57 protein-coding genes (1 of these 57 cut by a window edge) are annotated in these 55,294 nt (G+C 72.4%); 25 read left to right on the plus strand and 32 right to left on the minus strand.

The window, feature by feature from the left end:
* Positions 1-368 precede the first annotated feature (368 nt).
* Positions 369-1,019 (minus strand): DNA-3-methyladenine glycosylase, encoded by a 651-nt coding sequence (locus IE273_RS13295; protein WP_189815370.1) that lies wholly within the window; start codon positions 1,017-1,019, stop codon positions 369-371.
* Positions 1,020-1,119: 100 nt separating this feature from the next.
* On the opposite strand from IE273_RS13295, the gene IE273_RS13300 reads away from it, so the two are divergent.
* The 3 genes from IE273_RS13300 (at position 1,120) to IE273_RS13310 (ending at position 3,162) form a co-directional block, all read left to right on the plus strand.
* Positions 1,120-1,902, plus strand: a complete 783-nt coding sequence (locus IE273_RS13300) for a sporulation protein (protein WP_103813086.1) — start codon at positions 1,120-1,122, stop codon at positions 1,900-1,902.
* Positions 1,903-1,947: 45 nt separating this feature from the next.
* Positions 1,948-2,487: a YbhB/YbcL family Raf kinase inhibitor-like protein gene (locus IE273_RS13305; RefSeq protein ID WP_189815371.1), complete on the plus strand. Its 540-nt coding sequence runs from the start codon at positions 1,948-1,950 to the stop codon at positions 2,485-2,487.
* Between the two features lie 168 nt (positions 2,488-2,655).
* On the plus strand, positions 2,656-3,162 hold the full coding sequence (locus IE273_RS13310; RefSeq protein ID WP_189815372.1) for an HNH endonuclease: 507 nt from the start codon (positions 2,656-2,658) through the stop codon (positions 3,160-3,162).
* 108 nt (positions 3,163-3,270) lie between these two features.
* Here IE273_RS13310 and IE273_RS13315 read toward each other — a convergent pair whose 3' ends face one another.
* The 3 genes from IE273_RS13315 to IE273_RS13325 all read right to left on the minus strand — a co-directional run bounded on the left by IE273_RS13315 (position 3,271) and on the right by IE273_RS13325 (position 5,643).
* A complete protein-coding gene (locus IE273_RS13315) occupies positions 3,271-4,230 on the minus strand; it encodes an SPFH domain-containing protein (RefSeq protein WP_171157659.1) in 960 nt (319 codons plus the stop codon).
* Positions 4,231-4,354: 124 nt separating this feature from the next.
* Positions 4,355-4,786 carry an NfeD family protein gene (locus tag IE273_RS13320; protein WP_189815373.1) on the minus strand — a complete coding sequence of 144 codons (432 nt, stop codon included), beginning with the start codon at positions 4,784-4,786 and terminating at the stop codon, positions 4,355-4,357.
* Positions 4,787-4,845: 59 nt separating this feature from the next.
* A complete protein-coding gene (locus IE273_RS13325; protein ID WP_014671856.1) occupies positions 4,846-5,643 on the minus strand; it encodes an ABC transporter ATP-binding protein in 798 nt (265 codons plus the stop codon).
* Between the two features lie 151 nt (positions 5,644-5,794).
* On the opposite strand from IE273_RS13325, the gene IE273_RS13330 reads away from it, so the two are divergent.
* Positions 5,795-6,583: an Rv1486c family protein gene (locus IE273_RS13330; protein WP_189815374.1), complete on the plus strand. Its 789-nt coding sequence runs from the start codon at positions 5,795-5,797 to the stop codon at positions 6,581-6,583.
* 717 nt (positions 6,584-7,300) lie between these two features.
* Here the strand turns inward: IE273_RS13330 and IE273_RS13335 are convergent.
* The 4 genes from IE273_RS13335 to IE273_RS13350 all read right to left on the minus strand — a co-directional run bounded on the left by IE273_RS13335 (position 7,301) and on the right by IE273_RS13350 (position 9,915).
* The gene (locus IE273_RS13335; RefSeq protein WP_189815375.1) at positions 7,301-7,540 is read right to left on the minus strand and encodes a chaplin; all 240 of its coding nucleotides are present in this window, start codon (positions 7,538-7,540) and stop codon (positions 7,301-7,303) included.
* Between the two features lie 180 nt (positions 7,541-7,720).
* Positions 7,721-7,966 carry a chaplin gene (locus tag IE273_RS13340; protein ID WP_014671859.1) on the minus strand — a complete coding sequence of 82 codons (246 nt, stop codon included), beginning with the start codon at positions 7,964-7,966 and terminating at the stop codon, positions 7,721-7,723.
* Positions 7,967-8,135: 169 nt separating this feature from the next.
* Complete coding sequence (locus IE273_RS13345) at positions 8,136-8,777, minus strand: response regulator (protein WP_189815376.1); 642 nt, start codon at positions 8,775-8,777, stop codon at positions 8,136-8,138.
* On the minus strand, positions 8,770-9,915 hold the full coding sequence (locus IE273_RS13350) for a GAF domain-containing sensor histidine kinase (RefSeq protein WP_189815377.1): 1,146 nt from the start codon (positions 9,913-9,915) through the stop codon (positions 8,770-8,772). Before IE273_RS13350 ends, IE273_RS13345 begins: the two co-directional genes overlap by 8 nt.
* A gap of 312 nt (positions 9,916-10,227) precedes the next feature.
* Here IE273_RS13350 and IE273_RS13355 point away from each other — a divergent pair, with 312 nt between their 5' ends.
* The 3 genes from IE273_RS13355 to IE273_RS13365 all read left to right on the plus strand — a co-directional run bounded on the left by IE273_RS13355 (position 10,228) and on the right by IE273_RS13365 (position 13,098).
* The gene (locus IE273_RS13355; RefSeq protein ID WP_189815378.1) at positions 10,228-10,923 is read left to right on the plus strand and encodes an SDR family NAD(P)-dependent oxidoreductase; all 696 of its coding nucleotides are present in this window, start codon (positions 10,228-10,230) and stop codon (positions 10,921-10,923) included.
* The gene (locus IE273_RS13360) at positions 10,920-12,071 is read left to right on the plus strand and encodes an S-adenosylmethionine:tRNA ribosyltransferase-isomerase (RefSeq protein WP_189815379.1); all 1,152 of its coding nucleotides are present in this window, start codon (positions 10,920-10,922) and stop codon (positions 12,069-12,071) included. Before IE273_RS13355 ends, IE273_RS13360 begins: the two co-directional genes overlap by 4 nt.
* 301 nt (positions 12,072-12,372) lie before the next feature.
* A complete protein-coding gene (locus IE273_RS13365; RefSeq protein WP_189815380.1) occupies positions 12,373-13,098 on the plus strand; it encodes a transglycosylase SLT domain-containing protein in 726 nt (241 codons plus the stop codon).
* Between the two features lie 105 nt (positions 13,099-13,203).
* Here the strand turns inward: IE273_RS13365 and IE273_RS13370 are convergent, their stop codons facing one another.
* Positions 13,204-15,801 carry an ABC transporter ATP-binding protein/permease gene (locus tag IE273_RS13370; protein WP_444545922.1) on the minus strand — a complete coding sequence of 866 codons (2,598 nt, stop codon included), beginning with the start codon at positions 15,799-15,801 and terminating at the stop codon, positions 13,204-13,206.
* 902 nt (positions 15,802-16,703) lie between these two features.
* On the opposite strand from IE273_RS13370, the gene serB reads away from it, so the two are divergent.
* Positions 16,704-17,930 carry a phosphoserine phosphatase SerB gene (serB, locus tag IE273_RS13375; RefSeq protein ID WP_189815382.1) on the plus strand — a complete coding sequence of 409 codons (1,227 nt, stop codon included), beginning with the start codon at positions 16,704-16,706 and terminating at the stop codon, positions 17,928-17,930.
* Between the two features lie 118 nt (positions 17,931-18,048).
* Here the strand turns inward: serB and IE273_RS13380 are convergent, their stop codons facing one another.
* The 4 genes from IE273_RS13380 to IE273_RS13390 all read right to left on the minus strand — a co-directional run bounded on the left by IE273_RS13380 (position 18,049) and on the right by IE273_RS13390 (position 20,562).
* On the minus strand, positions 18,049-18,567 hold the full coding sequence (locus IE273_RS13380; RefSeq protein ID WP_014671867.1) for a SixA phosphatase family protein: 519 nt from the start codon (positions 18,565-18,567) through the stop codon (positions 18,049-18,051).
* A gap of 78 nt (positions 18,568-18,645) precedes the next feature.
* Positions 18,646-18,852, minus strand: coding sequence for a hypothetical protein (locus IE273_RS13385; RefSeq protein ID WP_189815383.1), 207 nt, complete (start codon positions 18,850-18,852; stop codon positions 18,646-18,648).
* Positions 18,853-19,118: 266 nt separating this feature from the next.
* Positions 19,119-19,238, minus strand: coding sequence for an SGM_5486 family transporter-associated protein (locus tag IE273_RS44685; RefSeq protein WP_268257504.1), 120 nt, complete (start codon positions 19,236-19,238; stop codon positions 19,119-19,121).
* 55 nt (positions 19,239-19,293) lie between these two features.
* Positions 19,294-20,562 carry a CynX/NimT family MFS transporter gene (locus IE273_RS13390; protein ID WP_373309346.1) on the minus strand — a complete coding sequence of 423 codons (1,269 nt, stop codon included), beginning with the start codon at positions 20,560-20,562 and terminating at the stop codon, positions 19,294-19,296.
* 133 nt (positions 20,563-20,695) lie between these two features.
* Between IE273_RS13390 and IE273_RS13395 the strand changes: the two genes are divergently transcribed.
* On the plus strand, positions 20,696-21,388 hold the full coding sequence (locus IE273_RS13395; protein WP_189815385.1) for a FadR/GntR family transcriptional regulator: 693 nt from the start codon (positions 20,696-20,698) through the stop codon (positions 21,386-21,388).
* Here IE273_RS13395 and IE273_RS13400 read toward each other — a convergent pair.
* The 3 genes from IE273_RS13400 to fabG all read right to left on the minus strand — a co-directional run bounded on the left by IE273_RS13400 (position 21,366) and on the right by fabG (position 23,393).
* Complete coding sequence (locus tag IE273_RS13400) at positions 21,366-21,716, minus strand: hypothetical protein (protein WP_189815386.1); 351 nt, start codon at positions 21,714-21,716, stop codon at positions 21,366-21,368. The two genes, IE273_RS13395 and IE273_RS13400, sit on opposite strands and share 23 nt — an antisense overlap.
* Before the next feature lie 184 nt (positions 21,717-21,900).
* Positions 21,901-22,668 carry an enoyl-ACP reductase FabI gene (fabI, locus tag IE273_RS13405; RefSeq protein ID WP_189815387.1) on the minus strand — a complete coding sequence of 256 codons (768 nt, stop codon included), beginning with the start codon at positions 22,666-22,668 and terminating at the stop codon, positions 21,901-21,903.
* Positions 22,669-22,673: 5 nt separating this feature from the next.
* Positions 22,674-23,393, minus strand: a complete 720-nt coding sequence (gene fabG / locus IE273_RS13410; protein WP_189815388.1) for a 3-oxoacyl-[acyl-carrier-protein] reductase — start codon at positions 23,391-23,393, stop codon at positions 22,674-22,676.
* A 240-nt stretch (positions 23,394-23,633) separates the two neighbouring features.
* On the opposite strand from fabG, the gene IE273_RS13415 reads away from it, so the two are divergent.
* The 3 genes from IE273_RS13415 (at position 23,634) to tyrS (ending at position 27,883) form a co-directional block, all read left to right on the plus strand.
* Positions 23,634-25,157 carry a TldD/PmbA family protein gene (locus IE273_RS13415; RefSeq protein WP_189815389.1) on the plus strand — a complete coding sequence of 508 codons (1,524 nt, stop codon included), beginning with the start codon at positions 23,634-23,636 and terminating at the stop codon, positions 25,155-25,157.
* Complete coding sequence (locus IE273_RS13420; protein ID WP_189815390.1) at positions 25,154-26,548, plus strand: TldD/PmbA family protein; 1,395 nt, start codon at positions 25,154-25,156, stop codon at positions 26,546-26,548. The genes IE273_RS13415 and IE273_RS13420 overlap by 4 nt, the downstream gene beginning before the upstream one ends.
* A gap of 66 nt (positions 26,549-26,614) precedes the next feature.
* A complete protein-coding gene (gene tyrS, locus IE273_RS13425; protein WP_189815391.1) occupies positions 26,615-27,883 on the plus strand; it encodes a tyrosine--tRNA ligase in 1,269 nt (422 codons plus the stop codon).
* A 78-nt stretch (positions 27,884-27,961) separates the two neighbouring features.
* Here the strand turns inward: tyrS and IE273_RS13430 are convergent, their stop codons facing one another.
* Positions 27,962-28,243, minus strand: coding sequence for a GlsB/YeaQ/YmgE family stress response membrane protein (locus tag IE273_RS13430; RefSeq protein WP_189815392.1), 282 nt, complete (start codon positions 28,241-28,243; stop codon positions 27,962-27,964).
* Between the two features lie 244 nt (positions 28,244-28,487).
* Here IE273_RS13430 and IE273_RS13435 point away from each other — a divergent pair, with 244 nt between their 5' ends.
* Both IE273_RS13435 and IE273_RS13440 read left to right on the plus strand, forming a co-directional pair.
* Positions 28,488-28,907 (plus strand): DUF3099 domain-containing protein, encoded by a 420-nt coding sequence (locus IE273_RS13435; RefSeq protein ID WP_189815393.1) that lies wholly within the window; start codon positions 28,488-28,490, stop codon positions 28,905-28,907.
* Positions 28,908-29,128: 221 nt separating this feature from the next.
* Entirely contained in the window at positions 29,129-29,347 is a 219-nt protein-coding gene (locus tag IE273_RS13440) for a hypothetical protein (RefSeq protein ID WP_014671880.1), read from the plus strand.
* A 39-nt stretch (positions 29,348-29,386) separates the two neighbouring features.
* Here IE273_RS13440 and moaA read toward each other — a convergent pair whose 3' ends face one another.
* From moaA to IE273_RS13455, 3 genes are all read right to left on the minus strand, one after another.
* Positions 29,387-30,376, minus strand: a complete 990-nt coding sequence (moaA, locus tag IE273_RS13445; protein ID WP_189815394.1) for a GTP 3',8-cyclase MoaA — start codon at positions 30,374-30,376, stop codon at positions 29,387-29,389.
* A gap of 185 nt (positions 30,377-30,561) precedes the next feature.
* Entirely contained in the window at positions 30,562-32,217 is a 1,656-nt protein-coding gene (locus IE273_RS13450) for a monocarboxylic acid transporter (RefSeq protein WP_189815395.1), read from the minus strand.
* Positions 32,214-32,570, minus strand: a complete 357-nt coding sequence (locus IE273_RS13455) for a DUF485 domain-containing protein (RefSeq protein WP_189815396.1) — start codon at positions 32,568-32,570, stop codon at positions 32,214-32,216. Before IE273_RS13455 ends, IE273_RS13450 begins: the two co-directional genes overlap by 4 nt.
* A gap of 283 nt (positions 32,571-32,853) precedes the next feature.
* Between IE273_RS13455 and IE273_RS13460 the strand changes: the two genes are divergently transcribed.
* The 3 genes from IE273_RS13460 (at position 32,854) to IE273_RS13470 (ending at position 37,442) form a co-directional block, all read left to right on the plus strand.
* Positions 32,854-34,380: a S8 family peptidase gene (locus tag IE273_RS13460; RefSeq protein WP_189815397.1), complete on the plus strand. Its 1,527-nt coding sequence runs from the start codon at positions 32,854-32,856 to the stop codon at positions 34,378-34,380.
* A gap of 100 nt (positions 34,381-34,480) precedes the next feature.
* Positions 34,481-35,998: a S8 family peptidase gene (locus IE273_RS13465; RefSeq protein ID WP_189815398.1), complete on the plus strand. Its 1,518-nt coding sequence runs from the start codon at positions 34,481-34,483 to the stop codon at positions 35,996-35,998.
* A gap of 67 nt (positions 35,999-36,065) precedes the next feature.
* Positions 36,066-37,442 carry a CoA transferase gene (locus IE273_RS13470; RefSeq protein WP_189815399.1) on the plus strand — a complete coding sequence of 459 codons (1,377 nt, stop codon included), beginning with the start codon at positions 36,066-36,068 and terminating at the stop codon, positions 37,440-37,442.
* 78 nt (positions 37,443-37,520) lie between these two features.
* Here IE273_RS13470 and IE273_RS13475 read toward each other — a convergent pair whose 3' ends face one another.
* On the minus strand, positions 37,521-38,567 hold the full coding sequence (locus IE273_RS13475; protein WP_189815400.1) for a zinc-dependent alcohol dehydrogenase family protein: 1,047 nt from the start codon (positions 38,565-38,567) through the stop codon (positions 37,521-37,523).
* Between the two features lie 158 nt (positions 38,568-38,725).
* Positions 38,726-39,436: a VIT1/CCC1 transporter family protein gene (locus IE273_RS13480; protein WP_189815401.1), complete on the minus strand. Its 711-nt coding sequence runs from the start codon at positions 39,434-39,436 to the stop codon at positions 38,726-38,728.
* A 258-nt stretch (positions 39,437-39,694) separates the two neighbouring features.
* Here IE273_RS13480 and IE273_RS13485 point away from each other — a divergent pair, with 258 nt between their 5' ends.
* The 6 genes from IE273_RS13485 to IE273_RS13510 all read left to right on the plus strand — a co-directional run bounded on the left by IE273_RS13485 (position 39,695) and on the right by IE273_RS13510 (position 47,365).
* Positions 39,695-42,292, plus strand: coding sequence for an MXAN_6230/SCO0854 family RING domain-containing protein (locus tag IE273_RS13485; protein WP_189815402.1), 2,598 nt, complete (start codon positions 39,695-39,697; stop codon positions 42,290-42,292).
* A gap of 134 nt (positions 42,293-42,426) precedes the next feature.
* On the plus strand, positions 42,427-43,410 hold the full coding sequence (locus IE273_RS13490) for a DEDDh family exonuclease (RefSeq protein WP_189815403.1): 984 nt from the start codon (positions 42,427-42,429) through the stop codon (positions 43,408-43,410).
* A gap of 98 nt (positions 43,411-43,508) precedes the next feature.
* Complete coding sequence (locus IE273_RS13495) at positions 43,509-43,742, plus strand: metallothionein (protein WP_078611718.1); 234 nt, start codon at positions 43,509-43,511, stop codon at positions 43,740-43,742.
* A gap of 16 nt (positions 43,743-43,758) precedes the next feature.
* Positions 43,759-44,589, plus strand: a complete 831-nt coding sequence (locus IE273_RS13500; protein ID WP_189815404.1) for an SURF1 family cytochrome oxidase biogenesis protein — start codon at positions 43,759-43,761, stop codon at positions 44,587-44,589.
* Positions 44,590-44,819: 230 nt separating this feature from the next.
* The gene (locus IE273_RS13505; protein ID WP_189815405.1) at positions 44,820-46,604 is read left to right on the plus strand and encodes a glycoside hydrolase family 15 protein; all 1,785 of its coding nucleotides are present in this window, start codon (positions 44,820-44,822) and stop codon (positions 46,602-46,604) included.
* A 5-nt stretch (positions 46,605-46,609) separates the two neighbouring features.
* Positions 46,610-47,365: an SDR family oxidoreductase gene (locus IE273_RS13510; protein ID WP_189815406.1), complete on the plus strand. Its 756-nt coding sequence runs from the start codon at positions 46,610-46,612 to the stop codon at positions 47,363-47,365.
* 12 nt (positions 47,366-47,377) lie between these two features.
* Here the strand turns inward: IE273_RS13510 and amaP are convergent, their stop codons facing one another.
* From amaP to IE273_RS13535, 5 genes are read right to left on the minus strand one after another with little or no spacing between them, the layout of a single operon-like run.
* Complete coding sequence (gene amaP / locus IE273_RS13515) at positions 47,378-47,956, minus strand: alkaline shock response membrane anchor protein AmaP (protein WP_189815407.1); 579 nt, start codon at positions 47,954-47,956, stop codon at positions 47,378-47,380.
* Between the two features lie 5 nt (positions 47,957-47,961).
* Complete coding sequence (locus IE273_RS13520) at positions 47,962-48,627, minus strand: DUF6286 domain-containing protein (protein ID WP_189815408.1); 666 nt, start codon at positions 48,625-48,627, stop codon at positions 47,962-47,964.
* Positions 48,628-48,681: 54 nt separating this feature from the next.
* Complete coding sequence (locus IE273_RS13525) at positions 48,682-49,068, minus strand: hypothetical protein (RefSeq protein WP_373309335.1); 387 nt, start codon at positions 49,066-49,068, stop codon at positions 48,682-48,684.
* Positions 49,065-49,259: a hypothetical protein gene (locus IE273_RS13530; RefSeq protein WP_058080039.1), complete on the minus strand. Its 195-nt coding sequence runs from the start codon at positions 49,257-49,259 to the stop codon at positions 49,065-49,067. The genes IE273_RS13525 and IE273_RS13530 overlap by 4 nt, the downstream gene beginning before the upstream one ends.
* 46 nt (positions 49,260-49,305) lie before the next feature.
* A complete protein-coding gene (locus IE273_RS13535; protein WP_189815410.1) occupies positions 49,306-49,776 on the minus strand; it encodes an Asp23/Gls24 family envelope stress response protein in 471 nt (156 codons plus the stop codon).
* Positions 49,777-49,879: 103 nt separating this feature from the next.
* Between IE273_RS13535 and IE273_RS13540 the strand changes: the two genes are divergently transcribed.
* Positions 49,880-50,626 carry a nucleopolyhedrovirus P10 family protein gene (locus IE273_RS13540; RefSeq protein WP_189815411.1) on the plus strand — a complete coding sequence of 249 codons (747 nt, stop codon included), beginning with the start codon at positions 49,880-49,882 and terminating at the stop codon, positions 50,624-50,626.
* 30 nt (positions 50,627-50,656) lie between these two features.
* Here the strand turns inward: IE273_RS13540 and IE273_RS13545 are convergent, their stop codons facing one another.
* The 4 genes from IE273_RS13545 to IE273_RS13560 all read right to left on the minus strand — a co-directional run bounded on the left by IE273_RS13545 (position 50,657) and on the right by IE273_RS13560 (position 54,518).
* Positions 50,657-51,460 (minus strand): enoyl-CoA hydratase/isomerase family protein, encoded by an 804-nt coding sequence (locus IE273_RS13545; RefSeq protein ID WP_189815412.1) that lies wholly within the window; start codon positions 51,458-51,460, stop codon positions 50,657-50,659.
* Positions 51,461-51,577: 117 nt separating this feature from the next.
* Entirely contained in the window at positions 51,578-51,799 is a 222-nt protein-coding gene (locus tag IE273_RS13550; RefSeq protein ID WP_004002281.1) for a helix-turn-helix domain-containing protein, read from the minus strand.
* A gap of 335 nt (positions 51,800-52,134) precedes the next feature.
* Positions 52,135-53,733: an ABC-F family ATP-binding cassette domain-containing protein gene (locus IE273_RS13555; RefSeq protein ID WP_189815413.1), complete on the minus strand. Its 1,599-nt coding sequence runs from the start codon at positions 53,731-53,733 to the stop codon at positions 52,135-52,137.
* 59 nt (positions 53,734-53,792) lie between these two features.
* A complete protein-coding gene (locus IE273_RS13560) occupies positions 53,793-54,518 on the minus strand; it encodes a PQQ-binding-like beta-propeller repeat protein (protein WP_189815414.1) in 726 nt (241 codons plus the stop codon).
* Positions 54,519-54,776: 258 nt separating this feature from the next.
* Here IE273_RS13560 and IE273_RS13565 point away from each other — a divergent pair, with 258 nt between their 5' ends.
* Positions 54,777-55,193 carry a VOC family protein gene (locus IE273_RS13565; protein ID WP_373309336.1) on the plus strand — a complete coding sequence of 139 codons (417 nt, stop codon included), beginning with the start codon at positions 54,777-54,779 and terminating at the stop codon, positions 55,191-55,193.
* Positions 55,194-55,229: 36 nt separating this feature from the next.
* Here the strand turns inward: IE273_RS13565 and IE273_RS13570 are convergent, their stop codons facing one another.
* On the minus strand, positions 55,230-55,294 hold the final stretch of the coding sequence (locus IE273_RS13570) for a hypothetical protein (RefSeq protein WP_229887223.1). It continues 1,204 nt past the right edge of the window; only the last 65 of its 1,269 coding nucleotides appear in the window; its start codon lies beyond the right edge, outside the window — the gene reads right to left on this strand; it ends in the stop codon at positions 55,230-55,232.

Here is a 55,294-nt window from a genome sequence, read left to right on the forward strand (position 1 = left end):
GCGTTTCCGACTCTATCAGACCGTTTCGCGATCCGATTTCCTCGGTGCTTTCCAGGTTTCCGCTCTCGCGTTTCCCTTTCCAGCGGTTCCGACTCTATCAGACCGTTTCGCGATCTGATTCCCAGTCGGCGGGGTGTCTCGGGGGTTTTTGGCTTTCGCTGTCGGCCCTTTCGACATTCACTACGCTAGCCGATTCCCTCGGGAACTCATAATCGAGTCTCGCGAGTTCGAATTCGGGCACACGGGTGCGCCAGAAACGACCCCGCTGAGGGGTTGAAGCTAAGTAGTGGGTTGGCCGCTCCGGCTGCAGGCGATCGCCGTACCCGGTTCAGCGGCTCGGGATACATTACGCATCCCGGCGGCCCGCGTCAACTTCGGCGGCGCCGCGGCACATGGGCCCGATAGGGGCTCACGGTCGGGTCGGCGGCGACCCAGAAGCGCCACGGGTGGAGGTCGCCGTCTCCTCCCTCGCCGGCGACGCCGGTACGCGGACCGTTGCGTACCTGGTCGGAGGGGACCGGTGTCCCCGTGAGCATCTTCAGGGGGGTCTCGCCGAAGGCGCACGCGTCCGCGCCGTCCAGGGCCCGGTCGACCTCCAGGGCCGTGGCCAGCCGGGCCGGTCCCTTGGCCAGTTCCTTGTCGTTCCGGGCCGAGACGCGTCGCTTGCGGGCCAGTTCGGCGCCCTCCACCACTTCGCCCGCGCGGAGCAGGACCCCGCTGGCCCGGCCCTCGGGTCCGCAGACCAGGTTCATGCAGTGCCACATGCCGTAGGTGAAGTAGACGTACACGTGTCCCGGCGGGCCGAACATCACCGCGTTGCGGGCGGTGGGGCCGCGGAAGGCGTGCGAGCCGGGGTCGTTCGGGCCGTCGTACGCCTCCACCTCCGTGAGGCGGAGGGCGATCGGGCCGTCGGGTGTCGTCCGGACCAGAACGCGGCCCAGGAGGTCGGGTGCGACCTCCAGTACCGGGCGGTCGAAGAAGGCTCGGGGCAGTGGCGTACGGTCCGGGGGCGCGATCATGCCCTCCGAGGGTAGTCCAGACGGGGCACCGCGCCGGCGGAACCGGGCGTGGGCGGATCGCGTTTGTACGGGTCGAGGGTCCATTCGTAAAGGGAGAGTCATGGCGTTCAAGAAGCTGCTCGCGAGCCTGGGGGCCGGCGGGGCGTCGGTCGAGACCGTACTGACCGAGGTGAATGTCGTACCGGGTGGTGTCGTCCAGGGTGAGGTGCGGATCCAGGGCGGGTCCGTGAACCAGGCCATCGAGGGGCTGTCCGTCGGGCTCCAGGCCAAGGTCGAGGTGGAGAGCGGCGACCAGGAGTACAAGCAGGACATCGAGTTCACCAAGGTGCGGCTCGGCGGTGCCTTCGAGTTGCAGGCGGGGGCCGTGCACGCGGTGCCGTTCGGGCTGGAGATCCCCTGGGAGACGCCGATCACCATGATCGACGGACAGGCGCTGCGGGGGATGAACATCGGTGTGACCACCGAGCTGGCGATCGCGCGTGCCGTGGACTCCGGCGATCTGGACCCGATCAACGTGCACCCGCTGCCGGCGCAGAAGGCGATCCTGGACGCCTTCATCCAGCTGGGCTTCCGCTTCAAGAACGCGGACATGGAGCGCGGGCACATCCGGGGCACGCGGCAGAAGCTGCCGTTCTACCAGGAGATCGAGTTCTTCCCGCCGTCGCAGTACCGGGGGCTGAACCAGGTGGAGCTGAGCTTCGTCGCGGACGAGCACGCGATGGACGTCGTGCTGGAGATGGACAAGAAGGCGGGTCTGTTCAGCGAGGGGTCGGACACCTTCCGGTCGTTCCAGGTGGGTCTGAACGACTGGCAGGGGACCGACTGGGCGGCTTACCTCAACCAGTGGCTGTCCGAGGTCGGCAGCAAGCGCAACTGGTTCTAGGCTCGGGAACTGCTGGTTCCAGATCATCGATCAGGAGGTACCGAGGTGACCGAGCTCAAGCGGCGGCCGCTCCCCCATGACTTCCATCCGCCCGTGCCGTCGTTCACGGTGACGAGCGAGGACATCGAGGAGGGTGCGACGCTCAAGAGCGCCCAGGTCCATGCGGAGGGCGACACGTCACCGCAGCTGCGCTGGGAGGGCTTCCCGGCCGGGACCAAGAGCTTCGCCGTGACCTGCTACGACCCCGACGCGCCGACCGGCAGCGGGTTCTGGCACTGGGTCCTGTTCGACATCCCGGCCTCCGTGACGGAGCTGCCGGCGGGTGCGGGCAGCGGCAAGTTCGAGGGGCTGCCCGCGGGCGCGGTGCACGTGCGCAACGACTACGGGACGAAGGACTTCGGCGGTGCCGCTCCGCCGCCCGGGGACGGCCCGCACCGGTACGTCTTCACGGTGTACGCGGTGGACCAGGAGAAGCTGGGTCCGGACGCGGACGTCTCTCCGGCCGTCGTCGGTTTCAACCTGCGGTTCCACACGCTCGCGCGCGCCCAGCTCATCGGTGAGTACGAGAACCCCGCGCGGAGCTGACGCGAGCGCAAGGATTCAGCCAAGGGTTCATGGAACGTTTGCCCGCCTCCGGTCTTGGAAGTGATCGGAGGCGGGCATTTTTTATTGCGTTGTCCATCTCGGCGCGCCCGTCCAGAGTTGATCCGAGCCCGCCGGGGGGTGGGCAGGTGCACACGGGAGGTGGGCTGGATGCGTGACACGCTGGTGCTGAACGCGAGCTTCGAGCCGCTGTCGACGGTGACGCTGAACCGTGCGGTCGTTCTGGTGCTCCAGGACAAGGCCGTCGTCGAGCAGGCCCATCCCGAACTGCGTATGCGGGGTGTCGATGTCGACATACCGGCGCCTCGGGTGATCCGGTTGTGCCGATATGTACGGGTGCCGTTCCGAAGACAAGCTCCGTGGTCACGGCGGGGGGTGCTGGTCAGGGACCGACACCGGTGCGCGTACTGCGGGCGGCGGGCGACGACCGTGGACCATGTGGTGCCGCGGTCTCAGGGTGGGCAGGACACGTGGCTGAATACGGTCGCCGCGTGCGCCGAGGACAATCACCGGAAGGCGAACCGGACTCCGGAAGAGGCCGGGATGGCGCTGCTCCGGGAGCCGTTCGAGCCGACGCCGGCGGATGCGATGCTCCTGGCTCTGGGCGCCGAGGACTTCGAGGCTCTTCCTGAGTGGCTCGCTCGGGATGCGGCCTGATCGTCTGCCGGGTTGGGGCTGTCGGCGGCTGCGGGTCGTCCGTGGTTGACCGCGCGGTTCCCCGCGCCCCCGGAGGGGCGCGGGTCGCAGCGGTGCCGTGAAGGACCCTCAGTCGATCGACGGCTTCTCTCGGCGCTCGGAACCGGCGGAGCCACCGTTGCCCGATGAGCCGTTGTTGCCCGAACCTCCGCCCAGGGGGCCGAAGTTGCCCATCGCTCCGGAGAGGCCCTTGAGGGCGTCGCCGATTTCGCTGGGGACGATCCAGAGCTTGTTGGCGTCGCCCTCGGCGATCTTGGGGAGCATCTGGAGGTACTGGTAGGACAGCAGCTTCTGGTCCGGGTCGCCGGCGTGGATGGCCTCGAAGACCGTGCGGACGGCCTGGGCCTCGCCCTCGGCGCGCAGGGCCGCCGCCTTGGCCTCACCTTCGGCGCGCAGGATCTGCGACTGCTTCTCGCCCTCGGCGGTGAGGATGGCGGCCTGGCGCGTGCCTTCCGCGGTGAGGATGGCGGCGCGCTTGTCACGGTCGGCGCGCATCTGCTTCTCCATCGAGTCCTGGATGGAGGTCGGGGGCTCGATGGCCTTCAGCTCCACGCGGTTGACGCGGATGCCCCACTTGCCGGTGGCCTCGTCCAGGACGCCGCGCAGGGCCGCGTTGATCTCCTCGCGGGAGGTCAGCGTCCGTTCCAGGTCCATGCCACCGATGATGTTGCGCAGGGTGGTGACGGTGAGCTGCTCGATCGCCTGGATGTAGCTGGCGACCTCGTAGGTGGCGGCCCGGGCGTCGGTGACCTGGTAGTAGATGACCGTGTCGATGTTCACGACCAGGTTGTCCTGGGTGATCACCGGCTGCGGCGGGAACGGTACGACCTGTTCACGCAGGTCGATGCGGTTGCGGATGGTGTCGATGAACGGGACCACGATGTTGAGGCCCGCGTTCAGCGTCCGCGTGTAGCGGCCGAAGCGCTCGACGATGGCCGCGCTGGCCTGTGGGATGACTTGGATCGTCTTGATCAGGGCGATGAAGACCAACACCACCAGGATGATCAGGACGATGATGACCGGTTCCATCGTCGTTCCCCGTACCCTTCTCCGCCTCGGCTCTTTCGGCAGATCTCATGACTGTTGAAGATCTTGCTGGTCGAGTCTGACAGACCGTCGCGCAACTCGTGAGTCGTTCTCGGTCAGTTGGCCCTCAGATGACGATCGCGGTGGCCCCTTCGATGTCCACGACGTCCACCTCCTGGCCCACTTCGTAGGCACGGCCGGTGTCGAGGGCGCGGGCCGACCAGACCTCCCCGGCGAGTTTGATGCGCCCTCCGGAGGCGTCGACCCGCTCCAGGACGACGGCCTGCCTGCCCTTCAACGCCTCCACGCCGGTGGCGAGTCGGGGGCTCTGCCGGCCGTGCCGGGCCGCGATGGGCCGGACGACGGCGATGAGGGCGACGGAGACGACGACGAACGTCAGGACCTGGATGACCGCGTCGAAGCCGAGGGCGGAGACGACCGCCGCCGCCACGGCGCCCACCGCGAGCATGCCGAACTCCGGCATCGCGGTGACCACGAGCGGGATTCCGAGCGCCGCCGCGCCGACGAGCCACCACACCCATGCGTCGATGTCGTTCACATGGTCATGGTAGGGCCGCGGTCGGACGGCGGACAGGGCGCGCAGGGGAGAGCAGAGGGTCAGGACAGGGGCAGACCCTGGGCGGTCCAGCGGTCGCCGACCTGCTCCACGACGAGCGGGAGGCCGAAGCAGAGGGAGAGGTTGCGGGAGGTGAGTTCGAGCTCGATCGGGCCGGCGGCGAGCACCTTGCCCTGGCGGATCATGAGGACGTGGGTGAAGCCGGGGGCGATCTCCTCGACGTGGTGCGTGACCATGATCATCGAGGGGGCGATGGGGTCGCGGGCGAGCCGGCCGAGGCGGCGTACCAGGTCCTCGCGACCGCCGAGGTCGAGACCGGCGGCGGGTTCGTCCAGCAGGAGCAGCTCGGGGTCGGTCATCAGGGCGCGGGCGATCAGGGTGCGCTTGCGCTCGCCCTCGGAGAGGGTGCCGAACTTCCTCTCCAGGTAGTCGCTCATGCCGAGGCGGTCGAGGAAGGCACGGGCGCGCCGCTCGTCGACCTCGTCGTACTCCTCCTGCCAGTGGGCGGTCATGCCGTAGGCGGCCGTCAGGACGGTCTCCAGCACGGTCTGGCGCTTGGGGAGCTTGTCGGCCATGGCCATGCCGGCCATGCCGATGCGGGGGCGCAGTTCGAAGACGTCGGTGCCGGGCTTGCCGAGGGTCTCACCGAGGATGGTGGCGGTGCCCTTGCTGGGGTAGAGGTAGCTGGAGGCGACGTTCAGGAGGGTGGTCTTGCCGGCACCGTTGGGACCGAGGATGACCCAGCGCTCGCCCTCCTTGACCGACCAGGAGACCTGGTCCACCAGAGCCCGGCCCTCACGGACCACGGATACGTCCTGAAGCTCCAGAACATCGCTCATGAGCGCGTTGTCTCCCCTTGCTGTGTGGCCGGTCTCGGCTGTCGCGTACGCCTGTGGCTCGGGTCCGCCGCGCCGGTGGGCGCAGCCCTTATGAAATCTACGCCACGAGTGCCCCGCTCCATTCCATCGGTCCGGTCCTTAGGGTGGGGGCATGCTCTCGGAACCGCGTTCAGGACGCCTTGCCGCTTGGGGAAATGCCCTTTTGGCCGGACTTGTCTCTCCGGATGACGCCGTACTTGCCGTCGTGGGCGAGGACGCCGTGCACCGGGTGGAGGGGCTGCCCGGTGAGTCCGCGCCGGTCGGGCTGACCCTCGCACTGGGGCGGCTGCGCACGCTGGGGGTGACCGGACTGCGGGTGGCGCTGCCCGCGCCGGGGCATCCGCTGGGGCTGAGCGGCCCACCGGAGTTCAACGCGCGGGCGCTGGAGGCCGAGGAGGCGGTGGTCTGTCACGGGTCCGCGTTCGGGCTGGTGCCCGAGGTGTACGAGGCCGGGCCCGCGGGCGATGTACATGCCGAGGTGCTCTGGCACGTGCTGCCGGTGCGGGAGGCGCCGCCCGCCGATGTGCCGTCACTGGGCGAGGCCGAGCGGGAGCTGGCGGAGGCGCTGCGGGAGGCGACCGAGGTGCTGTCGAAGCTGGACGTCGCCGGGTCGGGGCCGGTGGCGGAGGCGGCGATCGACGCGTACCGGGCACGGGCCGAGCGTGGCCGGGAGGTGCTGGCGCCGGGGTATCCGCCGCGTGCGGTGCGGGTGTTGGAACTGGCGCAGCGGGTGGGGCTGCTGGTGTCCCTGGCGTACGACAACGGTCACGGGGGCGCGGTGAGTGCCTCGGAGATGGCGGCACGCGGAGCGGCACTGCGGCCGGTGGAGCGGACGGCCCGGCGGGCGCAGGTGGCGGCGTACAACTCGTTCGTGGAGCAGCGGGAGCGCGGGATGCGGTGAGTCGGGGGGCGGGACGGGGCGGATGCCTGCGGCCGGGGCCGGGACGGATGCCTGACGACCGGGGCCGGGGCGGGGGGGCTGAGCGCTCGGCGCGGGCTCGGAAGGTTGAGGGCCGGGCGCGCACGTACGCCTGAGAGACCGGGCTCGTACGCATGCCGGGGGCCCAGGGCCGATGCTGAAGACCGGGGGTCCGGCGCAGGCTAGGAAAGCTGAGGGGCCGGGCGGGCGCGGGTGCCGGGGGGCCGACGTGGATGCCCGCCGGTCCGGCGCGGACTCGGGAGCTGAGGGGCCCGGCCGGCTCGGACGCCTGGGGGCCGGGGCGGGCGCGGAAGGCTGAGGACTCGCCGCAGGCACGCACTCCAAAAGCCCGGAGGCGACGCGAAAGCCTGGCGGCCGGAGCCGGCGCGGAAGCTGGGCACCCAGGCCGACGCCGAACGCTGAGGACTCGCCGCAGGCACGCACTCCAAAAGCCCGGAGGCGACGCGAAAGCCTGGCGGCCGGAGCCGGCGCGGAAGCTGGAGACCCAGGCCGGCTCGGAAGACTGAGGGCTCGCCGTTGGCGCGCATTCACAAGAGGCCGACGCGGCGCGGGAGGCTGGTGGCCGGAGGCTAGAGGTCCAGGGTCGGTGCGGAAGCCCGACGCTCGCTGCGGGCGCGTTACGGGGGGCTGGCGGACGGGGCCGGTGTGTGTCTGAGGGGCCGGCCCCGGGGGGCGTCGTTATCGGCTGACGCTCGTGTTGCCGAAGGCCGGGTTCAGGGCGCCGACCAGGTCGGCGGTCAGGCCGTCCACCTGGACCGGGACGTCGACCGGGAGCTGGGCCGTGAGACCGGACGCGACGCCCGGGGACCGTACGGCGGCGCCGTGGGCCTCCGCGTCGGCGACCGCCGAACCGGCGGACGCGCCTGCGGCGAGGCCGGCGGCGGTCACGGCGAGCACGGCCTTCTTGACGATGTTCATGGGACGGGTTCCTCCTGCGTGTGCTGCTCCGACCCGACCGTGGGCCGTGTGCTGATCAACGCGGGAGCCCCCGGCGAGGTACGGGAACCCCGGTCCCGGCGCCCGTTCGGGCCAGTCGGACGACAACCCGACAGGCCCCCCGGTGCGCCAGGGAGCCTGACGTCGTCGCCGGCCGGAGCCTCAGCCGTTGAGGCCGAGGTTGCCGAAGGCCGGGTTCAGCACGCCGATGACGTTCACGCTGTTGCCGACCGCGTTCACCGGGACGTGCACCGGGACCTGGGCAACGTTGCCCGAGCCGACGCCCGGGGAGCCGGCGGCCTCGCCGGCCGCGTGGGCGCCACCGTGGGCCGAGGCCAGACCGGCACCGGCCGCCACCAGACCGCCGGCCACCATCGTCACGGCCGCTGCCTTCTTCAGGTTCTTCACTGTCAACCCCTCCTGGTCGTTCACCGCGGCGATCTCCGCGGCACGCACTGGAGAACGGCGGAGATCACCGGAGGGTGCGCCATCCGGGTGGCATTCCCACGACAGTATGAATCTCGGTCCGGACCGTAACCCTCCGTGTTGCCGCGGGTCAGGCGTGGGTCAGGGCGTGTCAGCCGGCCACGCCGTGGCGTACGGCCCACAGCGCGGCCTGGGTGCGGTCGGCGAGGTCGAGTTTCATCAGGATGTTGGAGACGTGCGTCTTGACGGTCTTCTCGGACAGGACGAGCGCGCGGGCTATCTCGCGGTTGGAGCGGCCGTCCGCGATCAGGCCGAGCACCTCTCGCTCCCGCTCGGTGAGCGAACCGCCCCTGCCCTGCCCGGTGCCGGCCTCGTCCTGGGAGAGCAGGGCGCCGGCGACCTCGGGCTGGAGCAGGATGTGCCCGGCGTGCACGGAGCGGATGGCGCCGGCGAGGGCGTCGGGGTCCACGTCCTTGTAGACGTACCCGGCGGCGCCCGCGCGCAGGGCCGGGACGACTGTGCGCTGCTCGGTGAAGCTGGTGACGATGAGCACGCGCGCGGGGTGGTCGAGTTCACGCAGTCTGCGCAGGGCGTCGATGCCGTCCATGCCCGGCATCTTCACGTCCATGAGGACGACGTCGGGCCGCAGTTCCTCGGCGCGGGCGACTCCCTCGGCGCCGTCGGCGGCCTCGCCGACGACCTCGATGTCGTCCTGGACCTCCAGGAAGGTGCGCAGGCCCCGGCGGACGACCTGGTGGTCGTCGACCAGCAGGACCTTGATCGGTTCACCCACCGGGGACCTCCATCTCGATCGTGGTGCCCTTGCCGGGCGCGGATTCCACGGTCAGCGTGCCGCCGACCCCGCTCGCCCGGTCCCGCATCGAGACGAGGCCGAGGTGGCGTCCGGCGCGGCGGGTCGCCGTGGGGTCGAAGCCGCCGCCGTCGTCCGTGACGCGCAGGACGGCTCCGTGGCCGCGCCGGTCCACGGTCACCTCGACCCGGTCGGCACCGGAGTGGCGCAGGGCGTTGTGCAGGGCCTCCTGGGCGACCCGGAGCAGGGCCTCCTCCTGGGCGGCGGGCAGGGCGCGGAAGCCGTTGCTGGTGAAGGTCACGCGCGCGGTGTGGGCGCGGTCCAGGACCCGTGTCTGGGTGCGCAGGGTGGCGATCAGGCCGTCCTCGTCCAGCGCGGCGGGCCGCAACTCCACGACGGCGGCGCGCAGTTCGTCGGCGGCCTCGGCGGCGAGGGAGGCCACCTGGTGCAGTTCGCCCTTGGCGCGGGCGGGGTCGCGGTCGACGAGGGCGGCTGCCGCCTGCGCGGTCAGGCGCAGGGAGAACAGCTTCTGGCTGACCGCGTCGTGCAGTTCGTGGGCGAGGCGGGAGCGTTCCTCGGCGATGGTCAGTTCGCGGCTGCGCTCGTAGAGGCGGGCGTTGGTGAGGGCGATGGCGGCGTGCTGGGCGAGGATGGAGAGCAGTTCCTCGTCCTCCTGGGTGAAGCCGCAGCTCCCCTCGGGTTTGGGGCAGTTCTTGTTCGCGAGGAACAGGGCGCCGATGACCTCGTCGCCGTCGCGGATGGGCAGGCCCAGGAAGTCGGCGAGGTCGGGGTGGGCGGACGGCCAGCCCTCGAAGCGGGGGTCCTTGCGCACGTCGGCGAGGCGCTCGGCCTTCGCCTCGTGCAGCATCGCGGCGAGGATGCCGTGCTGGCGCGGGAGCGGGCCGATGGCACGCCACTGCGCGTCGCTGACGCCGTCCACGACGAACTGGGCGAAGCCGCCGTGGTCGTCGGGGACGCCGAGCGCGGCGTACTGCGCGTCGAGCAGCTCGCGCGCGGAGGCGACGATCGTCTTCAGGACGTCGCGCATCTCCAGGTGCCTGCTCATGGCCAGCAGCGCGGAACTCACCGCGGCGAGGCCGGACCGGGGGCCTTGACTCATGTTCCTCACGGTACCGGCGGGGTCCGACAGCGCGGATCGGACCGGTGGCGGCGGGCCCCGGTCCGCTGGGCCTAGGTCCGGTGGCGTAGGCCGCCGGTTCCGGGGGGCGGGGCGCGGGCCGCGGGTCCTGGGACGCCGGGCGTAGGCCGCCGGTACCCGGGCGTCGGGCGTACGCCGAAGGGCCCGGGGCGTCGGGCGTACGCCGAAGGGCTCCCGTGCTTTGCGGCCCGCGTCCGAGGCGGTCCGAGGGGTGCCGTTCCTAGGTTGAGGTCACCGCCCGAGGGGGCGGTGAGCGACGAGGGGACGGTAGTCATGCCGGTAGCGATCATCACGGGGGCCTCGAAGGGCCTGGGGCGGGCGCTCGCCGAGGCGCTGGGGGCACGCGGCTGGGACCTGGTGCTCGACGCCCGGGGCGCCGACGCCCTCAAGGAGACCGCGGAGGCGGTCGCGGGGCACGGTACGCGGGTGGTGGCGCTGCCCGGGGACGTCACGGACGGCGGGCACCGGGCGGAGCTGGTGGCCGCCGCATGGCGGCTGGGCGGTGCCGATCTGCTGGTGAGCAACGCGAGCGCGCTGGGCGCCGAGCCGCTGGTGCGGCTGGCGGAGCTGCCGCCGGAGGGGCTGCGGCGGGCCCTGGAGGTGAACGTGGTGGCGGCGCTCGGACTGGTCCAGGAGGCGCTGCCGCTGTTGCAGGCGTCGCCGGCGGGCACGGTGATCGCGGTCTCCTCGGACGCGGCGGCGGAGGCGTACGAGACGTGGGGCGGCTATGGCGCCTCCAAAGCGGCCCTGGACCAGCTCGCCGCGGTGCTCGGGGTGGAGGAGCCGGGGCTGCGGGTGTGGGCGGTGGATCCCGGGGACATGGCGACGGACCTGTACGCGGCGGCCGTACCGGACGACGACGCTCCGCGTCCGGCGCCCGCCGATGTCGTGCCGGCGTTCCTGCGGCTGCTGGACGAGCGGCCGGCGAGCGGGCGGTACGCGGCGCCGGCCCTGCTGGAGGCCCGGTGACCGTGTCCACGGGGGTCTGCCCGCTCGGGCCCCGGAAGCGGGGGAAGGTCCCCGCGGAACTGTCCGCGCGCGTGCCCGCCGAGCAGCGGGGGCCGGGGCTGGGGCGGGACGCCGTACGGCTGATGGTGTCGCGCGGGACGGAGGTGTCGCACCACGCGTTCCGCGAGTTGCCGGGGCTGCTGCGGGCCGGGGATCTGCTGGTGGTGAACACCTCCCCGACGCTGGCCGCGGCGGTCGACGGCCGGATCGGGCACGCGCGCGTGGTGGTGCATTTCTCCACGCGCGGGGACGACGGGCGGTGGGCGGTCGAGCTACGGGAACCGGACGGGCGCGGTACTACGCGCGCGCGTGCGGGCTCGCCCGCGGGAACAGAGGTGTCGCTGCCGGGCGGGGGGCGGCTGCTGCTGGAGGAGCCGCTGAGCGCGCGGGGTGAGCGGCTGTGGTGGGCGCGGGTCGCCGGGGCGGAGGTACCGGAGGTGCTCGGCGGCCACGGGCGGCCCATTCGCTACTCCTATACGGAGCGGGACCAGCCGCTGTCCGCGTACCAGACGGTGTTCGCGCTGCCGTCGCCGGACGGGGCGGGCAGTGCCGAGATGCCGAGCGCGGCCCGGCCCTTCACCGCGCGGCTGGTGGCGGAGCTGGTGAGCCGGGGGGTGTGGTTCGCGCCGGTGACGCTGCACACAGGGGTCTCGTCGGCGGAAGCGCACGAGCCGCCGTATCCGGAGCGGTTCTCGGTGCCGGAGGCGTCGGCGCGGCTGATCAACCAGGTCCGGACGCGTCAGGAAAGGCTCCAGGCGCCTCCCCGGGCGGAGGGCGGCCGGGTGATCGCGGTGGGGACGACGGCCGTGCGGGCCGTGGAGTCGGCCACGGGGCCGGACGGTGTGGTGCGGGCGGCCGAGGGGTGGACGGATCTGGTGGTGACCCCGGAGCGCGGGATACGGGCGGTGGACGGCCTGCTGACCGGGTTGCACGAGCCAGAGGCTTCCCACCTGCTGATGCTGGAGGCGGTCGCCGGGCGGGCGGCGGTCGACCGTGCCTACGAGGAGGCGCTGCGGGCGCTCTACCTGTGGCACGAGTTCGGCGACGTCCATCTCATCCTTCCGGCGGAGAGCCCTCACTCAGAGCATTGCGATGGCAACATGCGGTGAGATGGCATGGCGCTCCATGTGAGCCCGCGCATAGGGCGTGCATCACGTACGAAAGGACATAGGAGATAAACGCCCCCGCATGAACGGGACAGACGGTCCTGTCTGTCCCGTTTTGCCCATCCCTGATCCACTATCGGGCTTCGTACGTCACACCTTTGCCTGGGCATTTTGCGCCCGCTAAGAATTGCATCCGTCGCTCAGCGCCGCGGGCTTTCCGGCCCCGCGGCGTTCGTGTGGGAGGAGCCGATTCCCCCGGCGGACGCAGGAGCGACCTCCGCGCTATCGAAGAGGTCCATCAGCCATGCCCAAGAACATCCTCAACCGTGCTCACAGTCGTCAGCTGACCAAGCACCACAAGATCGCCGTCGCCGGTGTCGCCGCACTCGGCACCGCCGCCCTCGCCTTCTCGGCCGCTCCGAGCAACGCCGACACGGTCACCACCGGCGCCCCCGCCACGACCGCGCAGGTCGCCGCCACCGGCACCGTCCTCCAGAACGTCAAGGGCACGGTCACGGACCAGCTCGCCGCCAAGAACATCAAGCTCGACACCCTCGCGGCGCAGAAGAAGACCGCCGACGCCGCCGTCGCGAAGAAGGCCGCCGTCGACGCCGCCGTCAAGAAGGCCGCGCAGGAGCGCGCCGTCACGGCCGCCGCCGCCCGCTCCACCCAGCGCCTGCCCATGGAGCCGGTCGCCGCGAAGACGTACACCAACAACCTGGACGGCTGGATCCGCCAGTCCCTGGACATCATGAAGGCCAAGCGCATCCCGGGCAGCTACAACGGCCTGCACCGCAACATCATGCGGGAGTCCTCCGGCAACCCCAACGCCATCAACAACTGGGACATCAACGCCGTCAACGGCATCCCGTCCAAGGGCCTGCTCCAGGTGATCCCGCCCACCTTCCAGGCGTACCACGTCCCCGGCACCTCCTGGAACATCTACGACCCGGTCGCCAACATCACCGCCGCCGCCAACTACGCGGCCCACCGGTACGGCTCGATCGACAACGTCAACAGCGCGTACTGAGGCCCTGGCGCGGGACCTCGACGACGTACGGCCGAAGGGCGGCACCCCCTGCGCGGGGATGCCGCCCTTCGGCGTCGTACGAGCGGGTGCCGCCAAGGCGCGCGGCTACTTGCGCATGACCTCCGGCTCGTGGCGGCGCAGGAAGCGGGCCACGAAGAAGCCGCAGAGCGCACCGAGCGCGATCAGCGCGATCATGTCCATGCTCCACGCGCCGACCGTGTGGTTCCACAGCGGGTCGTTGTCGCCGGCGGTCTCCGGCGGGCTGATCCGGTTGAAGTCCAGCGTGGCGCCGGCCGCGGCGACCGCCCAGCGGGACGGCATCAGGTACGAGAACTCGTTCACACCGACCGTGCCGTGCAGGGCGAACAGGCAGCCGGTGAAGACGACCTGGATGATCGCGAACATCACCAGCAGCGGCATGGTCTTCTCGGCCGTCTTCACCAGTGAGGAGATGATCAGGCCGAACATCATCGCGGCGAAGCCGAGCCCCATGATCGGCAGGGACAGCTCCAGCAGCGTGGCGTGCCCGAGGATGAGGCCCCGGTCCGGGATCTCGCGCCTGCCGAAGCCGATGACGCCGACCAGCAGCCCCTGGAACCCGGTGATCACGCCGAGCACGAACACCTTCGACATCAGGTACGCCGACCGGGACAGGCCGGTGGCCCGCTCCCGCTCGTAGATCACTCGTTCCTTGATCAGCTCGCGGACGGAGTTGGCGGCCCCGGCGAAGCAGGCGCCGACGGCCAGGATCAGCAGCACGGTGGTGGCGGTGCCGTTGGGCGCGATCTGGCCGGTCCGCGCGTTGGGGCCGTTGGGCAGCAGACCGTGGTCCGGGTGGATCAGCAGGCTGACCGAGCCGATGACGGCCGGCAGGAGCACCATCAGGGCCAGGAAGCCGCGGTCGGAGGCGATGACCGACACATAGCGCCGCACCAGGGTGACGAACTGGGAGAGCCAGCTCTGCGGCTTGGGCGGCCTGATCGCCTGCATCGGCGGCATCTGGACCGCCTGCGGGGCGACCGAGTCGACGTCCGCGGCGTACATCTGGTAGTGCTGCGAGCCCTTCCAGCGGCCCGCCCAGTCGTAGTCGCGGTAGTTCTCGAAGGCGGAGAAGACGTCGGCCCAGCTGTCGTAGCCGAAGAAGTTCAGGGCCTCCCCCGGCGGGCCGAAGTAGGCGACCGCGCCGCCCGGCGCCATCACCAGCAGCTTGTCGCACAGCGCCAGCTCGGCCACCGAGTGGGTGACGACGAGCACGGTACGGCCGTCGTCGGCGAGGCCGCGCAGCAGCTGCATGACGTCGCGGTCCATGCCCGGGTCGAGGCCGGAGGTCGGCTCGTCCAGGAAGATCAGCGACGGCTTGGTCAGCAGCTCAAGGGCCACCGACACGCGCTTGCGCTGGCCGCCGGAGAGCGAGGTGACCTTCTTGTCCTTGTGGATGTCGAGCTTCAGCTCGCGCAGCACCTCGTCGATGCGGGCGTCGCGCTCCTGGGCCGTGGTGTCGGCGGGGAAGCGCAGCTTGGCCGCGTACTTCAGGGCCTTCTTGACGGTCAGCTCCTTGTGCAGGATGTCGTCCTGCGGGACCAGACCGATGCGCTGGCGGAGCTCGGCGAACTGCTTGTACAGGTTCCGGTTGTCGTACAGCACCTCGCCCTGGTTGGCGGGCCGGTAGCCGGTGAGCGCCTTGAGCAGGGTCGACTTGCCGGAACCGGACGGCCCGATCACCGCGATCAGCGACTTCTCGGGTACGCCGAAGGAGACGTCCTTGAGGATCTGCTTGCCGCCGTCGACCGTGACGGTCAGATGGCGGGCCGAGAAGGAGACCTCACCGGTGTCGACGAACTCTTCGAGGCGGTCGCCGACGATCCGGAAGGTGGAGTGGCCGACGCCGACGATGTCGGTCGGGCCGAGCAGCTGCGAGCCGCCCTTCGGGATCGGCTGGCCGTTGACGAAGGTGCCGTTGTGCGAACCGAGGTCGCGGATCTCGAAGCGGCCGTCGGGCGTGGCGTGGAACTCGGCGTGGTTGCGGGAGACCTGGAGGTCGGAGACGACCAGGTCGTTCTCCAGGGCACGGCCGATGCGCATCACGCGGTCGAGCGCGAACTGGTGGAACGTGGTCGGGCTGCGGTCGCCGTGGACCGGCGGCGCCCCCTCGCCACCACCGGGCGTCTTCTGCGCGTACTGCTCGGCGGGGCCGGCCTGCTGCTGCGGGAACGCGGGCGGCTGCTGCCAGCCGGCCTGGGGGGCCTGGTGCTGCGCGGGCGCCTGGTGGGGTACGGCCTGCTGCGGGGCGGGCTGCTGGGGCGCGGGCGCCTGCTGCCAGCCGGGGGCGCCGGCGCCCTGGGCCGCGTACGGCGCCGCTGCCTGCGGTACCGCTGCCTGCGGCTGCTGGGCCGGGCCGCCGACGGGTGCCGTGGTCGCCGACAGGTTCAGCCGCGGTCCGTCGGTCGCGTTGCCGAGGTGCAGCGACGAGCCGGGGCCGATCTCCAGGTGCTGGATCCGCTGGCCCTGCGCGTACGTGCCGTTGGTGCTGCCGTGGTCCTCGATGACCCAACTGCGGCCGTTGAAGCTGACCGTGGCGTGCCGCCAGGAGACCCTGGCGTCGTCGAAGACGATGTCCCCCTGCGGATCACGTCCGAGGATGTATGCCCTGGATGGATCGAGCATCCAGGTATGTCCATTTGTTTCGAGTACGAGTTCCGGCACTCCATGCCCCACTGAGTTGTCCCCCGAGTTGCCCCCGTCGCGGGGAGTCTAGGGATGTCGAACATCGTGGGGAACTATTTCAGGCTCGGCCCCAGGACCGAAACTCGGGCCTTGGCAAGGGGTTCGGGGCGCTCCGACTCGTGGTTCGTTCCCCCTACGTCCTTCCGGTCGGTTCCACGTGCCTGCGTGTGAACGGAGTTGTCACGGCTTCGGCCGAACTTCTCGTACGGGGGCGGTGGTCGTGGGCTCGGTTGTCCGCTGATCGCCCTGCCCGGCCTGTCGGTCCCGGCCGTCCTCACCGCCCTGCTGGTGGCCGTGACGACGGGGTCGGTCGTGGCGCGCGGTGGCACCGACGGGTCACGGTGGCCGGGCGGCGGACAGCACCGTCGGCACGGCCGGCCGGTCGGTGCGTGGCGGCCGGGCCACAGCGCCCTCGGCTCCCACGGCCCCGCAAGCCGTGGTGGGGACGGCCGACAGCTTCCGGGCAGGCCACGGACGGCCGGCCGCCGGTGCCGGGCAGGATGCGTACGGCGTCCAGATCCCCACCGGACCGCTCCTCGGCCCTCCTCCCCCGCCACCACGAGGCGTCACGGCCGGGCCCGGATGCGTGCCGGCCGGACACCCGGCCCAGCCACCCCGCACACCGCCCCGAGAGCGGCCCGGACCACCGGCGCGCCGCGCCCGGACGCCGCTCCGGTGGCCGCGCCCGCCGCCGTCTCCATCTGCCGTCCAGCCCAGGTCGTGGGACCCTCGTGGTGGAGCCGGGCGGTATCGCTCGCGCGACGGCGGTGCCGTTTCCCGGTGGCAAGCTCCTCGACACCGGGCCGACACCCATTGTTCCGTGTCCGTCAGGCGGACCTCGGCGGCGAGAGGCACTGGGTGCCGGATACGGTGGTGACACCATGAGCGCTTCGCAGACCTCCGCTTCGCAGACCCCCGAGGTCCCCACCCTCCTCGTCAAGATCTTCGGCAAGGACCGGCCGGGCATCACGGCCGGCCTCTTCGACACCCTCGGCGCCTACCTCGTCGACGTGGTCGACATCGAGCAGGTCGTCACCCGGGGCCGCCTGGTGCTGTGCGTGCTGGTGACCCAGCCGCCGGCCGGCCTGGAGGGTGACCTGCGGGCCACCGTGCACAGCTGGGCCGAGTCGATGAAGATGCAGGCGGAGATCATCTCCGGCCACGGCGACAACCGGCCGCGCGGCCTCGGGCGCTCCCTGGTGACCGTCCTCGGCCACCCGCTCACCGCCGAGTCGACCGCCGCGATCGCCGACCGGATCGCGAAGGCCGGCGGCAACATCGACCGCATCTTCCGGCTGGCCAAGTATCCGGTGACGGCGGTGGAGTTCGCGGTGTCCGGCGTGGAGACCGAACCGCTGCGCACCGCTCTGGCCTCCGACGCGGCGGCACTGGGTGTCGACATCGCGGTGGTCTCGGCGGGTCTGCACCGGCGCGCCCAGCGGCTGGTGGTCATGGATGTGGACTCGACCCTGATCCAGGACGAGGTCATCGAGCTGTTCGCCGCGCACGCCGGCTGTGAGGACCAGGTCGCCGAGGTGACGGCGGCGGCGATGCGCGGGGAGCTGGACTTCGAGCAGTCGCTGCACGCGCGCGTGGCGCTGCTGAAGGGGCTGGACGCGTCGGTGGTGGAGAAGGTGCGCGAGGAGGTCCGGCTGACGCCGGGCGCGCGCACGCTGATCCGCACCCTGAAGCGGCTCGGCTACCAAGTGGGGGTCGTCTCCGGCGGCTTCACCCAGGTGACCGATGACCTGAGGGAGCGGCTGGGGCTGGACTTCGCGCAGGCCAACACGCTGGAGATCGTCGACGGGAAGCTGACCGGCCGGGTCACCGGCGAGATCGTGGACCGGGCGGGCAAGGCGCGGCTGCTGCGCCGCTTCGCGGCGGAGGCCGGGGTGCCGCTGGCGCAGACGGTGGCGATCGGTGACGGCGCGAACGACCTGGACATGCTGAACGCGGCGGGCCTGGGCGTGGCCTTCAACGCCAAGCCGGTGGTCCGGGAGGCGGCGCACACGGCGGTGAACTTCCCCTTCCTCGACACGGTCCTCTACCTCCTCGGCATCACCCGGGAAGAGGTCGAGGCCGCCGACATGCACGACGACGAGGACTGAGCGGGGGCCCGCCCCGCCCGCTCGCCGGGAGGGCGCCCGTGTCTGGGCTGTCGGGAGGGCTCGGCACCCTGTGCGGTGCCGGGCCCTTCGCCGTCCGGTGTGCCGCGTCGGCGCCGGGTCACTCGGAGGGCGCCCAGTAGTCCACGAGTGTGGCCACGCCGGGCTCGACGCCCTTCCAGGGACCGTCGAAGGACAGCAGGGCGAAGGCGGCCGCGGGGAAGCCCCGCCGGTCCATCCGCTCCCGGGCGTCGTCGTCGGCCGCGCCGGCCAGGATGTCGGCCAGACCGTGCACGCCGGGGTTGTGGCCGATCAGGATCACGTTCCGCACCTCGTCCGGGACCTCGTTGAGCACGGCGATCAGCTCGCCGGGCGAGGCCTCGTAGACCCGCTCCTCGTAGACGGTCTTCGGCCGGTGCGACAGCTCGTGCACGGCGAGCTTCCAGGTCTCGCGGGTGCGGGTCGCCGTGGAGCACAGGGCCAGGTCGATGGTGATGCCGGTGTCGGCCAGCTTGCGTCCGGCGACGGCGGCGTCCGTACGGCCGCGCTCGGCGAGCGGGCGCTCGTGGTCGGGGACCTGGGGCCAGTCGGCCTTCGCGTGCCGGAAGAGGACGATCCTGCGGGGTTCTGCGACGCTCATGGGTCCCAGCTTCGCATGAAACAGGCGGCCCGGCTCAGGGAGTTGACATGCGGATTCACCGCGTGAGGGGGCTTGTCGTCAGCGCGCGAGGAGCTGCTGGGCGCGCTCCAGGAGCCGCGTGATCGCCGGGTCGCCGGTCGCCGCGTGGGCGTCCGACGGGTTCAGTATCAGCGCGAGCAGCACGAGGAACGCGAGGGCGGGCAGGGCGAGGGCCCACCAGGGCAGCCGGATGTCGACGCCGCCGGTGTTCGCCGGGTGGGGCCGGGAGTGGGTGCGGGCCGCCATGGTCGCCTCCGAGAGTCCTCAAGCTGGTCCGTGACCGCCCGGTGCGGTCACCTCTCGAAGGTACGGAAGCCGGGGCCGCCAACCCATCCGGAGTTCCACCCAGTTGACCCTGACCCTTGCCCCCTAGGGGATGGTGGGGTCAGCCCCACCGTCCGCCCGGCAGCCCCGGAAGACCGGGAGAGCCCGGAGAGCCCGGAGAACAGGGAACAGCAGGTGAACCGGGTGAAACGCCTCAGGTGAAGCCGGCAGCGCCTCAGGCGCTGCCGTCACGGGGACGCGAGGGTCGCCACGACGGCGATGATCACGAAGATGGCGAGGAACGAGCCGAAGACGAGCAGCATCTTCTTCTGGCCGTTCTTCGGGTTCGGGTCGAGCACAGGCTGCATGCGCCCAGTCTCGCACCTCGCCCCCGCTTCACGGCGCCGGGGGCACCCGGTCGGGTCAGCGCGCCGCCTCGTCCTCCACCGTCCGGTCGCGGCCCGCCAGGAAGCCCACCACCATCTGCGGCACCATGAGGGCCGCCATGAGGGCGAGCGGCACTCCCCAGCCGCCGCTCTGCTGGTAGAGCACGCCGACCAGCAGGGGGCCGGGGATGGAGATCAGATAGCCGGTGCTCTGGGCGAACGCGGACAGCTGGGCCACACCCGGACCGCTGTGGGCCCGCATGCCGACCATCGTCAGCGCGAGCGGGAAGGCGCAGTTGGAGACGCCGAGCAGCAGGGCCCAGGCCCAGGCGCCGGCGGCCGGGGCGAGGTACAGCCCGGCGTACCCGGCGAGGCCGCAGGCGCCCAGGACCAGCACGATCGGGCCCTGGTGAGGCAGCCGGGTGGCGATCCTCGGGATGACGAAGGCCAGCGGCACGCCCATCACCATGGTGACGGCGAGCAGCACGCCCGCGGTGCCCGCGGACACACCGGCGTCCCGGAAGATCTGCGGCATCCAGCCCATGGTGATGTAGGCGGCGGTGGCCTGGAGACCGAAGAAGACGGCGAGCGCCCAGGCGGTGCGGCTGCGGGTCATCCGCAAGGGGGCGTGCTGCCGCTCCGCCCCGCGCGCGGGCTCCCGCCGCTGGGCGGCGGCGCCTCGGTCGCGGACGAGCGGCAGCCAGGGCAGGACGGCGGCGGCGGCCAGGGCCGCCCACACGGCGAGGCCGGACTGCCAGCCGCCGCCCAGGGCGTCGGTCAGCGGGACGGTCACCGCGGCGGCGGCGGAGGTGCCGAGGGCGAGGGCCATCGAGTACAGGCCGGTCATGGAGCCGACCCGGTCGGGGAACCAGCGCTTGACGATGACCGGCATCAGGACGTTGCTGACGGCGATGCCCATGAGGGCGAGCGCGCTGGCGGCCAGGAATCCGGCGGTGTTGCCGACGTACGGCCGTATGAGCAGACCGGCGGTGATGGCCACCATGCCGGCGCACACCACGGCGGCCGGTCCGAAGCGGCGGGCCAGGCGGGGCGCGGTGACACCGAAGACGGCGAAGCACAGCGGGGGCACGGAGGTGAGCAGTCCGGCCACGCCGCCGCTCATGCCGAGCCCGTCGCGGACCTCCTCCAGGAGGGCGCCCAGGCTGGTGATGGCCGGGCGGAGGTTCAGCGCGGAGAGCACGATGCCTAGGACGACCAGCCGGACCGTCCACGCGCGTGTGCCGCCCGCGCCGGGCGTCGTCTCCTGGATGCGCGTCGCGTCCGTACCGCGTTCGGTCGGTGCCATCGCCGTACGGGTCTCCACTGTCCGGGTTTCCTCACTAGCCATGAGGCACATCATAGAATCATGGGATGATTGGTTGTCCAACCCCGCACTACCCGTGGCCCGCGCGCCCCGGCCCCTCGTGCGAAGGTGTGCCATGCCTTTGAGCCACCCGCGCCGTTCGGCGCTGTCCGAACAGGTCATCGCCGCGCTGCGCCACCAGATCACGTCCGGCGAGTGGCCGGTCGGGTCGCGCATCCCGACGGAGCCGGAACTGGTCGAGCAGCTCGGTGTCGCCCGCAACACGGTCCGTGAGGCCGTCCGCGCGCTCGCCCACAACGGTCTGCTGGACATCCGCCAGGGCTCGGGGACGTACGTGGTGGCCACGAGCGAGCTGGCCGGGGTGATGCACCGCCGTTTCGCCGGCGCCGACCCGCGGCACATCGCCGAGCTGCGGTCCACGCTGGAGTCGGCGGCGGCGAAGCTGGCCGCCGAGCGGCGCACCGAGAAGGACCTCAAGCAGCTCGACGCGCTGCTGGCCCGGCGCGAGGAGGTCTGGGAGGGCGGCGACACGGAGGCCTTCGTGACCGCCGACGCCACCTTCCATCTGGCCGTGGTGGCCGCGTCCCACAACGACGTGATGACCGCGATGTACGCCGACCTGGGCGAGGTGCTGCGGGACTGGCTGCGCGCGGACGTCGGGGCGGGGCTGACCCCGGAGACGTACATGGACCACACGCGCCTGGTGGACGCGATCCGCGCGGGGGACGCGGAGGCGGCGGCGGCGGAGGCCGCGAGCTATCCGTTCCTGTGCGACCCGGGGCGGTTCACCGCACCTTCTGGTGGCTGATCCACACCGAGCGGACTTCCTTCCAGCACCGGCCGCTCAGCCGTACGGTCATCGCGGCCCCGGCGTCCACCGGGGCGCTGTCGGTGTCGATGTCCCACCAGCGGTCGCACTCGATGTGCAGCCGCACACGGTCGGTGTCGACATAGGGGTTGTGGCAGTACGTCACCACGTGGGAACCGTGGACGGCCGTGCGGCACGAGGCGCCGAACCGGCTCGGCGCGGGCGGCTTGCCGTCGCTCACGCGCGCGTGCGGCAGCGCGTCGTACGGCAGGGACAGGACGAGGGCGAGGGCCACGGTCACCGGGGCCAGGCTGCGGGACAGGCGCACCAGGGGACCTCCTCGGCCGGGCGGCGCGGGGACGAGCGAGGGACGGCGTAATCCAGGGTGCGCCGTCCGCGCGGCGGCGGCCCGGCCGGTGAGCCGAACGGATGGCGGCTCCCCCCGCCGAACGGGTGACGCCCCGTTCCCCGCCGGTGGCGGGGAACGGGGCGTCGGTGCGGTCCCGCGGCGATCAGGCGCCGATGGCGTGCAGACCGCCGTCGACGTGGATGATCTCGCCGGTGGTCTTCGGGAACCAGTCGCTCAGCAGGGCGACGACACCGCGGCCGGCCGGCTCCGGGTCCTTCAGGTCCCACTCCAGCGGGGAGCGGGTGTCCCACACGGAGGCCAGCTCGCCGAAGCCCGGGATGGACTTGGCGGCCATGGAGCCGAGCGGGCCCGCCGAGATGAGGTTGCAGCGGATGTTCTGCTTGCCCAGGTCGCGGGCCATGTAGCGGCTGGTCGCCTCCAGGGCGGCCTTGGCCGGGCCCATCCAGTCGTACTGCGGCCAGGCGAACTGCGCGTCGAAGGTGAGGCCGACGACCGAGCCGCCGTTCTGCATCAGCGGCAGGCAGGCCATCGTGAGCGACTTCAGGGAGTACGCCGAGACGTGCATGGCGGTGGCGACCGACTCGAACGGCGTGTTCAGGAAGTTGCCGCCGAGCGCGTCCTGCGGGGCGAAACCGATGGAGTGGACGACGCCGTCGAGGCCGCCCAGTTCCTCGCCGACCACGTCGGCCAGGCGGGCGAGGTGCTCGTCGTTGGTGACATCCAGCTCGATGACCTTGGTGGGCTTCGGCAGCTTCTTGGCGACGCGCTCCGTCAGGGTGGGCCGCGGAAACGCGGTCAGGATGATCTCGGCGCCCTGCTCCTGGGCCAGCTTGGCGGTGTGGAAGGCGATGGAGGACTCCGTCAGCACGCCCGTGATCAGGATGCGCTTGCCGTCGAGGATTCCGCTCATGGTGATCAGTGACCCATTCCCAGTCCGCCGTCAACCGGGATGACGGCTCCAGTGATGTACGAGGCGTCGTCCGAGGCGAGGAACCGCACCGTCGCGGCGATCTCCTCGGGCTGCGCGTAACGGCCGAGCGGCACCTGAGAGACGATGTTCTGGCGCTGCTCGTCGGTGAGCACCTTGGTCATGTCGGTGTCGACGAAACCGGGCGCGACGACGTTGAAGGTGATGTTGCGCGAGCCCAGCTCCCGGGCGAGGGAACGCGCGAAGCCGACCAGGGCGGCCTTGGATGCGGCGTAGTTCGCCTGGCCCGCCGAGCCGAGCAGGCCGACCACGGACGAGATCAGGACGACGCGGCCCTTCTTGGCGCGCAGCATGCCGCGGTTGGCACGCTTGACGACACGGAAGGTGCCCGTGAGGTTGGTGTCGATGACCGAGGTGAAGTCCTCCTCGGACATGCGCATGAGGAGCTGGTCCTTGGTGATGCCCGCGTTGGCGATCAGGACCTCGACCGGACCGTGCTGCTCCTCGATCTCCTTGTAGGCCTGCTCCACCTGCTCGGGGTCGGTGATGTCGCACTTGACGGCCAGGCAGCCCAAGTCCGCCAGGGCGGCCGGCGGCTCACCCGAACGGTATGTGATCGCGACCTTGTCGCCGGCGTCGGCGAATGCGCGGGCGATGGCGAGGCCGATGCCCCGGTTGCCTCCGGTGACGAGAACCGAGCGGCTCAACGGATCACCCTTTCGATAGCGGTTGCACACATCCGCCCGAACACCTGGATGACAGGCGGCTTCAGCGAAAACCTATCGGTAACGACGCGCGCACGGGCGAGCGGGCACCGACAGTGGCGTGGGGATGTCACTGTCGGGTCTCTACAGAACGCGTGGTTCCGGGGACCGAAAGGTGTGGTCCGCCGGGCCGGTCCCGGGACATGATCGGAGCCGACAGGCCACGACAGCAGGGAGACCTCCGTGCCTCATTCCATCGACGAAGCCTTCACGGCGCTTCCCCTCAGGGCCCTCGCCGACGCCGCGCTCGCGCGCGCGCGTGCGCTGGGGGCCGAGCACGCGGACTTCCGGTTCGAGCGGGTGCGCAGCGCGTCCTGGCGGCTGCGGGACGCGAGGCCCGCCGGATCGTCGGACACCACCGACCTCGGGTACGCGGTCCGGGTGGTGCACGGCGGCACGTGGGGCTTCGCCTCCGGGGTGGATCTGACCATGGACGCCGCCGCCCGGGTCGCCTCGCAGGCGGTGGCCATGGCCAAGCTGTCCGCGCAGGTGATCAAGGCCGCCGGGTCCGACGAGAGGGTCGAGCTGGCCGGCGAGCCGGTGCACGCCGACAGGACGTGGATCTCGTCGTACGAGATCGACCCGTTCTCGGTGCCGGACGAGGAGAAGTCCGCACTGCTCGCGGAGTGGAGCGCGCGGCTGCTGTCCGCGCCGGGCGTCGACCATGTGGACGGCTCACTGCTCACCGTGCACGAGAACAAGTTCTACGCCGACACCGCCGGGACCGTGACCACCCAGCAGCGGGTGCGGCTCAATCCGCAGCTGACGGCCGTGTCGGTGGACGAGTCGAGCGGGGAGTTCGACTCCATGCGCACCATCGCGCCGCCGGTGGGTCGCGGCTGGGAGTACCTGACCGGCACCGGCTGGGACTGGGACGGCGAACTGGAGCGGATCCCGGAGCTGCTCGCCGAGAAGATGCGGGCGCCGAGCGTGGAGCCGGGCCTGTACGACCTGGTGGTCGACCCCTCCAACCTGTGGCTGACCATCCACGAGTCCATCGGGCACGCCACCGAGCTGGACCGCGCCCTCGGCTACGAGGCCGCCTACGCCGGCACCTCCTTCGCCACCTTCGACCAGCTGGGCAAGCTGAAGTACGGCTCCGAGCTGATGAACGTCACCGGCGACCGCACCGCCGAGCACGGCCTCGCGACCATCGGCTACGACGACGAGGGCGTGGCGGCGCAGTCCTGGGACCTGGTGAAGGACGGCACGCTGGTCGGCTACCAGCTCGACCGGCGGATCGCGCGGCTGACCGGGTTCGAGCGGTCCAACGGGTGCGCGTTCGCCGACTCGCCGGCGCACGTGCCGGTGCAGCGCATGGCCAACGTGTCCCTCCAGCCGGACCCGGCCGGGCTGTCCACCGAGGACCTGATCGGCGGTGTCGACCGGGGCATCTACGTCGTCGGCGACCGGTCCTGGTCGATCGACATGCAGCGCTACAACTTCCAGTTCACCGGCCAGCGCTTCTTCAAGATCGAGAACGGGCGGATCACCGGGCAGCTGAAGGACGTCGCCTACCAGGCCACGACCACGGAGTTCTGGGGCTCCATGGCCGCCGTGGGCGGGCCGCAGACCTATGTCCTCGGCGGTGCCTTCAACTGCGGCAAGGCCCAGCCGGGCCAGGTGGCGGCCGTGTCCCACGGGTGCCCGTCCGCCCTCTTCAAAGGCGTCAACATTCTGAACACCACGCAGGAGGCCGGTCGATGAGCGCCCGTACCCGCAAGCCGCACGAGGTCGTCGAGCAGGCGCTGGCGCTGTCCCGGGCCGACGGCTGTGTCGTCATCGCCGACGAGCACTCCACCGCCAACCTGCGCTGGGCGGGCAACGCGCTCACCACCAACGGGGTGACGCGGGGCCGTACGCTCACCGTGATCGCGACCGTGGACGGCGCGCAGGGCACCGCCTCCGGTGTGGTGTCCCGGTCCGCGGTCACCGCCGAGGAGCTGGAGCCGCTGGTGCGGGCCGCGGAGGCCGCGGCGCGCGGTGCCGGGCCCGCCGAGGACGCGCAGCCGCTGGTCGGCGGGGTGCCGGAGTCCCCGGACTTCACGGACGCGCCCGCCGAGACCTCCTCCGCCGTGTTCGCCGACTTCGCGCCGGCGCTCGGCGAGGCCTTCGCACGCGCGCGTGCCGGCGGCAGGGAACTGTACGGCTTCGCCAACCACGAGCTGGTCTCGACGTACGTCGGGACGTCCACCGGGCTGCGTCTCAGGCACGACCAGCCCACCGGCACGCTGGAGCTGAACGCCAAGTCCCCGGACCGTGCGCGCTCGGCGTGGGCCGGCCGGTCCACGCGGGACTTCAAGGACGTCGACCCGGGCGCCATGGACGCCGAGCTGGCCGTACGGCTCGGCTGGGCGGAGCGGCGCCTGGAGCTGCCCGCGGGCCGCTACGAGACGCTGCTGCCGCCGACCGCCGTGGCGGACCTGCTGATCTACCAGCTCTGGTCGGCGTCGGGCCGGGACGCGGCCGAGGGCCGGACGGTGTTCTCCAAGCCCGGTGGGGGCACGCGGGTCGGTGAGAAGCTGAGCGAGCTGCCGCTGACCCTGCGCAGCGACCCGAACGAGCCGGGCCTGGAGTGCCCGCCCTTCGTGGTCGCGCACTCCTCCGGCGGCGACCAGTCGGTGTTCGACAACGGGCTGCCGACCCACGCCACCGACTGGATCTCCGAGGGCGTGCTGAAGCACCTGACCACCACCCGGCACAGCGCGGGCCTGACCGGGCTGCCGGTCGCCCCGGTGCTCGGCAACCTGATCCTGGACGGCGGTGACGACCGTTCCCTGGAGGAGATGGTCGCGGACACCGAGCGCGGGCTGCTGCTGACCTGCCTGTGGTACATCCGGGAGGTCGACCCGGCGACGCTGCTGCTGACGGGCCTGACCCGGGACGGCGTCTACCTCGTGGAGAACGGGGAGGTGACCGGGCAGGTGAACAACTTCCGGTTCAACGAGTCGCCGGTGAACCTGCTCGGCAGGGCCACGGAGGCCGGGCGGACGGAGAAGACGCTGCCGCGTGAGTGGAGCGACTGGTTCACGCGGGCCGCGATGCCCGCGCTGCGGGTCCCCGATTTCAACATGAGCTCTGTCAGTCAGGGCGTATAACCTCGTAGGCGTTCGTGGTCGGGTGTCACCCGGCTGCCCGAAGATCACCAAGGAGACACGAGAACCGTGACGGACATCGTCGACGAGCTGAAGTGGCGGGGGCTCATCGCCCTCTCCACGGACGAGGACGCACTGCGCAAGGCGTTCGCGGACGGCCCCGTCACGTTCTATTGCGGCTTCGACCCGACCGCGCCCAGCCTGCACCTCGGCAACCTCGTGCAGGTCCTGACGATGCGCCGCATCCAGGAGGCGGGCAACCGTCCGCTGGCGCTGGTCGGCGGTGCCACGGGCCTCATCGGCGACCCGAAGCCCACGGCCGAGCGCACGCTGAACGCGCCGGAGGTGGTGGCCGGCTGGGTGGAGCGGCTGCGCGCGCAGATCGAGCCGCTGCTCCACTTCGACGGGCCGAACGCCGCGGTGATGGTCAACAACCTGGACTGGACCCAGGGCCTGTCGGCCATCGAGTTCCTGCGGGACATCGGCAAGTACTTCCGGGTCAACAAGATGATCGCCAAGGAGGCCGTCTCCCGCCGGCTCAACTCCGACGCGGGCATCAGCTACACCGAGTTCAGCTACCAGATCCTCCAGGGCATGGACTTCCTGGAGCTGTACCGGCGGCACGGCTGCACGCTCCAGACCGGCGGCAGCGACCAGTGGGGCAACCTCACCTCGGGCACGGACCTGATCCACCGGGTCGAGCCGGAGGCCGTGGTGCACGCGCTGGGCACCCCGCTGATCACCAAGGCGGACGGCACCAAGTTCGGCAAGACCGAGTCCGGCACGGTGTGGCTGGACCCCGAGATGACCACGCCGTACGCGTTCTACCAGTTCTGGGTCAACGCGGACGACCGGGACGTCTCCAAGTTCCTGCGCATCTTCAGCTTCCGGTCCCGTGAGGAGATCGAGGACCTGGAGCGGCAGACGCAGGAGCGTCCGCAGGCCCGGGCGGCGCAGCGGGCGCTCGCCGAGGAGCTGACGACGCTGGTGCACGGCGCCGACCAGACGGCCGCGGTGATCGCCGCGTCCCGCGCCCTGTTCGGGCAGGGCGAGCTCGCCGAGCTGGACGAGCGGACGCTGGCGGCGGCGCTGTCCGAGGTGCCGAACGTCCAGGTCACCGAGCTGGCTCCGGTGACCGACCTGTTCGCCGAGGTCGGCCTGGTCGCCAGCAAGTCCGCCGCGCGGCGGACCGTGAAGGAGGGCGGGGCCTACGTGAACAACGTGAAGGTCACGGCCGAGGACGCGGTGCCGTCCGCGGGGGACCTGATTCACGGGCGGTGGCTGGTGCTGCGGCGCGGGAAGAAGAATCTGGCCGCCGTGGAGGTCACGGGCGCCTGAGCGTCGTAGGGGCGCGGGGCAGCCGGCGACCGCGACCGCGTTGCGGCCGGTCGTGCGGGTCCCCGCGCTCCTTTCGGCTCAGGCCCGCTGCTGCTTCCGCTTGCCCAGCGTCGCCATGTACAGGGCGTCCACCGCGGCGACGATGATGATCGCGGCCACGAGCTGGAAGATGTGGCGGCTCCAGTCGATGCCGCGGGTCGACGCCACGCCGACGGCGCGGGCGACCGCGTTGCCCACGATGGCGCCCAGCATGCCGCAGATGGTGGTCAGCCACAGGGGGCTGTGCTGCTTGCCCGGGATGATCGCCTTGGCGATGAGACCCAGCACGAATCCCACGATGATCGCCCACAACCAGCCCATGGCTGCCTCCTCGTACGGCTCGACGTGAGCATTACGGCCAGTGTGGTTCGGTCCGCCGTACGGCGCACGTCGGGTTCCCCCGTACGCGGCGGGGCCCCGGGCGTCGTCGCAGGCCGGTGGCGACCCGGTCTCGAAGGCGGCGCGGGCGCGGCGTAACGTGGGAGGTGTCCCGGCCGGTTCCCCGCCGGAGGTGGACGAGGGTGCGGGCCGGGGAGAGTCCGATGCGGGCGGATGGTGGAGTGTGATGCGGAAGCAGCACGGCGGCAGCGTCCAGGTGTTCCGGATCACCGGCGCCCGGGCCGGACTCGCCGAGGATGTCCGGGGCCGGCAGCGGCGGTATGTGATCTCCATGGGGGTCCGTACCGTGTCGGTGATTCTCGCGGTCTCCCTGTGGAACGTCGAGCGGTACGTCGCGATCGTCGCGCTCGTGCTCGGTGCGATCCTGCCCTATATCGCGGTGGTGATCGCCAACGCGGGCCGGGAAAGGCCGCCGTCTCTGCCGTCCACGTTCGTCACCGCGCCGATGCGGCCGATGATCGCGCCGTCAGGGGCCGAGGACGGACGGTCGGATTCCGCGTGGGAGTCCGTGCGGGAATCCGCGGCGCAGGACATACCGACGAATCCGGCGCCCGAAGCGCGCGGTGAGCACGCCGATCCGGTCTGAGCACGGCGGACGCCTGGGAAGCGGAATGCGACCATATGGCAAGCTCAAGAAAAGCTCAGATCAATCCTGTTGTTCCGGTGCCGGGCGGCGGGGTACCCGTGACATACTGCGTACGCGCTCCGCATCCCCCGTCGGAGCGATGGACCGACGCCGGGCAGCTCCCCCCGTGGCTGCCCGGCGTCGCCTTGTTTGAGCCCATGAGACGAACCCGAGACGAACCCGTGAGTGACGAGACCCCGATCTGCTCCGCCAAGGGCTGCCGTGCCGCCGCCGTGTGGGTGCTGGCGTGGAACAACCCGAAGGTGCACACGCCGGAGCGGCGCAAGACATGGCTGGCCTGTGAGGAACACCGCGAGCATCTGTCCCAGTTCCTCGGGGTGCGGGGCTTCCTGAAGGACGTGGTGGCGTTCGACGAGTGGCGGGCGGCCGAGGGAGCCTAGCTAGGCCCTCTCGTTTGGATCATCCCGGCGTCGCGGGGCCTAGCCGCCGATCGCGGACATCGGGCGGTCCGGCTGGATGAACGACGGGTCGTCCAGGCCCGCTCCCGCCTTCTTGCCCCACATGGCGAGCTTCCAGATGCGGGCGATCTCCTCGTCCGGGGCGTCCGAGCGCAGGGCCGCGCGCAGGTCGGTCTCCTCGGTGGCGAACAGGCAGGTGCGTATCTGGCCGTCGGCGGTCAGGCGGGTGCGGTCGCAGGCCGCGCAGAACGGCCGGGTGACCGAGGCGATCACACCGACGCGGTGCGGGCCGCCGTCCACCAGCCAGCGCTCGGCCGGGGCCGAACCGCGCTCGTCGGCGCCCTCGGGGCTGAGGTCGAAGCGGGTGCGCAGGGAGGTCAGGATGTCCCCGGCGGTGACCATGCCCTCGCGCTTCCAGCCGTGCTGGGCGTCCAGGGGCATCTGCTCGATGAAGCGCAGTTCGTAGTCGTGCTCCACCGCCCAGGCGAGCAGGTCCGGGGCCTCGTCGTCGTTCAGCCCCGGCATCAGGACCGCGTTGACCTTGACGGGGCTCAGCCCGGCTTCGCGGGCGGCCTCCAGGCCCTCCAGCACGTCCTTGTGGCGGTCGCGGCGGGTGAGGGTCTTGAAGACGTCGGGGCGCAGGGTGTCCAGGGAGACGTTGACCCGGTCCAGGCCCGCCGCCTTCAGCGCGGTCGCGGTGCGCCTGAGACCGATGCCGTTGGTGGTGAGGGACATCTGGGGGCGCGGCTCCAGCGCCGCGACGCGCTCGACGATGCCGACCAGGCCCGGGCGCAGCAGGGGCTCACCGCCGGTGAAGCGGACCTCTTCGATGCCGAGCGCGCGGACCGCGATGTCGATGAGGCGGACGATCTCGTCGTCCGTGAGCAGGTCGGGCTTGGCCAGCCATTGCAGGCCCTCCTCGGGCATGCAGTAGGTGCAGCGCAGATTGCACCGGTCGGTCAGCGAGACCCTCAGATCGGTGGCCACTCGGCCGTAGGTGTCGATGAGCACGTGGGTCCCCTCCCTCTCCCGGTCACTCGTCGCCGGGCGCGCGTGCGTCGTCCGTCACCTGCGAGCCTACGTGACGCCGCTGACATCGACAGCGCACGATCCCACGAGGTACGGCGCGACCGCGTCGTAGGACCGTACAGTCCGTGCCGACGCGGTCGTCCGTGCGCACCCTCCGCGGGCTTGCGTCAGTGCGCTCCGGTACCGGTCAGGGACCGCACCTCCAGTTCCGCGTACTTGTCCGCGTCCGGGGTCTCCTTCGACAGCAGGGTGCCCACGACGCCGAGCAGGAAGCCGACCGGGATGGAGATGAGCCCGGGGTTCTCCAGCGGGAACCAGTGGAAGTCGACGCCGGGGAACATCGAGGTCGGCTTGCCGGAGACCACCGGGGAGAACAGCACCAGGCCGACCGCGGTGACCAGGCCGCCGTAGATGGACCACAGGGCGCCCGCGGTGGTGAACCGCTTCCAGAACAGGCTGTAGAGGATGGTCGGCAGGTTGGCGGAGGCGGCGACCGCGAAGGCGAGGGCGACCAGGCCGGCCACGTTCAGGTCGCGGGCCAGGGCGCCGAGCACGATGGAGACCGCGCCGATGCCGACGGTCGCCCAGCGGGCCGCGCCGATCTCCTGCTTCTCGCTGGCTTGGCCCTTCTTGATGACGTTCGCGTAGATGTCGTGCGCGAACGAGGACGACGAGGCCAGGGTCAGGCCGGCGACGACCGCGAGGATCGTGGCGAAGGCGACGGCGGAGATGGTGGCGAGCAGGACGGCTCCCCAGTTGGAGTCGACGCCGCCCAGATGCAGGGCCAGGAGCGGTGCCGCCGTGTTGCCCGCCTTGTTGGAGGCGATGATCTCGTCCGGTTTGATCAGTGCGGCGGCGCCGAAGCCGAGGGCGAGGGTCATCAGGTAGAAGGCGCCGATCAGGCCGATCGCCCAGATGACGGACTTCCGGGCGGCCTTGGCGGTGGGGACCGTGTAGAAGCGGATCAGGATGTGCGGCAGGCCGGCGGTGCCCAGGACCAGGGCGATGCCGAGCGAGAGGAAGTCCAGCTTGGTGGTGCCGGTGGCGCCGTACTTCAGGCCGGGTTCCAGGAAGGCGCTGCCCTTGCCGCTGTTGTCGGCGGCCTTGCCGAGCAGGTCGGAGATGTTGAAGTCGAACTTCAGCAGGACGAGGAAGGTCAGCAGCAGGGCGCCGATGATCAGCAGGACCGCCTTGACCATCTGGACCCAGGTGGTGCCCTTCATGCCGCCGATGGTGACGTACACGATCATCAGCACGCCGACCAGGGCGACGATGCCGATCTTGCCGCCGTCGCTGGTGATGCCCAGCAGGAGCGAGACGAGGACGCCGGCGCCGGCCATCTGGGCCAGCAGGTAGAAGATCGACACGACGATCGTGGAGGTGCCGGCGGCCGTGCGGACGGGGCGCTGGCGCATCCGGTAGGCCAGCACGTCGCCCATGGTGTAGCGGCCGGAGTTGCGCAGCGGCTCGGCGACCAGGAGCAGGGCGACGAGCCAGGCGACGAGGAAGCCGATGGAGTACAGGAAGCCGTCGTAGCCGAACAGGGCGATGGCGCCGGCGATGCCGAGGAAGGACGCGGCGGACATGTAGTCGCCGGAGACGGCGAGTCCGTTCTGGAAGCCGGTGAACTGCCGTCCGCCGGCGTAGAAGTCGGCGGCGTCCTTGGTCTGCCGGCCGGCCCAGACGGTGATGACGAGGGTCGCGGCGACGAACACCGCGAACAGGGTGATGATCAGCGTCCGGTGCTCGCTCGCCTCACCGGCGGCGAGCAGGGTGTGCGACGCCCGGCCGGTGGCCGACAGGGTGTGCTGCGCGGGGCTCATGCTCCGCCCTCCATCCGGGACTTGATGGCCTCGGCCTTCGGGTCGAGCTTGGCCGCGGCGTGCCGCGCGTACCACCAGGCGATGAGGAACGTGGTGAGGAACTGGGCGAGGCCCAGGACGAGGGCCACGTTGATGGTGCCCATGACCTTGGTGCCCATGAAGTCGCCCGCGTAGCTGGACAGCAGGACGTACAGCAGGTACCAGGCGATGAAGGCGATGGTCAGCGGGAAGGCGAAGGAGCGGTGGGCGCGGCGCAGTTCACCGAACTCCGGGCTCTGCTGCACCTCGGTGAACTCCTCGGTGGAGGGAAGGGAAGCTGGGTGTTTCGCGGGTGGCGGTGTCTCGGTGGCCACGGGCTCTCCTCGCGTGACGGACATGCGCTGTCTGGCTTCACAGAACCGGGCTTACGTTACCGGTAGTCGCGGCGCGACTCCGGTGGGTGATCCCGGGGTGGGGGCGCCGGTTTCGACGGGCCCCCGTCCACGGTCACGGCGCCCCGCGCGGGCCGGTTCAAGTCCGCCGGGCTCTTTCGGAGATCGGGCGCGGCAGATAGCTTCGGCCTGCACCACCCGCCATGTATCTGCCCGAACACGACCGTGTCCGGGCGGTTTCGTATCCGGATGATGTGGAGATCCCATGGCTCATCTGCGCTCCAGACGCCGGCTCGCGCTCGCCGTGCCCGTCGTGCTGTCGCTGACCGCCTCGCTCGGCTTCCTGCCGTCGGTGGCCTCGGCGGCGCCCGCCGCGGGCACGGTGGCGCGGGCGGCGGACGGCCCGAATCTCGCCTACGTGGTCAACACCCGGACGGACGACCGCACGATCGCGTCCGTGCGGCGGGAGATCGCGCGCAACGGCGGCACGGTGGTGGCCGGTTACGACCGGATCGGTGTCATCGTCGTCCACTCCGCGAACCCGGACTTCGCCGCGCGGATGCGGGCGGTGCGCGGGGTCGACTCCGCGGGCGCCACCCGGACCGCGCCGCTGAGCGCGGCCGGGACGACGGACGAGGGCGCGGCGCAGGTGCTGTCCCGGGCGGAGCAGGCGCGGCTCGCGGCGGGCGCGACGGCGGGCGAGGAGCCGCTGGAGGCGGACCAGTGGGACCTGCGGGCGATCGGTGCCGACCGGGCCGCGAAGGTGAATCCGGGCAGCCGGAACGTCACGGTCGGGGTCATCGACACGGGTGTGGACGACACGCACCCGGACATAGCCCCGAACTTCTCCGCGTCCCAGTCGGCGAGCTGTGTGAGCGGCAAGGCGGACACGACGTACGGCGCGTGGCGGCCGGCGGACGCCGACCACTACCACGGCACCCATGTGGCCGGTGAGATAGCCGCCGCCCGCAACGGCATCGGCGTGGCCGGTGTGGCGCCGGGCGTGAAGGTCGCGAGCATCACGGTGGCGCAGCCGGACGAGACGTCGCTGTTCTACCCGGAGAGCGTGGTCTGCGCGTTCGTGTTCGCCGCGGACCACGGCATCGAGATAACCAACAACAGCTACTACGTTGATCCATGGCTGTACAACTGTATGGACGACCCCGATCAACGTGCCATTGTTGACGCGGTCAACCGGGCCCAGCTCTACGCCCAGCGCAAGGGCACGCTCAACGTCGCCTCCGCGGGCAACTCCAACGACGACCTGGACGCCGACGCCCTCGTGGACGACTCCAGTCCCGACGACTCCACGGCCCAGACCCGCACGATCGACCCGCACGAGTGCTTCGACGTGCCGACCCAGTTGCCCGGTGTGGTGACCGTGAGCGCGGTGGGCGTGAAGGGCACCAAGTCGTACTACTCCAGCTACGGCCAGGGCGTGGTCGACGTGGCGGGGCCGGGCGGCGACAAGTACCAGATCCCGGACACGCCGTCGAAGAACGGCCGCGTCCTGTCCACCCTGCCGAACAACCAGTACGGCTTCCTCCAGGGCACCTCCATGGCCTCCCCGCACGTGGCCGCGGTGGCCGCGCTGCTCAAGTCGGCCCACCCGCACGCCACTCCGGCGCAGTTGCGGGCGCTGCTGAAGGCCCAGGCCGACAACCCGGGCTGCCCGGCCGGACCGTACGACGGTGACGGCGACGGGGTGGTGGACGCGACCTGCGCCGGTGGCAAGCGGGTCAACGGCTTCTACGGCTTCGGTGTCGTCGACGCGCTGCGCGCGGTCGAGTAGCCGGACGGCAGCCCGCACGCCGTCGTCGTCGTCCGACGGCGCTCCACCCGCACGTCCCGTACGACGCGCTCGTACCGCGAACGAACTGGAGAGAATACCCATGACAGCGCCCACGTCGCGCTACCGCCGCGCCCTCGCCCTCCCCGCCGGGATGGCCCTGGCCACGGCCCTCGCGTTCCTGCCCGGCGTCAACGCCTCCGCAGCCACCGGCACCCCGGCGGCCTCCGCCGACGGGCCGACGCTCAGCTATGTCGTCAACGTCCGCCCGGGACACGCCGCGTCGGCGCGTGTCCAGCAGGCGATCGCCGAGGCCGGGGGCTCGGTGGTGGTCGCGTACGACCGGATCGGCGTGATCGTCGCCCACTCGGCGAACCCGGGCTTCGCCCAGCGGATCCGCTCCGTACGCGGAGTCGACTCGGCCGGAGCCACGCGCAACGCGCCGCTGCCCGCCCAGTCCACCACCGACATGGGCACGCCCAAGACACTGAGCGCCGGGGAAGCCGCCCAGGTGACGGCGGCCGACGGCCAGGACCCGCTGGAACCGCTCCAGTGGGACCTGCCCGCCATCAAGGCCGACAAGGCGCACGAGAAGACGCTGGGCAGCCGGGACGTCACGGTCGCCGTCATCGACACGGGCGTCGACGACACCCACCCGGACATCGCGCCGAACTTCGACCGCGCCGCGTCCGCCAACTGCGTGTCGGGCAAGCCGGACACGACGGACGGCGCCTGGCGGCCGAGCGCGTCGGAGAGTCCGCACGGCACGCATGTGGCGGGTGAGATCGCCGCCGCGAAGAACGGCGTGGGCGTCACCGGTGTGGCACCGGGCGTCAAGGTCGCCGGCATCAAGGTCGCCAACCCGGACGGCTACTTCTACACGGAGGCCGTGGTCTGCGGCTTCGTGTGGGCGGCCGAGCACCACGTCGACGTGACCAACAACAGCTATTACACCGACCCGTGGTACTTCAACTGCACCACCGACCCGGACCAGAAGGCGCTCGTGGACGCCGTCACCCGGGCCTCGCGGTACGCGGAGCGCAAGGGCGCGGTCAACGTCGCGGCGGCGGGCAACGAGAGCTACGACCTCGCGTCCGACTCGATCACCGACCCGGTCTCCCCGAACGACGGTACGCCCTCGGACCGGGTGATCGACCCGCACGAGTGCTACGACATACCGACCCAGCTGCCGGGTGTCGTGACGGTGGCGGCGACGGGCGCCAAGGGCCTGAAGTCGTCCTTCTCCAACTACGGCCTCGGCGTCATCGACATCGCCGCGCCCGGCGGCGACTCGACGGCCTACCAGAAGCCCGAGCCGCCGGCGACCAGCGGCCTCATCCTGGGTCCGCTGCCGGGCGGCAAGTGGGGCTACATGGCCGGTACGTCCATGGCGACCCCGCATGTCGCCGGCGTTGCCGCATTGATCAAGTCAACCCATCCGCACGCCTCCGCGGCCCTCGTGAAGGCGCTGCTGTACGCCGAGGCCAATCCCACGCCGTGCACGGACCCGTACGACATCAACGGTGACGGCAAGGTGGACGCGGTGTGCGAGGGGTCGAAGAACCACAACGGCTTCTACGGACGGGGCACGGCGGACGCGCTGGCCGCGGTGACCCGGTAGGCCGTCCTGGAGGACCACGCGTCGGCACCCTCGTATATTGATTGAGTCAATACTGCATAGTGCAGTCATGACTTCTATCGCGTACGCGTGGTCCGCTCTGGGCGGCGATCCCGCCCGTCTCGCACGGCTCACCGTCGTCGCGCGGGAAGGCGCGCTCCCGGCGCACCTTCCCGTACGGCGGCTCGCCCGGGCGTGCGTCGGCGCGTGCGCGCTGGCCGCCGCGGAACTGGCGGCCCACCGGGCCGGGCTCGCCGAGGTGCCCGGCGTCCGGGTCGACGACGGCGCCGTCGCCACCGCCTTCCACAGCGAGCGGGTCCTCCAGGTGGACGGCCGTGCGCCGATGGTCTTCGCACCGCTGTCGCGGTTCTGGCGCACGGCCGACGGCTGGGTGCGCACCCACGCCAACTACCCGCACCACCGGGCCCGGCTGTTCGGCGCGCTGGGCCTGCCGGCGGACGCCTCGGCCGAGGAGGTCGCCGGCCGGCTCGCCGAGCGTTCCGCCCGGGAGGCCGAGGAAGCCGTCTACGACGCCGGTGGCCTCGCCGTGGCCCTGCGCACCCCGCGGGAGTGGCGGGCGCACCCGCAGGCCGCCGAGGTGGCCGCACGGCCGCTGGTCGAGCGCGCCCGGCTGGATCCGGCACCCGCGCGCGTACTGCCGCCCCTGGACCCGGCCGCCGCCGTCCTGCTGCCCGCCGCCGGGCTGCGCGTCCTGGACCTGACCCGGGTGCTGGCGGGCCCGGTCGCCACCCGCACCCTGGCCCTGCTCGGCGCGGACGTGCTGCGCGTGGACGCCCCCTGGCTGCCGGAGCTGCCGGACCAGCACGCCGACACGGGTTTCGGCAAGCGGTCCGCCACGCTCGACCTGACCGCCGGCCGGGAGACCTTCGAGGAGCTGCTGCGCACCGCCGACGTCGTGGTGACCGGGTACCGGCCGGGCGCGCTCGACCGGTTCGGACTCGCACCGCGCGCGCTGGCCGAGCGGCGCCCCGGCCTGGTCGTGGCCCAGGTGTCGGCGTGGGGCGGGTACGGGCCGTGGGGCGGACGGCGCGGCTTCGACAGCCTGGTGCAGGTCGCGACCGGCATCGCGGCGACCGAGGGCTCGGTGGAGCGGCCCGGCGCGCTGCCCGCGCAGGCGCTGGACCACGGCACCGGCTATCTGCTGGCGGCGGCCGTGCTGCGGGCGCTGACCGAGCAGTCGTACGACGGCGGGAGCCGGCTGGTCCGGCTGGCGCTGGCCCGGACCGCCCACTGGCTGACCGACGGCACCCTGTCCACGGCGGCCGAGGGGGCGCCGTACGCCGGCCCGGACGCCTGGCTGGCCGAGACGGACAGCCCCCTGGGCCGCCTCCGGCACGCCCGCCCGGCCGTGTCCTTCACCGGCGGCCCAGCCGACTGGGCGCGGCCTCCGGTGCCGTGGGGGTCGGACCCGGCGGAGTGGCGGTGACGGGTTGATCCAGGTGTGGACGATGTCAACTGTTGACGGATGGTGACGGAATCGGTCCAGCCGTGATCCAGCGCTGGTTCAGCCGTTGGTCACCAGCACCTTGAGCGCGGTGCGTTCGTCCATGGCCTTGTAGCCGGCGGGTACGTCCTCGATGCCGACGGTCATGTCGAACACCGGCGAGGGGTCGATCGTGCCGTCGAGTACGTCAGGCAGCAGGTCGGGGAGGTAGGCGCGGACCGGCGCGACACCGCCGCGCAAGGCGATGTTCCGGTCGAACATCACGCCGAGGTCCAGGCCGGTGCCGCTGCCGTGGGGCACGCCGACGAAGCCGATGGCGCCGCCGTCGCGGGTGATGTCGACGGCCGTCCGCATGGACTGCTCGGTGCCGACCGCCTCCACGACCGCGTGGGTACCCTGCCCGCGCGTGAGCTCACGGACGGCCTCGACGGCCGCGTCCCCGCGCTCGGCGACGACGTCGGTGGCGCCGAACCGGCGCGCGATGTCGGTGCGCACCTCGTGCCGGCCGAGCGCGATGATCCGCTCGGCGCCGAGCCGCTTGGCGGCCAGGACGGCGCACAGGCCGACCGCGCCGTCACCGACGACGGCGACCGTGGCGCCGGGCCGGGCACCCGCGCCGAGGGCGGCGTGGTGGCCGGTGCCGAGGACGTCGGAGAGGGTCAGCAGGGCCGACAGCAGGTGGTCGTCGCAGGCCGCGTCCTTGGGGAGCTGGACGAGGGTGCCGTCGGCGAACGGCACGCGGACGGCCTCGCCCTGGCCGCCGTCGTAGCCGACGGAACCCCAGAAGCCGCCGTGCTCGCAGGACGTCGTCAGGCCCTCGCGGCAGTAGTCGCAGACGCCGTCGGACCACATGAAGGGCGCGACCACCAGGTCACCGCGCCGCACGGTGCTCACCTCGGAGCCGGTCTCCTCCACGACGCCGAGGAACTCGTGCCCGATGCGCTGCCCCGGCTGCCGGGCCGCCTCGCCCCGGTAGGCCCACAGGTCGCTGCCGCAGATGCAGGCCCGCAGCACCCGCACCACGGCGTCGGTGGGCAGCTGCACCACGGGCTCGGGCACCTCCTCCACGCGCAGCTCGAACGGGGCGTGGATGGTGGTGGCACGCATGGCGGGGATCCTTCTCGTGCGGGTCGTGCGGGTCGTGCGGGTCGTGCGGGTCGTGCGGTCGTCGGGGGCCCGGGGGCCCGGGGGCCCGGGGTGCCGGGTCCACTTCACCGTACGCCGGGGCCGCCGCCGTCCGCGCGGCCAGGGGCGCCCCCGCCCGGTCACACGCCCGCCGCCCCCAGCAGGCTCCCCGCCGCGTACGTCACCGCCATCGCCATGGCGCCGCCCGCCACGTTGCGCAGGACCGCGCGTTTCGGGGCCGCCGCGCCGAGGCGGGCGCTGCTCCAGCCGGTGAGGGTCAGGGCGGCCAGGACCGAGAGGACGGTGACGGCGAGCCGCCAGTCGGCCGGGGGCAGGACGATGGCCAGCAGGGGCAGCAGCGCGCCCACGGTGAACGCCAGGAAGCTCGCCCAGGCCGCGTGCCAGGGGTTGGTCAGCTCGTCCGGGTCGATGCCCAGCTCCACGCGCGCGTGGGCCCTCAGCGCGTCCCGCGCGGTGAGCTGTTCGGCGGCCTCGCGGGCCACCTCGCGGGACAGGCCGCGCTGTTCCAGCAGCTCGGTCAGCTCCCGCAGTTCGGCCTCCGGCTGCTCGCGCAGTTCCCGTTTCTCCACGGCCAGCGCGGCCATCTCGGAGTCGCGCTGGGTGGAGACGGAGACGTACTCGCCGGCCGCCATGGACATCGAGCCGGCGAGCAGGCCGGCCAGTCCGGCGGTGAGCAGGGCGCTGCGGCTCCCGGTGGCGCCGGCCACGCCGACGACGAGCCCCGCGGTGGACACGATGCCGTCGTTCGCGCCGAGCACGGCCGCCCGGAGCCAGTTCAGCCGGGTACCGAGCGCGCCGCCGTGGGGCTCGTCATGGGTGGGTTCCGTCACAGCAGGGAGGATCGCATCCCTGGGTCACGCGCGCCGCACCGACGCCCCGCGCGCGGGCGGCGGGCCGCTCGCGCCGGCCGCCGGGACCCGCGGGTGCCGCACGGAAATTCGCTGGCGCCCGAACTGCCGTACGCCTACTGTTCCTGATCGCGGGGGCGGCTCCGCCGGCGTGCTTCCTTCTCTTCCCACCTCTGGAATCCACAGCGCGCCCACTCTCCGCCCCCGCCCCACCTTCTTCTCCGCACCGGGGGATTCCGCTTGTCCGAACTGGCGTCCGTGCTGCTCCGCCGTCTCCGTACCGTCCACGTCGACCAGGCCGGACCGCGCCCGAGCGACCCGTCGACGGCGGAGGGGCTCATCGCCCTGGAGGGCGAGCTGCTCGACCGGGGCTTCGCGCCGACGGCACAGCTGCGCGCGGCGCTCGCCTGGCTCGGCCCCGCCGGGCTCGCGGACGCCGGCCGGCAGCTGATCCGGCACCTCGACGCCGAACTGGGCGCGGACCGCACCCATATGCCGCTGTTCCGCTCCTTCCCCGTCTCCGTGCCCGACGACACGTTCGGGCTCTACGTCGACCGGGTCTTCGCCCTGCTGCTCCAGTGGCCCGCCCAACCGTGCGTGCTGTGCGGCACGGTGGGCGGTGTGCACCCGGTGGCGCCGTGCGCGCACCTGGTGTGCCGCGCGTGCTGGGACGGCGCCGACTACACCGGCTGCCCGCTGTGCCGCCGCCGGATCGACCCCGCCGACCCGTTCCTGGTGCCGGGCGAGCCGCGCCGCCCCCGGGAGGTGACGCCCGGCCCGCTGAAGCCGCTCGCGCTCGGCACGGACGTCCGCGGGGACACGGTCCGCGCGCTGCGCACGCTGCTGGCCCGGCGCACTCCCCTGCCCGCGCAGGACCGCGCCGATCTCACGGTGCTGCTGGCGCACGCGCCGACGGACCTCGGCTGGTTCCCGGCGGACATCCCGGTCCGGGAGACGAAGGCGCTCGTGCTCGGCACCCTGTTGCGCGACCGGCACACGCGCGTGGCGGCCACCGACCTGCTCGGCACGCACCTGACGACCGCCACGGACGTGCTGCGGCTGCTGTACGTGTGGTCCGGCGGCGCGGCGGACCTCATGGCGCCGCCCCGGCTGCGCTCGCTGCCCCGCGCGCTGCGCCGCCGGCTGCTCGGCCTGCTCGACTCCTTCGCCGTGCCCTCGCTGGTGGAGGACGTCCTGCGGCACCCGGTCGCCTGGAAGCGGGCCGCCGAGACCCTGCACCCCTTCGAGCACCACGCCCGCCGTCCCGGGGCCGCCCTCGCCTTCGCCGTGCTGCGCGGCACGCCGGTCGCGGACGGCAGCGCCCTGGGCGAGGCCCTGCTGCGCACGGCCGCCGCCCACCCGGAGGCCGTCCGGGTCGCGGACGGCCGGATCCGGGCGGCCACCTGGCGCGCGCGTGCGGAACAGGCGCTGGCCGGGCGGGACACCGGCGCCGCGCTCGTCCTCCTGGGACAGCGGCCGGGCGAACTGCTGCGCCGGCTGGACCATCTGCTGCGGCTGCGCGAACTCGACGTACTGCCCGAGGAGTTCGCCGAGGTGCTGCGGCGGGCGCTGCCCGGGGCGGGTCCCGGCCCGCTGCTGGCCGCGCTGGGCCGGCTGCGCGTCCGTCATCTCCCCGGCGAGCGGCGGGTGTTCTTCCCGCGCGGGCAGGTCACGCACGCGTACACGGCCGACGACACGCGCCCGCCGCTCGCCGAGGCGGTCACCACGCGCGTGTGCGCGCTGCTGGAGGCGGAGGCGCTGCGCCGCCTGGCCGGCGGGTCCCGGTTCGACCTGGCGGTGCTGGACTCGGCGCTCGCGGGGCTCGCGGTGCCCTCCGCCGAGCGCACCGCCGCCAAGGCCCTGGTGTCGGTGCCGCGCGGCAGCACCCAGCCCCTGCCCGCCGGTGAGGTGCTGCGCCTGTTCCTGCACTGGACGGAACCCGAGAGGACCCGGGTGGACCTGGACCTGTCGGTGGCCCTGTACGAGGAGGACTGGGAGTTCGCCGGTCTGTGCGACTACACGAACCTCGTGTACGGCGACCGGTGGGCCGTCCACTCCGGGGACCTGACGTCGGCTCCGGCTCCGGACGGCGCCACCGAGTACGTCGACCTGGACCTCGGCGCGCTCGGCGGGCGGGGCGTGCGGTACGCGGTGCCGGTCGTCTTCAGCTTCAACGACATCCCGTTCGAGGAACTGCTCGACGCCTTCGCCGGTTTCATGGCACTGCCGTCGGCGGCGGAGGGGGCGCGCGGCGCCGGGTACCACCCGCGCGCGGTACGGCAGCGCTACGACCTGGAAGGCGACTCGCGCATCCACGTGCCGATGCTGGTCGACCTGCGCCGGCGCACGTTCCTGTGGACGGACCTGCACCTGCCGTCGGCCGAGGGGTACCACGACGTGGCCCGGCACCAGGGGGACCTGGGCCGGGTCGCCCGGGACCTGTTCCGGTACTTCGCGCACGGCCGTACGACGCTGTGGGACCTCGCGGTGTGGCACGCGGCGGCACGCGGCGACGAGGTGCTGGTCGTCCGCCGCGCGCCCGCCGCCGACGAGCTGTGGCACTACCGGCGCCGGGACGGGGAGGCGGACAGCGCGTTCGCCGCCCGGATACGGGCCCTTCAGGCACCGGAGCGGCGTGAGCCCGCGGGGGACGCCGCGGACGTCGACGCCCGTGCGGGTGAAGCGGCGGCGAAGAAGCGCGTGTTGCTGGCCCTGGTGCACGGCGGGGTGGCACCGGAGGGCGCGACCGGGGAGGTGTACCGGCTGCTGCCCGGCCCTGCCGACGGCTGCGGGCTCGCGCCGCTGACGGCGGGGGACCTGGTGGCGGCGCTGGGGTGAGCGTCACAGCGGCGCCGAACTCGCCGTCCCAGGGGCATGGGTGTGCGGTGGCCGAGCGGGAGGGCGAGCCCGGGTGGGCGCGAACGGGACCTGAGGGACCGCGCTGTCAGTCGTGGCCCGTATCCTCAGTGACCATGCTCGAAGACCGTGCGACCGCAGTGTCCTCCCCCACCCAGTGGCCGGCCGCGTATCCGCAGGGATACGCGGTCGTTGACGTGGAGACCACCGGCCTGGCCCGGGACGACCGGATCATCTCCGCGGCCGTGTACCGGCTGGACGCGCGCGGTGAGGTGGAGGACCACTGGTACACGCTGGTCAACCCGGAGCGGGACCCGGGCCCGGTGTGGATACACGGTCTGACGAGCGAGACGCTGGCCGGCGCGCCCCTGTTCGCGGACATCGCGGAGGAGTTCGCCGCCCGGCTGGAGGGCCGGGTGCTCGTCGCGCACAACGCCGTCTTCGACTGGCAGATGATCGCGCGGGAGTACGCGCGCGTGCGGCGCGAGGCGCCGGTGCGGCAGCGGCTGTGCACCATCGCGCTGTCGAAGGAACTGGCGCTGCCGCTGCCCAACCACAAGCTGGAGTCGCTGGCGGCGCACTTCGGGGTCGTGCAGCAGCGGGCGCACCACGCGCTGGACGACGCGCGCGTGCTGGCGGAGGCGTTCCGGCCCAGCCTGCGGGCCGCGGCGGCGGGCGGCGTACGGCTGCCGCTGCTGGAGTGCCGGCCGCTGACGGAGTGGTCGGACCGGCCCGTGCCCCGGCAGGCGTCGGGTGGCTACGGCGGCTACCGCACCGGCGGTTGGCGTCCGTCCCGCAAAAGGCCCGCATGCCCCTATCCCAACCCAGGGCGCTACGAAGACGGCAAACGCCTCAAACAGGGCATGCGGGTGGCCTTCTCCGGCGACACCTCGACCGAGCGCGAGCTGCTGGAGGACCGGGCCGTGGAGGCCGGGCTGCACGTCGCCACCAGCATCTCCCGGCTGACCAGCCTGCTGGTGACCAACGACCCCGACTCGGGCACGTCGAAGACGGTGAAGGCCCGCCAGTACGGCACGCCGATCGTGGACGAGGCCGCGTTCGGGCAGTTGCTGGGGGATGTCGAGCCCGCCGACGAGTGAACGCGCCGCGTGTCGAGCCGTCGTACGATCGGGTGATTCCCCACGACTCACCCGGCGCCCGCTCGCCGGGGGATCGGCGACGGCTCACCCTGTGGCGCATGGCGACATGCGAAGTGTGCGGCAACGACTACGGAATGACCTTCGAGGTGCACGCGCAGGGCGCGGTGCACGTCTTCGACTGCTTCTCCTGTGCGATCCACCGCATGGCCCCGATCTGCGAGCACTGCCGGGTGCAGATCATCGGCCAGGGCGTGGAGGTGGAAGGCCACTGGTACTGCGGCGCGCACTGCGCCCGCCAGGAGGGGAGGGCCGGAATCGTCGACCGGGTCTGACCCGGTACCCGCCCGAATGCGCCCCACGGCCCGGAGGTACCGTCGTGGGGTGCACCGCTACCGCTTCCTGTTGTCCCGCCAGTGGGTGATCCTCACCCTCGTCGCGATCGCGCTGATCCCGACGATGATAAAGCTGGGCTTCTGGCAGCAGCACCGCTACGAGCAGCGCACCGCCCGCAACAACCTGGTCTCATCGGCGCTGCACGCCGAGCCGGTCCCGGTCGAGCGGCTGACCTCCCCCGGGCACGCCGTGACCCGCGCCGACAAGTACCGCACGGTCACCGCGACCGGCACCTTCGAGACCGCCAAGGAGGTCGTGGTCCGGCGCCGGACGAACTCCGACGGCGAGGTCGGCTTCCACGTCCTCACCCCGTTCGTCCTCGACGACGGCAAGGTGCTGCTCGTCAACCGCGGCTGGATCCCGGCGAACGGCGCGCAGACCGCCTTCCCGAAGATCCCCGCCCCGCCGGCCGGCCGGACCACCGTCACCGGGCGGCTGATGGCCGACGAGACGACCTCGGCGAGCGGCATCAAGAACGTCGAAGGTCTCCCCGACCGGCAGATCATGCTGATCAACAGCGCGGAGGAAGCCCGGCGGCTCGGCGCGCGGGTGCTCGGCGGCTACATCCAGCAGACGGCGCCCGAGCCCAAGGGCGGCTCCCCGGAGCAGATCTCCGACCCGGGCAGCGAGGACGCCCCGCTGAACTACGCGTACATGATCCAGTGGTGGCTGTTCGCGGCAGGCGTGCCGGTCGGCTGGTGGTTCCTGGTCCGGCGGGAGATCCGCGACCGGCAGGAGGCCGCGGCCCAGCAGCAGTCGGAGGAGAGCGAACCGGCCACGGTGTGAGCGGGCGGCGCCTCCCGGCGAACCACCACCGTGTCAGCGAGCCGCACCACCCAACAAACCCACCGCGCGAGCGGGCCACGTCTACCGGCAGCCGCCACCGTGTGAGCGGGCGGCGCCTCCCGGCCGGCCGGGCGCGGTGTCCCCCGTGCCCCGCCGGCTTCGGCGCGGACACGTCACTCCCCCGGCGCACCACCTGATTGGCCCCCTGGTCCCCAGGGAAGCCGCATCCCGTGAACGCGCGCATCGAGGACTACGCCCTCATCGGCGACGAGCAGACCGCGGCCCTGGTCGGCAAGGACGGCTCGATCGACTGGCTGTGCCTGCCGCGCTTCGACTCCGGTTCCTGCTTCGCCCGGCTGCTGGGCGACGAGGACCACGGCTACTGGCGGATCGCGCCGAAGGGGGCGGACGTCTGCGCCCGCCGCGCCTACCGGACCGACACCCTGGTGCTCGACACCGAGTGGGAGACCGCCGACGGCGTGGTGCGCGTCACCGACCTGATGCCGCAGCGCGACCGCGCCCCCGACGTCGTACGGATCGTGGAGGGGCTCAGCGGCCGGGTGACCGTCCGCAGCACACTGCGCCTGCGCTTCGACTACGGCTCGGTCATGCCGTGGGTGCGCCGCTCGGACGGCCACCGGGTGGCCGTCGCCGGGCCGGACTCCGTCTGGCTGCGCGCCGAGCCGGCCGTGCACACCTGGGGCGAGGACTACGGCACCCACGCGGAGTTCACCGTCGCGGAGGGCGAGCGGGCCGCGTTCGTGCTCACCTGGCACCCCTCGCACGAGAAACGCCCACCGCTCACCGACCCGTACGAGGCGCTGGAGAGCAGCGTCACCGACTGGCGGCGCTGGGCCCGCCGGTGCCGGTACGACGGCCCGTACCGGGACGAGGTCGTCCGCTCCCTCATCACCCTCAAGGCGCTCACCTACGCCCCGACCGGCGGGATCGTCGCCGCGGCGACCACCTCACTGCCCGAACAGCCGGGCGGCGTGCGCAACTGGGACTACCGGTACTGCTGGCTGCGCGACTCCACCCTCACGCTCGGCGCGCTGCTCTCGGCCGGCTTCCAGGACGAGGCCGGGGCCTGGCGCGACTGGCTGCTGCGCGCGGTCGCCGGCAACCCGGCCGACCTTCAGATCATGTACGGCGTCGCGGGCGAGCGGCGGCTGCGGGAGATCGAGCTGCCCTGGCTGCCCGGCTTCGCCGGCTCCTCCCCCGTACGCGTCGGCAACGGCGCCGTCGACCAGCTCCAGCTGGACGTGTACGGCGAGGTGATGGACTCGCTGTCGCTGGCCCGCTCCTCGGGCCTGCCCACGAAGCCGCACATGTGGGCCATGCAACGCTCGCTGATGACGTTCCTGGAGTCGGCGTGGCGGCAGCCAGACGAGGGCCTGTGGGAGGTGCGCGGCGGCCGGCGCCAGTTCGTGCACTCCAAGGTGATGGTGTGGGTGGCCGCCGACCGGGCCGTGAAGACCCTGGAGCGGCACCGGACGTTGCGGGGCGACCTGGAGGGCTGGCGCCGGCTGCGCGACGAGGTGCACCGCGAGGTCTGCGAGAAGGGCTTCGACCGGGAGCGCAACACGTTCACCCAGTACTACGGTTCCCGGGAGCTCGACGCCTCCCTGCTGCTCATCCCGCGCGTCGGGTTCCTGCCGCCGGACGACCCGCGGGTGGTCGGCACGGTCGACGCGATCCGCGACGACCTCGGCCACGACGGCTTCCTGCGCCGTTACGACACCGAGGACTCGGTGATCGACGGCCTGCCGAGCGGCGAGGGCGCCTTCCTGGCCTGCTCGTTCTGGCTGGCGGACGCGCTGCACCTGACCGGCCGGACGAAGGACGCCCGGGAGCTGTTCGACCGGCTGGTGGGCCTGTGCAACGACGTGGGCCTGCTGGCCGAGGAGTACGACCCCGTGGACGGCTGCCAGCTGGGCAACTTCCCGCAGGCGTTCAGCCACGTCGGCCTGGTGAACACCGCGCTGATCCTCTACGGGGACGACCGGGCAGGATAGGGACCATGGATCTTGGACTGAAGGACCGGGTGTACGTCGTCACCGGAGCGACGCGCGGGCTGGGCAACGCCACCGCGCGGGAACTCGTCGCCGACGGGGCGAAGGTGGTCGTCACCGGCCGGGACGAGCAGCGGGTCGCCGAAGCGGCCACCGAACTGGGCCCGAACGCGGTGGGCGTGGCCGTGGACAACGCCGACGCGGAGGCTCCCGAGCGGCTGATCGCCGCCGCCCGGGAGAACTTCGGCGGCTTCCACGGCGTGCTGGTGAGCGTGGGCGGGCCGCCGCCGGGGTTCGTCGCCGACAACACCGACGAGCAGTGGCGGGCCGCGTTCGAGTCGGTGTTCCTCGGCGCGGTACGGGTCGCCCGCGCGGCGGCGGCCGAGCTGGAGGAGGGCGGGGTCATCGGGTTCGTGCTGTCGGGCTCGGTGTACGAGCCGATCCCGGGGCTGACCGTGTCCAACGGGCTGCGGCCCGGACTCGCCGGCTTCGCCAAGTCGATCGCCGACGAGCTGGGACCGCGCGGCATCCGCGTGGTCGGCCTGCTGCCGGGACGCATCGCCACCGACCGCATGCGGGAGCTGGACGGACTGTCCGCCGACCCGGAGGCCACCCGGGCCGCGAACGAGTCCCGCATTCCGTTGCGCAGGTACGGGACGCCCGAGGAGTTCGGACGGACGGCTGCGTTCCTGCTGTCCCCGGCGGCCTCCTACGTGACGGGGGTCATGGTGCCGGTGGACGGCGGGACGCGGCACGGGTTCTAGGAACCGCGGCCGTCACGTCACCCGCTCCGCGCGGTGTCTGACCTCGCCCAGCCGGACCTCCGCCGGAAGCGACGCCAGGCCCGCCGACTCGCGCGCGTGGGTCAGGGCTTCGGTGGTGAACGTGGTCAGGGCCCCGGCCGGGGCCGCGTCCGCTTCCAGCCGGAGCCAGGCCCGCACCACCGGAGCCGTACGGCGGCCCCGCAGGAGGACGCGCGCCCGGGCCACGCCCGGCTGGGCCGCCGCTTCGGCCGCCAGGGCGTCCTGGAGGGCCGCGCCCCGCAGGTACGCGTCCCCGCCGTCGCCGGTGTCGATCAGCAGCTCGGTCAGCCGACGGCGGCGCAGCGCCGCCGTCAGCCAGGCCAGGGCGAGCAGGACGAGGACGGTCAGGGCGGCGATGACCGCCGGCCACCACCAGGAGGCGTTCCGCCAGTGGGTGCGTTCGGCCCTGCTGAGCAGGACGTCGTGCGGACCGGTGTGCGGCCACCAGGAGGGAGGTCGCACGCCCAGCCCGACGGCCAGGACCGCGCCGCCGAGGGCGAGCAGCAGCAGACCGGTGAGGGCCAGCAGGACGCGGTGGAGACCGCCGCGCATCGCGCTCACCCCTTCCGTCCGGGCCGGGCCACGCGCACGGCCGCCCTGGGCGGGTGCGCCAGGCCGAGGTCCCGGACCGCCTCGGCGAGCGCGGTGTCCAGGTCGGCCCGTACGTCGTCCGGGTCCCGGAAGTGCGAGGCCACCCGGACGTCGGCCTTCCGGCGGCCCATCCGCACCCGTGCCGCGCGTACGCCGGACACCTCCACGACCCGGTCGCGCAGGAACAGCGCCGCCGCTCCGCGCCGGATCGCGGCCCGGACGTCGGGGTGCGGGCGCCGCATCGGCAGCAGGTCGCGCAGGCCGGGGGTGACCGCGAGGACGATCAGCCACAGGCCGAGCGCGGCGGCGACGCCCGCGCCGACCCGTACCCAGAGGTCGTCCAGGGGTCGTTCGGCGAGCTGCCGGGCGAGGGCGCGGCGCCAGCGCATCGCGGGGCGGTGGGCGCGCACGGCGGCGATGTCGTACAGCAGGAGTCCGGCACCGGCCGTCAGCAGGGCGGCGACGAGGGCGGCGGGGGCGCGGCGCGGCGACCAGAACCGGCCGCTGCCCTTCCCGGCGGGCGGTGCGCCACCGGGCGGCTCGGCGACGGCCGGGGTGCCCCGCGTCTCGCTCATCGGTCCGTCCCCTGAGGCGTCGTACTCTTCGGCCGGTCCCTGACCCGACGTACTCATCGGCCGGCCCCCTGACCCGTCGTGCTCATCGCTCCGTCCCCTGACGCGTCTCGCTCATCGGTCAGTCCCCTGCCCCGTCGTCGGGTGCAGTCGTTCCACCTCGACGGCGACCTCCGGCACCCGCATGTCCGTCAACGCGCCCACGCGCGCGGTGACATGGCGGCGTACGGCGGCACAGCGGGCGCCGATGTCACCGGGGTAGCCGAGTTCGACGCGGACACGGACCCGGGCCGTCTGCTGGGCCACGACGACCGTGGCGTGCGGCGCGGCGGCGGGACCGGGCAGCGGCGCGAGGGCCTCGCGGGCGGCCTGCGCGGCGATCTTGGCCACGACCCGGTCGGCGATCCGGGTGGCGCCGCGCTCGGCCGGCGGGACGAGGGGTGGCGCCGGGGACGGCGTGCCGGTGTCGGGTGTGCCGGTCCCGGCGCTCACCGGGGTCACCGCCGCCGGTCCCGCCGCTCGTGGCGGGTGCGGAAGACGTCACCGAATTCCAGATCGCCGTCGGCGAACCGGCCGGCGAGGAAGCCGACGGCGCCCAGCGCCGCGACCAGGAGGAAGGCGCCGAAGCCGCCGAAGTAGCCGGCGAACCCCAACGCCATCCCGGCGATCATGCCGACCACGGCCATGCTCATGCGGCGCTCCTCAGCTCTTCGGGCGTGCGGTCTTTGGTGCCGGGTGTCACTGGATCCGGAGCTCGGTCTCCTCTTCCTCCTCCTCGGGCAGCTTGACGTCGCTGACCGCGATGTTGACCTCGACCACCTCCAGGCCGGTCATGCGTTCCACGGCGGCGATCACGTTCTCCCGCACGGCGCGGGCGACATCGGCGATCGCGACGCCGTAGTCCACGACGATCTCCAGGTCGAGCGCGGTCTGCACCTCGCCGACCTCGGCCTTGACGCCCCGGGTCACCGACTTGCCGCCGCCGGGCACCCGGTCCCGAACGGCGCCGAAGGTGCGGGCGAGGCCGCTGCCCATGGCGTGGACGCCGACCACGTCCCGGGCGGCGAGCCCGGCGATCTTCTCCACCACGCCGTCGGCGATGGTGGTGCGGCCCCGGGTCCCCGGGTCGCCGCCGCCGCGCCGGGTGGCCTTGCGGGCCGGCGCCTGCGATTCGTGGCCGCCTTCAGGGGTGATTGTCGTGTCGGTCATCGCCGTACGTCCCTTTCGGTCCTCGCCCCGCCCGGTCGTCGTCCTCCGACCACGGTAAGCAAGGTTGCGCCGCCGCGCGCCGTGGATACGGCAGGCTGGTGGAATGACGGTGGACCGGTGGACCCAGTTGGTGCGGCATCAGGTGGGGCTGGGCAGGCTGTTGCCGCTCGGCGGCCCGCGCGACGGCGCGTGGATCACGGAGGAGGCGGCCGGGGCGGTGCTGCGGCGCGCGGCGGCGGACGGGGCGCCGGGGGTGCGCCTGGGCGCGCTGCGGATCGCGCTCGCCGATCCGCGGGACGTGCCGGAGCCCGTCGTGCCGGCACCGCCGAGCGCGCTGCCACCGGGCCCGCTGCGCGTGACGGCGGACTTCGCCGCGACGGCCGTCGAGCCGTTGCCGACGGCGGCGTCCCGGCTGCGGCTCGTCCTGGCGGAGGCCGCGACGGAACGGCTCGGCCTCGCGGTCACGGAGATCGATCTGCGGGCGACGGACCTGCTGGAGCCGGAGTTGCCGGAGCCTGACCTGCTGGAGCCGGCCGCCCCGGCGGGCGGCGCACCGCAACCGCCACCCGCCCGCGAGCCGGTGGGCACGGACGGGGCCGCCGTGACGGAGGCGGCCCTGGCCGTCCCCGGGGTGCTCCGGCTGACGGGGTCCCTGGGCGGCCCGGGCCGGGCGGTGCACATCGAGGAGCACGCCGGCGCGGCCGCCCTGCCACGCCGTCACATCCGCGTGGAACTGGCGACGGACGCGACCCACCGAGCCGTGGACGTGGCCCGGCAGGTCCGCGCGGCCGTACGGGACGCCCTGCCGGACCACCCGACGGTGGCGGTGCTGGTCACCGCGGTGGACTGACCGGCTGTCGGTGCCCGAGCGGCTGTCGGCTCATTCGCCGAGGCCGGCCAGGTCCCGCAGCCGTCGAGCCTGGGCGGCCCGCTCGGCCGCGCGCTGCTCCTCGTAGGTCCGGTCGAGGGCACCACGAAGCAACGCCTTGGTCTCCACCACCGCGTCCCGTGGCGCCGCCATGATCGCCGCCGCCAGGTCCCGCACGGCCCCGTCCAGTTCCCCGGCGGGCACGGCGAGACTCGCCAGCCCGCTCGACACCGCTTCCTCGGCGCCGACGAACCGCCCGGTCACGCAGATCTCCAGCGCACGGGCGTACCCGACGAGGCCCACCAGCGGGTGGGTGCCCGTCAGATCGGGGACAAGGCCGAGGCTGGTCTCGCGCATGGCGAACTGCACGTCGTCGGCGACGACGCGGAGGTCGCAGCCGAGCGCGAGCTGGAAGCCGGCCCCGATGGAATGCCCCTGGACAGCGGCGATGGACACGATGTCGGTCCGCCGCCACCAGGTGAACGCCTCCTGGTATCCGGCGATGGTCGCGTCGATCCCGGCGTCGTCACGACGCGCGAGATCGATGAAGGTCGGCTCGCCCGGAATCCCCTCCGGGGTGAACATCTGGCGGTCCAGCCCGGCGGAGAAGGACTTGCCCTCGCCACGCAGCACGACGACCCGGACGGAGCCCGGCAGCAGCCGCCCGGCCTCGGCGAGCGCCCGCCACAGGGCGGGGCTCTGCGCGTTGCGCTTGGCCGGGTTGGTCAGCGTCACCGTGGCGAGCGCGTCGTCGACGGTGAGCCGTACGCCGTCCTTGTCGAGTGCGGGAGCGAGGTCCTGCTCGGGCGAAGCCATGGGGCGCCTCCGATGGGTGCGGTCAGCAGAGCGAAGCTAAGTGACTGCACAGTAACCACCCGGCCGGTCGGTCCGCCGACCGGGTGGCCACCACCGAAGCCGATGGGCCGCCCGGAGTCAGGACGAAGCGGCCTTCTTACCCCGGGTCGCTCCGCCACGCCCACGGAGCGTGACGCCCGACTCGCTGAGCATCCGGTGCACAAAGCCATACGAGCGGCCGGTTTCCTCGGCCAGCGCCCGGATGCTCGCACCGGAGTCGTACTTCTTCTTCAGGTCTGCCGCGAGCTTGTCGCGCGCGGCGCCGGTCACCCGGCTGCCCTTCTTCAGAGTCTCGGCCACCCGTGCCTCCTCATGGGAAGTGCGCTCTGGTCTCCTCATGATCACCCCTCTTGGGCGTGATGGCCACCCATTCGGCAAGGTCCGTGAGACATCGTTGTGACGACAGGAGCCGATCCCCACAAGCGGAATAAGGAATTCCATGGGGTGCGGCCCATAGGGCCGTCCGGGTGGAATCGTGAAGTGCCAGGTCAGGAACGTACAGCGGCCGATCCCCCGACTGCCGGGGGATCGGCCGGAAAATGCGTGTATGACACACCGCGGTACGAGGAGATCTCACACAGATGATGGATCACCGATGGGCCGAATGATCCAGACCCAGTGGATCAATCCTTCGATCACGCCAGGGCGACGAGATCCGCGTAGTCGGAGCCCCACAGGTCCTCGACGCCGTCCGGCAGCAGGATGATCCGCTCCGGCTGGAGCGCCTCGACGGCGCCCTCGTCGTGGGTGACGAGGACGACCGCGCCCTTGTAGGTGCGCAGGGCGCCGAGGATCTCCTCGCGGCTGGCCGGGTCCAGGTTGTTGGTCGGCTCGTCCAGGAGCAGCACGTTCGCCGAGGACACCACCAGGGTCGCCAGGGCGAGCCGGGTCTTCTCGCCGCCGGAGAGGACCCCGGCCGGCTTGTCGACGTCGTCGCCGGAGAACAGGAACGAGCCGAGCACCTTGCGGACCTCGACCAGGTCCATGTCGGGGGCGGCCGAGCGCATGTTCTCCAGGACCGTGCGGCCGGCGTCCAGCGTCTCGTGCTCCTGCGCGTAGTAGCCGAGCTTGAGGCCGTGACCGGGGACGACCCGGCCGGTGTCCGGCGTCTCCACGCCCGCGAGCAGCCGCAGCAGCGTGGTCTTGCCGGCGCCGTTGAGGCCCAGGATGACCACCCGGGACCCCTTGTCGATGGCCAGGTCGACGTCGGTGAAGATCTCCAGCGAGCCGTACGACTTCGACAGGCCCTCGGCCATCAGCGGGGTCTTGCCGCAGGGCGCGGGCTCCGGGAAGCGGAGCTTGGCGACCTTGTCGGACATCCGGACGTCTTCGAGGCCGGAGAGCAGCTTCTCGGCGCGGCGGGCCATGTTCTGCGCGGCGACCGTCTTGGTGGCCTTGGCGCGCATCTTGTCGGCCTGGGCGTTGAGCGCCGCGGCCTTCTTCTCGGCGTTGGCCCGCTCCCGCCTGCGGCGCTTCTCGTCGGCCTCGCGCTGCTGCTGGTACAGCTTCCAGCCCATGTTGTAGATGTCGATCACGGACCGGTTCGCGTCCAGGTAGAACACCTTGTTGACGACCGTCTCGACCAGGTCGACGTCGTGGGAGATCACGATGAAGCCGCCGCGGTAGGTCTTCAGGTAGTCCCGCAGCCAGATGATCGAGTCCGCGTCGAGGTGGTTGGTCGGCTCGTCCAGGAGCAGGGTGTCCGCGTCGGAGAACAGGATGCGGGCCAGCTCGATACGGCGGCGCTGGCCACCGGAGAGCGTGTGCAGCGGCTGGCCGAGCACCCGGTCGGGCAGGTTGAGGGCGGCGGCGATCGTGGCGGCCTCGGCCTCGGCGGCGTACCCGCCCTTGGTGAGGAACTCCGTCTCCTGGCGCTCGTACTGCTTCAGGGCCTTCTCGCGGGTGGACCCCTTGCCGTTGGCGATGCGCTCCTCGTTCTCGCGCATCTTGCGGATCAGTACGTCCAGGCCGCGCGCGGAGAGGACGCGGTCGCGGGCGAGGACGTCCAGGTCGCCGGTGCGGGGGTCCTGCGGAAGGTAGCCGACCTCGCCGGAGCGGGTGATCGTGCCGCCGGCGGGGATGCCTTCGCCAGCCAGGCACTTGGTGAGGGTGGTCTTGCCTGCGCCGTTGCGGCCGACGAGGCCGATGCGGTCGCCCTTGGCGACACGGAAGGTGGCGTTCTCGATGAGGACGCGCGCACCGGCGCGCAGCTCGATACCGGAGGCGGAGATCACGGACAGACTCCAGGGCGTACAGGGGTTGGCGGGTGGGCGGCTGAGGACGTTCCCGCCGTCTAATGCGCGAGGAGAATGGCCATGAGGGAAAGTCTAACGGGGCCGTGCAAGCGGTTTTCCGCCTCCAGGCGTCCGGGGTGCGGACGCGGGAGATCGTTCCCCAGCGGGGTGCGGCCGGGCGCGATCCGGCCCAGGTCGTCCAGGGCCACGAGCTGGCCGGTCCACGCGGCGTCCGCGCAGGGCTGGGCGAGGAGCAGGGCCGCGCCCCGGCGTACGGCGCCCTCGGGGCGGAAGGCGCAGCCGTTCCGGGCGGGCAGCACCCAGCGCAGGTCGCCGTCGGCGGTGCGGTACGCGGTGACGCGGCGGGGGGTGACGACGGCGAGGATGCCGCGGCCGAGGGGGCGCAGCACGCCGGTGCCGCCCTGGGCGGGGAGCCACTCGGCCGCGTCGGGCAGGGCGCGGTGCCAGCGCACGGACCGGCCGTCGGTGTCGGTGAGCAGGCCGTCGTCCCAGAGCGCGATCACCTCCCCGCGCGCGTGCACCACGTCGACGGGGCGGTGCCCCGCGCGCGCGTACCGCCACCGGAGCGCACCGGTACGGCTGTCGTGGCCGGTCACGGTACCGTCCCGCACCCGCGCCGCCCAGGCTCCGGCGTGCGGCCCGGCGGTCAGGAGCCGGTCGCCGTAGGGGACCGGCCGCAGCTGCCGGGCCGCGCCGAGGAGGCCGAGGGTGACGACGGCCAGGAGGAGGGCGACGGCGAGGCGGCCCACGGGTGGAAGTGCCACCTCGCCCCCTTTGGGTACCACCGTCCCGGATCAGCCGCCGAGCGTAGTCACCGCCCGCGGAGCCGGCGGGGTGGCCGGGCGGGCGGGGGCGGGAAGTCCCCCCGTTCGGCGGGGCGGGGCCGGGCGCCGGATCGCCCGCCGCCGCACCCGGCCGGAGCCACGGCACGGCGCGCTGCGGCCCGTCGCGCCGGGCGTTGTCAGTGGCGGCTGCGAGACTCGCAGAGCACGGGGGAACCGATGCACGAAGGAGTGATCGGCATGGCAGGCACGGGTGGCGGGACACGGCCGGGCATCTGTCCCACGCTGCTGTACGCGGACGCCAAGGCGGCGATCAGGCAGCTCACGGAGGCCCTCGGCTTCACCGAGCTGTCGGTGTACGAGACGGAGGACGGCAAGGTGATGCACGCCGAGCTGGTCCAGGGCAACGGCGCGGTGATGATCGGCTCCAAGGGGCGCGGCGGCCTCTTCGACGCGGCGATGCGGGACGCGGGACCCGCCGGGGTGTACGTCGTGGTGGACGACGTGGACGCCCACCACGAGCGGGCCGTGGCGCACGGGGTGGAGATCCTGATGCCTCCGACGGACCAGGACTACGGCTCGCGGGACTACCTGGCCAAGGACGCCGAGGGGAACGTCTGGAGCTTCGGGACGTACGCCCCCGAGATCGGCGTCTGAGCCGCTCCCCCGCCTACCGCCTGCCCGGTTTCCCGCTCAGCCCCCGGTGTGCACCTGGAACGCGGCCCGGCGGACGGCCTTGGCCAGGGCCGGGTCGGGGT

Origin of the sequence: Streptomyces olivaceoviridis, assembly GCF_014650115.1 — a bacterium.
Lineage (GTDB): Bacteria > Actinomycetota > Actinomycetes > Streptomycetales > Streptomycetaceae > Streptomyces > Streptomyces olivaceoviridis.

Excerpts from the sequence above, each read along its gene's own strand:
- IE273_RS13470 (WP_189815399.1), top strand. The coding sequence starts at position 36,066 with ATGACTTCTATCGCGTACGCGTGGTCCGCTCTGGGCGGCGATCCCGCC.
- amaP (WP_189815407.1), bottom strand. The coding sequence starts at position 47,956 with ATGCGCGGCGGTCTCCACCGCGTCCTGCTGGCCCTCACCGGTCTGCTG.
- IE273_RS13335 (WP_189815375.1), bottom strand. The coding sequence starts at position 7,540 with ATGAACATCGTCAAGAAGGCCGTGCTCGCCGTGACCGCCGCCGGCCTC.
- IE273_RS13490 (WP_189815403.1), top strand. The coding sequence starts at position 42,427 with ATGCTCGAAGACCGTGCGACCGCAGTGTCCTCCCCCACCCAGTGGCCG.
- IE273_RS13330 (WP_189815374.1), top strand. The coding sequence starts at position 5,795 with ATGCTCTCGGAACCGCGTTCAGGACGCCTTGCCGCTTGGGGAAATGCC.
- IE273_RS13310 (WP_189815372.1), top strand. The coding sequence starts at position 2,656 with ATGCGTGACACGCTGGTGCTGAACGCGAGCTTCGAGCCGCTGTCGACG.
- IE273_RS13565 (WP_373309336.1), top strand. The coding sequence starts at position 54,777 with ATGGCAGGCACGGGTGGCGGGACACGGCCGGGCATCTGTCCCACGCTG.
- IE273_RS13520 (WP_189815408.1), bottom strand. The coding sequence starts at position 48,627 with ATGAGTACGTCGGGTCAGGGACCGGCCGAAGAGTACGACGCCTCAGGG.
- IE273_RS13545 (WP_189815412.1), bottom strand. The coding sequence starts at position 51,460 with ATGGCTTCGCCCGAGCAGGACCTCGCTCCCGCACTCGACAAGGACGGC.
- fabI (WP_189815387.1), bottom strand. The coding sequence starts at position 22,668 with ATGAGCGGAATCCTCGACGGCAAGCGCATCCTGATCACGGGCGTGCTG.
- serB (WP_189815382.1), top strand. The coding sequence starts at position 16,704 with ATGAGCGCTTCGCAGACCTCCGCTTCGCAGACCCCCGAGGTCCCCACC.
- IE273_RS13385 (WP_189815383.1), bottom strand. The coding sequence starts at position 18,852 with ATGGCGGCCCGCACCCACTCCCGGCCCCACCCGGCGAACACCGGCGGC.
- IE273_RS13430 (WP_189815392.1), bottom strand. The coding sequence starts at position 28,243 with ATGGGCTGGTTGTGGGCGATCATCGTGGGATTCGTGCTGGGTCTCATC.
- IE273_RS13435 (WP_189815393.1), top strand. The coding sequence starts at position 28,488 with ATGCGGAAGCAGCACGGCGGCAGCGTCCAGGTGTTCCGGATCACCGGC.
- IE273_RS13535 (WP_189815410.1), bottom strand. The coding sequence starts at position 49,776 with ATGACCGACACGACAATCACCCCTGAAGGCGGCCACGAATCGCAGGCG.
- IE273_RS13420 (WP_189815390.1), top strand. The coding sequence starts at position 25,154 with ATGAGCGCCCGTACCCGCAAGCCGCACGAGGTCGTCGAGCAGGCGCTG.
- IE273_RS13450 (WP_189815395.1), bottom strand. The coding sequence starts at position 32,217 with ATGAGCCCCGCGCAGCACACCCTGTCGGCCACCGGCCGGGCGTCGCAC.
- IE273_RS13460 (WP_189815397.1), top strand. The coding sequence starts at position 32,854 with ATGGCTCATCTGCGCTCCAGACGCCGGCTCGCGCTCGCCGTGCCCGTC.
- IE273_RS13325 (WP_014671856.1), bottom strand. The coding sequence starts at position 5,643 with ATGAGCGATGTTCTGGAGCTTCAGGACGTATCCGTGGTCCGTGAGGGC.
- IE273_RS13295 (WP_189815370.1), bottom strand. The coding sequence starts at position 1,019 with ATGATCGCGCCCCCGGACCGTACGCCACTGCCCCGAGCCTTCTTCGAC.
- IE273_RS13495 (WP_078611718.1), top strand. The coding sequence starts at position 43,509 with ATGGCGACATGCGAAGTGTGCGGCAACGACTACGGAATGACCTTCGAG.
- IE273_RS13395 (WP_189815385.1), top strand. The coding sequence starts at position 20,696 with ATGCCTTTGAGCCACCCGCGCCGTTCGGCGCTGTCCGAACAGGTCATC.
- IE273_RS13355 (WP_189815378.1), top strand. The coding sequence starts at position 10,228 with ATGCCGGTAGCGATCATCACGGGGGCCTCGAAGGGCCTGGGGCGGGCG.
- IE273_RS13390 (WP_373309346.1), bottom strand. The coding sequence starts at position 20,562 with ATGGCACCGACCGAACGCGGTACGGACGCGACGCGCATCCAGGAGACG.
- IE273_RS13540 (WP_189815411.1), top strand. The coding sequence starts at position 49,880 with ATGACGGTGGACCGGTGGACCCAGTTGGTGCGGCATCAGGTGGGGCTG.
- IE273_RS13500 (WP_189815404.1), top strand. The coding sequence starts at position 43,759 with ATGCGCCCCACGGCCCGGAGGTACCGTCGTGGGGTGCACCGCTACCGC.
- IE273_RS13350 (WP_189815377.1), bottom strand. The coding sequence starts at position 9,915 with ATGAGTCAAGGCCCCCGGTCCGGCCTCGCCGCGGTGAGTTCCGCGCTG.
- IE273_RS13475 (WP_189815400.1), bottom strand. The coding sequence starts at position 38,567 with ATGCGTGCCACCACCATCCACGCCCCGTTCGAGCTGCGCGTGGAGGAG.
- IE273_RS13465 (WP_189815398.1), top strand. The coding sequence starts at position 34,481 with ATGACAGCGCCCACGTCGCGCTACCGCCGCGCCCTCGCCCTCCCCGCC.
- IE273_RS44685 (WP_268257504.1), bottom strand. The coding sequence starts at position 19,238 with ATGCAGCCTGTGCTCGACCCGAACCCGAAGAACGGCCAGAAGAAGATG.
- IE273_RS13315 (WP_171157659.1), bottom strand. The coding sequence starts at position 4,230 with ATGGAACCGGTCATCATCGTCCTGATCATCCTGGTGGTGTTGGTCTTC.
- IE273_RS13530 (WP_058080039.1), bottom strand. The coding sequence starts at position 49,259 with ATGAGCATGGCCGTGGTCGGCATGATCGCCGGGATGGCGTTGGGGTTC.
- IE273_RS13380 (WP_014671867.1), bottom strand. The coding sequence starts at position 18,567 with ATGAGCGTCGCAGAACCCCGCAGGATCGTCCTCTTCCGGCACGCGAAG.
- IE273_RS13300 (WP_103813086.1), top strand. The coding sequence starts at position 1,120 with ATGGCGTTCAAGAAGCTGCTCGCGAGCCTGGGGGCCGGCGGGGCGTCG.
- IE273_RS13510 (WP_189815406.1), top strand. The coding sequence starts at position 46,610 with ATGGATCTTGGACTGAAGGACCGGGTGTACGTCGTCACCGGAGCGACG.
- IE273_RS13365 (WP_189815380.1), top strand. The coding sequence starts at position 12,373 with ATGCCCAAGAACATCCTCAACCGTGCTCACAGTCGTCAGCTGACCAAG.